Source organism: Xanthobacter sp. ZOL 2024, assembly GCF_052932325.1.
Map to the genome: position 1 here is coordinate 172,581 of NZ_CM128808.1, position 55,440 is coordinate 228,020.

General features: G+C 68.6%; 55 protein-coding genes and 1 pseudogene (1 of these 56 cut by a window edge). 17 read left to right on the forward strand and 39 right to left on the reverse strand.

The features are described 5' to 3' along the window. Positions 1–2 precede the first annotated feature (2 nt). Together ACU4E7_RS00765 and ACU4E7_RS00770 are read left to right on the forward strand one after the other, a co-directional pair. Positions 3–941 carry a LysR family transcriptional regulator gene (locus ACU4E7_RS00765; protein ID WP_238120834.1) on the forward strand — a complete coding sequence of 313 codons (939 nt, stop codon included), beginning with the start codon at positions 3–5 and terminating at the stop codon, positions 939–941. 109 nt (positions 942–1,050) lie between these two features. Further along, entirely contained in the window at positions 1,051–1,800 is a 750-nt protein-coding gene (locus ACU4E7_RS00770) for a nitroreductase (RefSeq protein WP_238120833.1), read from the forward strand. Positions 1,801–1,822: 22 nt separating this feature from the next. Here ACU4E7_RS00770 and fae read toward each other — a convergent pair whose 3' ends face one another. Further along, positions 1,823–2,362 (reverse strand): formaldehyde-activating enzyme, encoded by a 540-nt coding sequence (fae, locus tag ACU4E7_RS00775; protein WP_447020278.1) that lies wholly within the window; start codon positions 2,360–2,362, stop codon positions 1,823–1,825. Positions 2,363–2,757: 395 nt separating this feature from the next. Between fae and ACU4E7_RS00780 the strand changes: the two genes are divergently transcribed. Both ACU4E7_RS00780 and ACU4E7_RS00785 read left to right on the forward strand, forming a co-directional pair. After that, complete coding sequence (locus ACU4E7_RS00780) at positions 2,758–5,067, forward strand: ATP-binding protein (protein ID WP_447020279.1); 2,310 nt, start codon at positions 2,758–2,760, stop codon at positions 5,065–5,067. 114 nt (positions 5,068–5,181) lie between these two features. Then, entirely contained in the window at positions 5,182–6,873 is a 1,692-nt protein-coding gene (locus tag ACU4E7_RS00785) for a serine hydrolase (protein WP_447020280.1), read from the forward strand. 19 nt (positions 6,874–6,892) lie between these two features. Here the strand turns inward: ACU4E7_RS00785 and ACU4E7_RS00790 are convergent, their stop codons facing one another. The 7 genes from ACU4E7_RS00790 to ACU4E7_RS00820 all read right to left on the reverse strand — a co-directional run bounded on the left by ACU4E7_RS00790 (position 6,893) and on the right by ACU4E7_RS00820 (position 17,586). Continuing rightward, complete coding sequence (locus ACU4E7_RS00790) at positions 6,893–7,777, reverse strand: universal stress protein (protein WP_238120829.1); 885 nt, start codon at positions 7,775–7,777, stop codon at positions 6,893–6,895. A 102-nt stretch (positions 7,778–7,879) separates the two neighbouring features. Then, positions 7,880–10,852, reverse strand: coding sequence for a bifunctional [glutamine synthetase] adenylyltransferase/[glutamine synthetase]-adenylyl-L-tyrosine phosphorylase (locus ACU4E7_RS00795; protein WP_447020281.1), 2,973 nt, complete (start codon positions 10,850–10,852; stop codon positions 7,880–7,882). 181 nt (positions 10,853–11,033) lie between these two features. After that, positions 11,034–12,443: an ATP-binding protein gene (locus ACU4E7_RS00800; protein WP_447021694.1), complete on the reverse strand. Its 1,410-nt coding sequence runs from the start codon at positions 12,441–12,443 to the stop codon at positions 11,034–11,036. A 49-nt stretch (positions 12,444–12,492) separates the two neighbouring features. Next, the gene (locus ACU4E7_RS00805; protein WP_273546106.1) at positions 12,493–13,209 is read right to left on the reverse strand and encodes a response regulator transcription factor; all 717 of its coding nucleotides are present in this window, start codon (positions 13,207–13,209) and stop codon (positions 12,493–12,495) included. A 329-nt stretch (positions 13,210–13,538) separates the two neighbouring features. Further along, positions 13,539–15,098: a Do family serine endopeptidase gene (locus tag ACU4E7_RS00810; protein ID WP_238120826.1), complete on the reverse strand. Its 1,560-nt coding sequence runs from the start codon at positions 15,096–15,098 to the stop codon at positions 13,539–13,541. Positions 15,099–15,261: 163 nt separating this feature from the next. After that, the gene (locus ACU4E7_RS00815) at positions 15,262–17,223 is read right to left on the reverse strand and encodes an ABCB family ABC transporter ATP-binding protein/permease (RefSeq protein WP_447020282.1); all 1,962 of its coding nucleotides are present in this window, start codon (positions 17,221–17,223) and stop codon (positions 15,262–15,264) included. A gap of 6 nt (positions 17,224–17,229) precedes the next feature. Then, entirely contained in the window at positions 17,230–17,586 is a 357-nt protein-coding gene (locus ACU4E7_RS00820) for an ArsR/SmtB family transcription factor (protein WP_238120824.1), read from the reverse strand. 120 nt (positions 17,587–17,706) lie between these two features. On the opposite strand from ACU4E7_RS00820, the gene ACU4E7_RS00825 reads away from it, so the two are divergent. After that, the gene (locus ACU4E7_RS00825) at positions 17,707–18,315 is read left to right on the forward strand and encodes an LOG family protein (RefSeq protein WP_238120823.1); all 609 of its coding nucleotides are present in this window, start codon (positions 17,707–17,709) and stop codon (positions 18,313–18,315) included. An 8-nt stretch (positions 18,316–18,323) separates the two neighbouring features. On the opposite strand, the gene queD is transcribed toward ACU4E7_RS00825, so the two are convergent. After that, positions 18,324–18,680: a 6-carboxytetrahydropterin synthase QueD gene (gene queD / locus ACU4E7_RS00830; protein ID WP_238120913.1), complete on the reverse strand. Its 357-nt coding sequence runs from the start codon at positions 18,678–18,680 to the stop codon at positions 18,324–18,326. A gap of 17 nt (positions 18,681–18,697) precedes the next feature. Further along, positions 18,698–19,330 (reverse strand): 7-carboxy-7-deazaguanine synthase, encoded by a 633-nt coding sequence (gene queE / locus ACU4E7_RS00835; protein WP_447020283.1) that lies wholly within the window; start codon positions 19,328–19,330, stop codon positions 18,698–18,700. 169 nt (positions 19,331–19,499) lie between these two features. Here queE and ACU4E7_RS00840 point away from each other — a divergent pair, with 169 nt between their 5' ends. From ACU4E7_RS00840 to ACU4E7_RS00850, 3 genes are all read left to right on the forward strand, one after another. Continuing rightward, positions 19,500–20,021 carry a flavin reductase family protein gene (locus tag ACU4E7_RS00840; protein ID WP_447020284.1) on the forward strand — a complete coding sequence of 174 codons (522 nt, stop codon included), beginning with the start codon at positions 19,500–19,502 and terminating at the stop codon, positions 20,019–20,021. Positions 20,022–20,165: 144 nt separating this feature from the next. Continuing rightward, positions 20,166–21,005: a universal stress protein gene (locus tag ACU4E7_RS00845; protein WP_447020285.1), complete on the forward strand. Its 840-nt coding sequence runs from the start codon at positions 20,166–20,168 to the stop codon at positions 21,003–21,005. Positions 21,006–21,007: 2 nt separating this feature from the next. Next, entirely contained in the window at positions 21,008–23,716 is a 2,709-nt protein-coding gene (locus ACU4E7_RS00850) for a cation-translocating P-type ATPase (RefSeq protein ID WP_447020286.1), read from the forward strand. 16 nt (positions 23,717–23,732) lie between these two features. Here the strand turns inward: ACU4E7_RS00850 and ACU4E7_RS00855 are convergent, their stop codons facing one another. From ACU4E7_RS00855 to ACU4E7_RS00900, 10 genes are all read right to left on the reverse strand, one after another. Then, entirely contained in the window at positions 23,733–24,155 is a 423-nt protein-coding gene (locus ACU4E7_RS00855; RefSeq protein WP_447020287.1) for a hypothetical protein, read from the reverse strand. Positions 24,156–24,326: 171 nt separating this feature from the next. Beyond that, positions 24,327–25,754, reverse strand: coding sequence for a sensor histidine kinase (locus tag ACU4E7_RS00860; protein WP_447020288.1), 1,428 nt, complete (start codon positions 25,752–25,754; stop codon positions 24,327–24,329). A 10-nt stretch (positions 25,755–25,764) separates the two neighbouring features. Next, a complete protein-coding gene (locus ACU4E7_RS00865; RefSeq protein ID WP_238120816.1) occupies positions 25,765–26,436 on the reverse strand; it encodes a response regulator transcription factor in 672 nt (223 codons plus the stop codon). 76 nt (positions 26,437–26,512) lie between these two features. After that, positions 26,513–27,664 carry a peptidoglycan-binding protein gene (locus ACU4E7_RS00870; RefSeq protein ID WP_447020289.1) on the reverse strand — a complete coding sequence of 384 codons (1,152 nt, stop codon included), beginning with the start codon at positions 27,662–27,664 and terminating at the stop codon, positions 26,513–26,515. A 198-nt stretch (positions 27,665–27,862) separates the two neighbouring features. Then, entirely contained in the window at positions 27,863–28,156 is a 294-nt protein-coding gene (locus ACU4E7_RS00875; RefSeq protein WP_238120814.1) for a hypothetical protein, read from the reverse strand. Next, positions 28,153–30,141, reverse strand: a complete 1,989-nt coding sequence (locus ACU4E7_RS00880; protein ID WP_447020290.1) for a DUF2793 domain-containing protein — start codon at positions 30,139–30,141, stop codon at positions 28,153–28,155. The genes ACU4E7_RS00875 and ACU4E7_RS00880 overlap by 4 nt, the downstream gene beginning before the upstream one ends. Positions 30,142–30,173: 32 nt before the next feature. Continuing rightward, positions 30,174–34,085: a baseplate multidomain protein megatron gene (locus ACU4E7_RS00885; RefSeq protein ID WP_447020291.1), complete on the reverse strand. Its 3,912-nt coding sequence runs from the start codon at positions 34,083–34,085 to the stop codon at positions 30,174–30,176. Positions 34,086–34,112: 27 nt separating this feature from the next. After that, entirely contained in the window at positions 34,113–34,595 is a 483-nt protein-coding gene (locus ACU4E7_RS00890; protein WP_238120811.1) for an NlpC/P60 family protein, read from the reverse strand. Continuing rightward, on the reverse strand, positions 34,592–35,482 hold the full coding sequence (locus tag ACU4E7_RS00895; protein WP_447020292.1) for a DUF2163 domain-containing protein: 891 nt from the start codon (positions 35,480–35,482) through the stop codon (positions 34,592–34,594). The genes ACU4E7_RS00890 and ACU4E7_RS00895 overlap by 4 nt, the downstream gene beginning before the upstream one ends. 19 nt (positions 35,483–35,501) lie before the next feature. After that, the gene (locus tag ACU4E7_RS00900) at positions 35,502–36,143 is read right to left on the reverse strand and encodes a DUF2460 domain-containing protein (protein WP_238120809.1); all 642 of its coding nucleotides are present in this window, start codon (positions 36,141–36,143) and stop codon (positions 35,502–35,504) included. 107 nt (positions 36,144–36,250) lie between these two features. Here ACU4E7_RS00900 and ACU4E7_RS00905 point away from each other — a divergent pair, with 107 nt between their 5' ends. Then, a complete protein-coding gene (locus tag ACU4E7_RS00905) occupies positions 36,251–37,210 on the forward strand; it encodes a hypothetical protein (protein WP_447020293.1) in 960 nt (319 codons plus the stop codon). Positions 37,211–37,886: 676 nt separating this feature from the next. After that, complete coding sequence (locus tag ACU4E7_RS00910) at positions 37,887–38,270, forward strand: hypothetical protein (RefSeq protein ID WP_447020294.1); 384 nt, start codon at positions 37,887–37,889, stop codon at positions 38,268–38,270. Between the two features lie 13 nt (positions 38,271–38,283). Here ACU4E7_RS00910 and ACU4E7_RS00915 read toward each other — a convergent pair whose 3' ends face one another. From ACU4E7_RS00915 to ACU4E7_RS00950, 8 genes are read right to left on the reverse strand one after another with little or no spacing between them, the layout of a single operon-like run. Next, on the reverse strand, positions 38,284–38,916 hold the full coding sequence (locus ACU4E7_RS00915; protein WP_447020295.1) for a phage tail tape measure protein: 633 nt from the start codon (positions 38,914–38,916) through the stop codon (positions 38,284–38,286). Positions 38,917–38,949: 33 nt separating this feature from the next. After that, on the reverse strand, positions 38,950–39,153 hold the full coding sequence (locus ACU4E7_RS00920) for a rcc01693 family protein (protein WP_238120805.1): 204 nt from the start codon (positions 39,151–39,153) through the stop codon (positions 38,950–38,952). An 8-nt stretch (positions 39,154–39,161) separates the two neighbouring features. After that, positions 39,162–39,506 (reverse strand): gene transfer agent family protein, encoded by a 345-nt coding sequence (locus ACU4E7_RS00925; protein ID WP_447020296.1) that lies wholly within the window; start codon positions 39,504–39,506, stop codon positions 39,162–39,164. 11 nt (positions 39,507–39,517) lie between these two features. Next, positions 39,518–39,925, reverse strand: a complete 408-nt coding sequence (locus ACU4E7_RS00930) for a phage major tail protein, TP901-1 family (protein ID WP_238120803.1) — start codon at positions 39,923–39,925, stop codon at positions 39,518–39,520. 21 nt (positions 39,926–39,946) lie between these two features. Continuing rightward, entirely contained in the window at positions 39,947–40,366 is a 420-nt protein-coding gene (locus ACU4E7_RS00935; protein ID WP_447020297.1) for a DUF3168 domain-containing protein, read from the reverse strand. After that, positions 40,363–40,698: a hypothetical protein gene (locus ACU4E7_RS00940; protein WP_238120801.1), complete on the reverse strand. Its 336-nt coding sequence runs from the start codon at positions 40,696–40,698 to the stop codon at positions 40,363–40,365. Before ACU4E7_RS00940 ends, ACU4E7_RS00935 begins: the two co-directional genes overlap by 4 nt. Beyond that, entirely contained in the window at positions 40,695–41,018 is a 324-nt protein-coding gene (locus tag ACU4E7_RS00945; RefSeq protein WP_447020298.1) for a head-tail adaptor protein, read from the reverse strand. The genes ACU4E7_RS00940 and ACU4E7_RS00945 overlap by 4 nt, the downstream gene beginning before the upstream one ends. Further along, the gene (locus ACU4E7_RS00950; protein WP_447020299.1) at positions 41,015–41,578 is read right to left on the reverse strand and encodes a head-tail connector protein; all 564 of its coding nucleotides are present in this window, start codon (positions 41,576–41,578) and stop codon (positions 41,015–41,017) included. The genes ACU4E7_RS00945 and ACU4E7_RS00950 overlap by 4 nt, the downstream gene beginning before the upstream one ends. A gap of 87 nt (positions 41,579–41,665) precedes the next feature. Between ACU4E7_RS00950 and ACU4E7_RS00955 the strand changes: the two genes are divergently transcribed. Together ACU4E7_RS00955 and ACU4E7_RS00960 are read left to right on the forward strand one after the other, a co-directional pair. After that, a complete protein-coding gene (locus ACU4E7_RS00955) occupies positions 41,666–42,421 on the forward strand; it encodes a S1 family peptidase (protein ID WP_447020300.1) in 756 nt (251 codons plus the stop codon). Between the two features lie 2 nt (positions 42,422–42,423). Continuing rightward, the gene (locus ACU4E7_RS00960; protein WP_447020301.1) at positions 42,424–43,311 is read left to right on the forward strand and encodes a transglycosylase SLT domain-containing protein; all 888 of its coding nucleotides are present in this window, start codon (positions 42,424–42,426) and stop codon (positions 43,309–43,311) included. A gap of 42 nt (positions 43,312–43,353) precedes the next feature. Here ACU4E7_RS00960 and ACU4E7_RS00965 read toward each other — a convergent pair whose 3' ends face one another. From ACU4E7_RS00965 to ACU4E7_RS00985, 5 genes are all read right to left on the reverse strand, one after another. Next, positions 43,354–44,610: a phage major capsid protein gene (locus ACU4E7_RS00965; RefSeq protein WP_447020302.1), complete on the reverse strand. Its 1,257-nt coding sequence runs from the start codon at positions 44,608–44,610 to the stop codon at positions 43,354–43,356. A gap of 36 nt (positions 44,611–44,646) precedes the next feature. After that, entirely contained in the window at positions 44,647–45,156 is a 510-nt protein-coding gene (locus ACU4E7_RS00970) for an HK97 family phage prohead protease (RefSeq protein ID WP_447020303.1), read from the reverse strand. A 2-nt stretch (positions 45,157–45,158) separates the two neighbouring features. Beyond that, complete coding sequence (locus ACU4E7_RS00975) at positions 45,159–45,350, reverse strand: hypothetical protein (RefSeq protein WP_447020304.1); 192 nt, start codon at positions 45,348–45,350, stop codon at positions 45,159–45,161. A 73-nt stretch (positions 45,351–45,423) separates the two neighbouring features. Next, positions 45,424–45,612, reverse strand: a complete 189-nt coding sequence (locus tag ACU4E7_RS00980) for a hypothetical protein (protein ID WP_238120793.1) — start codon at positions 45,610–45,612, stop codon at positions 45,424–45,426. Positions 45,613–45,699: 87 nt separating this feature from the next. Next, positions 45,700–46,002, reverse strand: a complete 303-nt coding sequence (locus ACU4E7_RS00985; protein ID WP_447020305.1) for a hypothetical protein — start codon at positions 46,000–46,002, stop codon at positions 45,700–45,702. 198 nt (positions 46,003–46,200) lie between these two features. Here ACU4E7_RS00985 and ACU4E7_RS00990 point away from each other — a divergent pair, with 198 nt between their 5' ends. From ACU4E7_RS00990 to ACU4E7_RS01000, 3 genes are all read left to right on the forward strand, one after another. Further along, positions 46,201–46,479, forward strand: a complete 279-nt coding sequence (locus ACU4E7_RS00990; RefSeq protein ID WP_447020306.1) for a (2Fe-2S) ferredoxin domain-containing protein — start codon at positions 46,201–46,203, stop codon at positions 46,477–46,479. 128 nt (positions 46,480–46,607) lie between these two features. Beyond that, the gene (locus ACU4E7_RS00995; RefSeq protein ID WP_447020307.1) at positions 46,608–47,087 is read left to right on the forward strand and encodes a PadR family transcriptional regulator; all 480 of its coding nucleotides are present in this window, start codon (positions 46,608–46,610) and stop codon (positions 47,085–47,087) included. Positions 47,088–47,194: 107 nt separating this feature from the next. After that, positions 47,195–47,965: a siderophore-interacting protein gene (locus ACU4E7_RS01000; RefSeq protein ID WP_447020308.1), complete on the forward strand. Its 771-nt coding sequence runs from the start codon at positions 47,195–47,197 to the stop codon at positions 47,963–47,965. A 36-nt stretch (positions 47,966–48,001) separates the two neighbouring features. On the opposite strand, the gene ACU4E7_RS01005 is transcribed toward ACU4E7_RS01000, so the two are convergent. Next, a complete protein-coding gene (locus ACU4E7_RS01005) occupies positions 48,002–48,148 on the reverse strand; it encodes a hypothetical protein (RefSeq protein WP_447020309.1) in 147 nt (48 codons plus the stop codon). 522 nt (positions 48,149–48,670) lie between these two features. Then, positions 48,671–49,443 (reverse strand): annotated as a pseudogene (locus tag ACU4E7_RS01010) (IS5 family transposase). A gap of 346 nt (positions 49,444–49,789) precedes the next feature. On the opposite strand from ACU4E7_RS01010, the gene ACU4E7_RS01015 reads away from it, so the two are divergent. Next, positions 49,790–50,767 carry a phospholipase D family protein gene (locus ACU4E7_RS01015; RefSeq protein WP_447020310.1) on the forward strand — a complete coding sequence of 326 codons (978 nt, stop codon included), beginning with the start codon at positions 49,790–49,792 and terminating at the stop codon, positions 50,765–50,767. A gap of 241 nt (positions 50,768–51,008) precedes the next feature. On the opposite strand, the gene ACU4E7_RS01020 is transcribed toward ACU4E7_RS01015, so the two are convergent. Further along, on the reverse strand, positions 51,009–52,175 hold the full coding sequence (locus ACU4E7_RS01020; protein WP_447020311.1) for a phage portal protein: 1,167 nt from the start codon (positions 52,173–52,175) through the stop codon (positions 51,009–51,011). A gap of 143 nt (positions 52,176–52,318) precedes the next feature. Between ACU4E7_RS01020 and ACU4E7_RS01025 the strand changes: the two genes are divergently transcribed. Further along, complete coding sequence (locus ACU4E7_RS01025; protein WP_238120784.1) at positions 52,319–52,594, forward strand: hypothetical protein; 276 nt, start codon at positions 52,319–52,321, stop codon at positions 52,592–52,594. A 279-nt stretch (positions 52,595–52,873) separates the two neighbouring features. On the opposite strand, the gene ACU4E7_RS01030 is transcribed toward ACU4E7_RS01025, so the two are convergent. The 3 genes from ACU4E7_RS01030 to ACU4E7_RS01040 all read right to left on the reverse strand — a co-directional run. Beyond that, positions 52,874–54,145 carry a DNA-packaging protein gene (locus tag ACU4E7_RS01030; protein ID WP_447020312.1) on the reverse strand — a complete coding sequence of 424 codons (1,272 nt, stop codon included), beginning with the start codon at positions 54,143–54,145 and terminating at the stop codon, positions 52,874–52,876. Position 54,146: 1 nt separating this feature from the next. Then, positions 54,147–54,710: a helix-turn-helix domain-containing protein gene (locus ACU4E7_RS01035; protein WP_447020313.1), complete on the reverse strand. Its 564-nt coding sequence runs from the start codon at positions 54,708–54,710 to the stop codon at positions 54,147–54,149. 101 nt (positions 54,711–54,811) lie between these two features. Continuing rightward, on the reverse strand, positions 54,812–55,440 hold the 3' portion of the coding sequence (locus tag ACU4E7_RS01040; protein WP_447021695.1) for a diguanylate cyclase. 322 nt of this gene lie beyond the right edge of the window; the window shows 629 of its 951 coding nt (coding positions 323–951); its start codon lies beyond the right edge, outside the window; its stop codon occupies positions 54,812–54,814.

Consider the following 55,440-nt stretch of genomic DNA (forward strand, 5'->3'; position numbering starts at 1 on the left):
CCATGGCCCGCTTTGATGATGTGGAAGTCTTTGTGCGCGTCGTGGAGCGCGGCAGCTTTCACGGCGCGGCCCAGCAGCTCGGCTTGCCCGCCACATCGGTGAGCCGCAAGGTGAAGGCGCTGGAAGAACGGCTGGGGGTGCAGCTGTTGCACCGGACCACACGGCGCGTGTGGCCCTCCGATGCCGGACAGGCCTATTACCAGCGCTGCGTGAGTGCGGTCGCACTCCTGGATCAGGCTGATGCGCAGGTGCGTGCCCTCACCCAAGAGCCCGAGGGGGTCCTCAGGGTGCTCATGACCCACGGCACCGGCGTACTGGTGGTGGAACCGGAACTGGCGGCGTTTCGCGCCCGCTATCCCAAGGTGCAGCTCAACATCACGCTGGACAACCACCCCCTCGACCTGGTGGAGCACGGCTTCGATCTGGCCATCCGTCAGGGGCCGGTGCGCGATTCCAGCTATCACGTCCGGCGGCTGGGCCTTTCTCCCCTGCACCTGCTGGCGAGCCCGGCCTATCTCGACCAGGCCGGACGGCCCGAGCACCCGCGAGACCTGCTGCAGCACGCCTTGATCGACGTGCGCTCCGATCCCGGTCAGAATATCTGGGCGCTGGAAGGCCCCGAAGGCGGGGTGGAGCTGCGCATCGAGCCCAGCCTCGTGACCAACGACCCGCTTCTGGCGGCGCGCCACGCCATCAGCGGCGGGGGCATCACGCTGCTCTCCCGCTGCTTCAGCCGCCGGCGCATCGACATCGGCGAGCTGGAAGTGGTGCTGCCGCAATGGGAACGGCGTGAACCGCTGGAAACGGTGGCGCTCTTTCCCGCGCGGGCGACACTCGACCTCAAGGTGCGGGTGTTCCTGGACTTCCTGGCCGACGCCTTCGGCCGCTGGTTCCGCACGGAGCGCCCTGCGCCGGCGGTGGTTTCCAGCTCCGCCGCCTAAACCGCCCTGGCAAGGGCCTCCGCGATCGCTATGCTTGGGCGCACCACCGCAAAGGAACGTGCCGCCCCGGCTGCCGGGCAGCCGGCGAGCGAGAACGAGGAGGACGCCCATGGATCAGCGCTGCACCGATTTCACCCCCGCTCCGCCCACATCTCGCGCCGCGCCTATGTCCGCCCTCGACGCCATCGGCTCACGCCGCGCCGTGCGCGCCTTCCTGCCGACGGCGGTTGCTCCGGAGACCATCGACCGGATTCTGGAGATCGCGGCCCGCGCACCCAGCGGCACGAATATGCAGCCCTGGCAGGTCTGGGTGCTCACCGGCGCGCCACTCGCCGCGCTCTCGCAGGAACTGGTGGCCCGCGCCCGGGCCGGCGAAAGCGAGCAGCCCGCCTATGCCTATTATCCCAAGCAGTGGCGGGAGCCCTATCTGTCCCGGCGCCGGAAGGTGGGGTGGGACCTCTATGGCGCGCTCAACATCGGGCGCTCGGATGCCGAGCGCATGAGCGCGCAGCACGCGCGCAACTTCTGCTTCTTCGACGCCCCCGTGGGGCTGATCTTCACCATCGACCGGGATCTGGAGCTGGGCTCCTGGCTCGATTATGGAATGTTCCTGGAGAACATCATGGTCGCCGCCCGCGCGTTCGGGCTGGATACCTGCCCCCAGGCGGCGTTCATCCACCACGCCTCGATCATCGCCCACCGGCTCGCCATCCCCGACGAGCAGATGCTGGTGTGCGGCATGGCCCTTGGCCATGCCGATCCGAATGCACCTGAAAATCGTTTTGCGACCGTCCGCGAGCCGCTCTCCGCCTTTGTGCGGCGGGTGGAGCACCTGGTGCCGGACCTGCCGGCCACCTGAGGGCGCCACCCGCGCCGCGGCGTCAGTAGTCGACCACACCTTCCAAGGCATAGTGCTTGATGGTCTTGCGGTTGGCGATCAGCTCGTCGATGCTCGGCTTGCCGGTCATCGCGCGGGTGATAGCGAGCTTGGTCGCCTCGTAATTCGTCCGATAGAGATCCGCCCGGTCGAGATCGGGATCCTCGGCGCAGCGCGGATCGAGCCACACCATGACGATCATGCACAGCTCGTCGACCTCGTCCTTCGGCAGGATCCCGTTGCTGACGCAGTCGACGATGGCATCGCCCATGGCCGCCTGAACCACGCCCCCCAGCAACTCCACATATTCGGCCGAGCGGATGGTGGCCTTGGTGGTCATCATGGTGGCCGGCCGCACCTGCTGGTTCAGGTCGCGCACCACGAACATGCGCGTATGCCCTTCCACCTGCCCCATCATGCTGGCGAAGGCCTGGCCCACCGGGCCCCGCACCGAGCCGATCAGCACTTCCGGCATGGCATCGGTGGCTTGCCCGTCCCGCGCCAGAACCGTTGCCTCACCCGTCTTGAACCAGATGTCCGTCATTGCGCGTCCTTCCCACGACATTCGGGTTTCATACGACGGCGTTAACGTCCGCCGCTGCCCGACGCCGCACACAAGCAGCCTCGCCCCGCCCCGTCCATGCGCCAACACGTCCCGCTGTGATCTGCGCGCTGGCCGGCATGAAAAGTTGTCCCCATTTTCCTCAATTGCACGCGAGAGGGTCATTCGGCCCGCGAGCGACTCCGCTCACGCAATTCAGCCCGCAATGGAGCGTGATTTTTCCGCCCTTGACACCCGCCAAGCCTGGACAAATCACCCGCGATTCGATTCCAATGGAGACGATTCGGAGAGATGCGGCACGTCCCTCCAGATCTAGGACGTGGAAGCTGCGAGCTTAGGCCGCTCAAGGCTTCCGAGAGACCCGAAGGAGACCGGCGATGGCACGCGCCAACGCTGCGAGCGTCGGCGCGCGCGACCAAGCCATTCGAGGTCTGGCACGGTCGATTGCGCGCCCTGCCTACCAGCGCCTGCTCGATGCTGAGCCGGTCCTCCGGCGGATCGTCCCTGCCCTCATCATCACTTTTCTGGTGGTGATCGGAGCGGGCGCGGTGGTGCAGGTGCATAGCCATCGGCTCAACGTCCTCGAGAATGCCAAGGACGATCTCTCCCTGCTGGCCCTCGCCACGGCCGAGGGGCTGGCGCAGCGCGCCGGGTCGACCTCCATCGCCTCGGCGCTCGCCGACAGCCTGCCGCCGCGCGCCACCGAGTCCGGCCGCCGGGTCTATGTCACCGACAGCACCGGGCGCATCGTCGCCACCGCGCCGCAGTTGGCGCGCACCCCCGCGACCCTGGCCGATCTGATCGACCCCGCCCAGCCCCTCGCCATCTTCGCCGAGCAGGCCGGCGTGCTCGAGGTCCCAGTCGATGGCGACACCGCCCTGGCCACCATCCGCAATCTCAAGTCTCCCTTGGGCCAGATCGTCTATGTCCAGCCCCTCGACCGCGCCCTCGCCGCGTGGGCGGACACGACGACCCTCACGGTGACCTTGTTCACCACCACTGGCGCGGTGCTGCTGATCCTCGGCTTTTCCTTCCACTGGCAGGCCACCCGCGCCCGCGAGGCGGATCACATCTACGACACGGTGCGCCGCCGCATCGACACCGCGCTCAACCGTGGCCGCTGCGGCATGTGGGATTGGGACATGGCGCGCGGGCGCATGTACTGGTCCGACACCATGTTCGAGATCCTCGGTCTGGAGCGCAAGGATGAGCTGATCTCCTTCGGCGAGATCACCAAGCTGGTCCACCCGGACGACGGCGACCTCTACGAGCTCGCGCAGGAGCTGGCGGACCGGCCCGGGGCGTCGGTGGATCGCGTGTTCCGCATGCGCACCTCCAAGGGCGACTATGTTTGGCTGCGCATGCGCGCCGAAGTGGTTCAGCAGGCGGGCGAGGATGGTCCTCACCTGATCGGCATCGCCATGGACGTGACCGAGACCCAGCACATGGCCGAGCGGACCGTGACCGCCGACATGCGCCTGCGGGACGCCATCGAGAGCATCTCGGAATCCTTCGTGCTGTGGGACAGCCAGAACAAGCTGGTGCTGTGCAATTCCAAGTTCCAGAGCCTGCATGAGCTGCCCGATGAGGCCATCCACGCCGGCACCCCCTTCGAGACCATCGCCTCGGTCGGCCGCCACCCCGTGACCCGCACGCCGCTCAAGCCGGAAGACCGGCCGGAAGAAGGCTCCCGCGCCTTCGAGGCCCAGCTCTCCAACGGCCGCTGGCTGAAGATCGCTGAGCGCCGCACCAAGGACGGCGGCTACGTCTCGGTGGGCACCGACATCACCACCATGAAGCGCCATGAGGAGCGCCTCATGGATAACGAGAAACGCCTGATGGCGCTCGTCGCGGACCTGCGGAAATCGCAGCAGACCCTGGAGCATCAGGCCCAGCAGCTGGCGGAACTGGCGGAGAAATACTCGGAAGAGCGCAACAAGGCGGAAGGCGCCAACCGCGCCAAGAGCGAGTTCCTGGCCAATATGAGCCACGAGCTGCGCACCCCGCTCAACGCCATCATCGGCTTTTCCGAGATCATGGAAAGCGGCATGTTCGGCCCGCTCGGCTCGCCCAAGTACGCGGAATATTGTTCCGACATCAAAGGCTCCGGCACCTACCTGCTCGACGTCATCAACGACATCCTCGACATGTCGAAGATCGAGGCGGGGCGCATGCAGCTGGAGGTGGAGGATGTCGCCCTCGACGAGATCATCGCCGATGCCATGCGGGTGACCGCCGTCAACGGCGACGAGAAGGGCATCAAGATGACCGTCACCGCCGGCGAAAACCTCGCCATCAAGGGGGACCGTCGGGCCTTGAAGCAGATCCTCCTCAATCTTCTGTCCAACGCGGTGAAATTCACTCCCGAGAACGGTCGGATCTCGGTGAAGGCACGCGTCAACGGCACTGCGGCGGTGATCGCCATCGAGGATACCGGCATCGGCATCGCCAAGGACGCGCTGGCGCGGATCGGCCGGCCGTTCGAGCAGGTGGAAAGTCAGTTCACCAAGACCCACAAGGGGTCCGGCCTCGGCCTCGCCATCGCCAAGTCGCTGGTGGAGCTGCACGGAGGCGCCATGCGCATCCGTTCCACGGAAGGCATGGGCACCTCCGTGATCGTGCGGCTGCCGGTGGACGGGCGCGCGGCCAATTCCAACGAGACACCCAAGCTCGCCGCCGTCATGTGAGCCGAATACGGCACCTGCGTCGCGGCAGCCCTTGACGCCCCGCCGCGACGCAGCTTCCCTGCCAGCCGTGCCCCCGCGCCCCGCGCTCCCTCTCCAGAGGCCTGGCAGGATTCCATGATCGAGACATTCCCCCGCCCGCAACGGTCCGGATGCGGCCGCTTCGCGCTGTTCCGCCTGCCGCTTGCCCGGCCCATCGCGCGCACCCGCGAAACGCTGTGCGCGGCCGCCCTTTCGGCATCCCTCGTGATCTCCCTGATGCTGGCCGGCGCGGGCGGAGCCACCGCTGCGGAAGGCGCCAAGCCGTTCGACCCAAAAGTGCCGCCACCGGAAACCATCGCGCTGCCGATTGCCAAAGGCCAGATCGACGCGGCCGTCGCCAAGCTGGATGATTTCGCCAACGGCCTCATGAAGCGGTCCGGCATTCCCGGCATGGCCGTGGTGGTGGTTCGCGATGGCAAGACCGTCTACCTCAAGGGGTTCGGGGTCCGCGAGGTCGGGGTCGAAGGGGCCGTTGACGGCGACACCGTGTTCCAGCTGGCATCCCTCTCCAAGGCCATCGGCGCCAGCGTCGTCGCCCATGAAGTCGGCGCGAGCGTGGTGGGCTGGGATACGCCGGTCACGAAACACTTGCCCTGGTTCGCCTTGAAGGATCCTTGGGTGACCCGGCACGTCACCATCGCCGACCTTTACACCCATCGCTCCGGCCTGCCGGATCACGCGGGAGACATCCTGGAGGACCTCGGCTTCGACCAGCTGCAGATTCTGAAGCGGCTGCGGGAGCTGCCCCTGTCCCCCTTCCGCATCTCCTATGCCTACACCAATTTCGGCCTGACGGCGGGCGCCGAAGCCGTGGCCGCAGCGGCCCATAAGGACTGGGCGACCTTGTCCGAGGAGGCGCTCTACAGGCCGCTCGGCATGACCGCCACCTCCTCCCGCTTCAGCGACTTCATGGCTCGCGCCAACCGCGCGGTGCCGCATGTGCATGAGAAGGAGGTGTTTGTTGCCAAGTACCAGCGCCAGCCGGATGCGCAGAGTCCGGCTGGCGGCGTGTCGTCGTCGGCGCGGGACATGGGCCGCTGGCTCGCCTTCGTGCTCGGCAATGGCACCGTGGACGGACATGAGATCGCGCCCGCGTCGGCGCTCTTGCCGGCCATCACCGCCCAGATCATCTCGGCGCCCTCAGCCACACCCACCGCGCGCCCGAGCTTTTACGGACACGGCTTTGGGGTGTCCGTCACCCCCGCCGCACGGGTGATGCTCTCGCACTCCGGCGCGTTCCTCTTGGGCGCCGGCACCACCTTCATGATGCTGCCCTCGGCCAACATCGCCATTGCCGTGCTCACCAATGCCCAGCCCGTGGGTGCGGCGGAGGCGCTGGCCATGCAGTTCATGGACATGGTGGAGTTCGGCACCCTGACCCGTGACTGGTATGCCGCCTACAACGGCCTGATGGCGCCCATGTACCAGCCCCTCGGCGCGCTGGCGGGCCATGTGGAGCCGGCAACCGCCACGCCGGCGCGGCCGCTCACGACCTATACAGGCACGTACGCCAACGGCTATTTCGGACCCGCGTCTGTGACTCTAAAGAATGGCGGGTTGGTGCTGACCGTGGGCCCCAAGCCCATGCAATATCCGCTGGCGCACTGGAGCGGCGACGTCTTCACCTTCGTTCCCGCGGGGGAAAGCGCCCCGGCCGGCTCGGTGTCGCAGGTGACGTTCACGCGCAAGGGATCGCGCGCCAGCGCCATGACTGTCGAGTTCCTCAACGAGAACGGGCTTGGAACCTTCACGCGATCACGCAAATGAGGCGCGCCGCTGCCGGGCCTCAGCCCTCGGCAGCAGGCACCACCAGCGCATCGCAGCTCAAGCCATCCAGCACCGACTTGGCGGTGCTGCCCACCAGCAGTTCCAGAAGCGGGCCCTTGCCCTGGGTGCCGAGCACCACCAGATCGGCGCTGAAGGCGCTGACATATTGCTGGATCAGCTGAGCCGGTGCGCCGCGTTCCACCAGCACATCCAGAAGCTGTGGCCCGGTCGCGCCCGCCTCCTTCAGGAAGGCGAGGACATCGTTGGTCACCACCTTGCCATAGGCATCCCGATAGTCGGTCGGATCGGTCAGCATACCGCCGAGCGGCGGCTCATAGGCATGCAGCACGCGATAGCCCACACCGGGGAAGAAGGTGCCGGCGACACCCAGGGCCACCCGCGACGCGGGCGAAAGGTCGACCCCGACGACGATGCTGCCATAGGCATGCCGCGGCCGCTGCCGCACCACCAGCACCGGCACCCGCGCATTGCGCAGCACCCGATCCACCGTGGAGCCGATGAAGAAGCGCCCCAGGGGCTCGTCACGCGCCACGGCGATCACGATCACGTCGCACGCCTTGCGCTGCGCGGCGGCAAGGATCACCTCCGACGCTTCCCCCTCCTCCACCACGGTGGTGACCGGCCGCGACACGCCTTCCAAGGCGCGATTGAGGGCCGCCTGTGCCAACTCCAGCGGGCGCGGGCCGCGGCGCCAGGACGGCAGATCCTGCTCAGCCTCGGCAATGGCGGGAACGTCGTTCTCCTCGAGCGCGTGCACCGCGATCAGCTCCGCCCCCCACTGGTCCGCCAAGGCCACCGCGCGATCCAACGCGCGATCGCAGCGTGGGCCGAGATCCGTGGCGAGAAGCACCCGTTGGGGCGGTGACGACGGAACAACGGTCATAACGGAACGGTCCTCCCTCATGTTGTGCATGGCCCGGCAGCCCTCATTCCGCAACGGAATGGCCTCGACCGCCAGTGGACCGAAGGACGCGCCAGCGGCGCATTACGCCGCAGCGTCTTCAAGGACCCGCTGGAAGATGGCGCGCACCTTGGCCTGCGTATCCACCAGATAGGCTTCCATTGTGCCGAAATCCGGCATCTCGCCGGCCCGCGCCAGCAAGGCCCGCAATGCCGGGCTCGCATCCGAGGGAACGATGTGTGCATCCACCGCCAGGCGCAGCACCTGGGTCAGGTCCTGGTAGAGCCGGCAGGCGCGGATGAGAACCTGCGCGTCCTCCGCCTCCAACAGGTGCAGACGCTCGGCGGCCGCCAGCACCCGCGCGGTAGCGGTGTCGACGATTCCTTCATGATCATGCCCGTGGGCGAGGACCAGATATTGGGCCAGGAATTCCACATCCACCTGGCCACCGGCTGCGTGCTTGAGGTTCCACTTGTCGTCCTCGCCCTTCTCGGCAGCGATGGCGACACGCATGTCGAGGATGTCCCGGGCGAGGCGCCGCCGATCGCGCGGCTGGCGCATGACGGCGCAGATCACCTCCTGCACCCGGGCCTGGAAGTCGCTGTCCGCAGCGATCACCCGCGCGCGGGTCAGTGCCATGTGCTCCCAGGTCCAGGCGTCTTCGCGTTGATAGACCGCAAAGGTGGTCAGGCGGGTGGCGAGGGGCCCAGAGCGGCCGGACGGCCGCAGCCGCAGGTCCACGTCGTAGAGCTTGCCGGCATTGGTCAGGGAGGTGAGCGCCGTCACCAGCCGCTGGGTGAAGCGCGCGAAATACTGCGCGCCCTGCAGGGGACGGGGGCCATCGGAGGTGGGGTCCACATCGGCATCGTGATCGTAGAGCACGATCAGATCGAGATCGGAGCCTGCCGTCATCTCGCGCCCGCCGAGCTTGCCCATGGCCAGCACCGCGGTGCGGGCGCCGGCAATGGTGCCGTGGGCCTCCACGAAGCGCTGCCACACCCGCCAATGCAGGGCGCGGATGATGACTTCCGCCAGCCGCGCATAAGCCTCGCCGGCGCGCGCCGCCGCCAGGGTCCCCGAGGCGATCCGCACGCCGATCAACACATGCTGCTCCTGGCGGAAGCGCCGCGCGCGATCGAACTGCTCCTCCTCGGTCTCGGCCGTGTCCAGGAGGTGATTGAGCAGCGTCTCCAGGCTCTCCTCGTCGGGCAGCACGTCGAAGAAGGCCGGATCCAGCAGGGCATCGGTCAGGGATGGTCGACGCGCCAGGGTCTCGCCAAGCCGGGGCGCCGCGGTGAGGATGGTCGCCAGCAGGCGCACCAGATCCGGATGTCGGTCGAGAGCGGCCAGAAGGTGGGGCCCAGGCAGCTCGGTCAGGAAGCGGTCCGCGGCAATCAGCGCGCCATCGGGATCGCCCCCGCGGGCGAGGGATTCCAGCAGCAGCGGAACGATGCGGGCGAGATGCTGACGGGCAGATTGGGTCTTTAGTGCGCGCGGCCCACCGGCCATCCAGCCGCGCACGATGCCGCTTGCCGCCGGCGCCTCGCGAAAGCCGAGGCGCGCCAGAGCCGCCAGGGTCTGGCGGTCGTTCTCCGCTTCCGGAAAGACGAGGTCGGCATCGAGCACGGCCGGCGGCGGGGCATCCTCGAACAGCTGGGCATAATGCCCCTGCACCCGCTGCAGGCGCTCCACCAGGGCGGCCGCGAAGGCATCGCGATCGGCATAGCCCATGAAGTGAGCAAAGGCCTCCACGGCCGCGCGGCTCTCCGGCAGCTCGTGGGTCTGGGCATCCGCCACCATCTGGATCCGGTGCTCGACCCGCCGCAGGAACAGATAAGCCTCGGTGAGCTCGTCGCGCACCTTGGGAGCGATCCAGCGGTGAACCGTGAGGGCCTCCAGCGCATCGAGCGTGCGCGAGGTCCGCAGCAAGGGATCCCGGCCGCCGGCGATGAGCTGCTGGGTCTGGACGAAAAACTCGATCTCGCGGATACCGCCACGACCAAGCTTCACATTGTGACCTTCCACCGCCACCACGTCATGGCCGCGGAACGCATGAATCTCGCGCTTCATGGCGTGCACGTCAGCGATGGCCTGGAAGTCGAGCACCCGGCGCCACACGAATGGCGCGAGATCGGCCAGATAGCCGCGTCCCACCTCCAGATCACCCGCCACCGGCCGGGCCTTGATGTAGGCGGCCCGCTCCCAGGTGGCGCCCTCGCGCTCGTAATAGTCGAGTGCGGCATTGATGGAGAGGGCAACCTGGGTGGAGCCGGGATCGGGCCGCAGCCGCAGATCCACCCGCAGAACATAGCCGTCGACCGTCCGCTCCTGCAGCAGCCGCACCAGCCCCTTGGTGATTTTCACGAAGAACGGGCTCGCCTCCACGCCATCCGCCAGCGGTGCGAGGTCGCGGTCGTAGATGACGATGAGATCGATGTCGCTCGAATAGTTGAGCTCCCGCGCGCCGTGCTTGCCCATGGCGATCACCGCGAGCCCGCAGCCCAGGCTGGGATTGGCCCCATCGGGTGGCAGCAGCTTCCCCGCCCGCGCGGCATCCAGCAGAAGGAAGTCCAGGGCCCCACGCACGGCAGCGTCGGCCACGTCACTGAGGGCGGCCGTCACGTCCACCAGATCAAAGGCCCCGCCGATGTCGGCCAAAGCGATCAGCAGCGCCGCCTCGGCACGCATCCGTCGCAGGGCGCGTGCCACCTCGGCTTCCTCCTGCGCGGCATGCGCCACGCCATCGCACGCGGCGATCAGCCGTTCGAGGTGATGATCCGGCTCGCTGGTGAGAATGCGCAGCAGACGCTGGGGTTCGGAACGGATCAGCTCCAGCAGAAAGGGCGAGCCTTCCGCCACACCGAGGCAGACCTGATAGGCCAGGGGTTTTTCGGCGAACAGCCGTTCCAGGACCTCCTGCTCCGCCGGCGCCAAACGATCGAGGGCGAAACTCAGCTTGAGCTGGGCGCCCTCGGCATCCACGAGCACTGGGGCTTCCCGCATCAGGGCGGCAAGGCGTGAACCTTCGGGCGAATCCGGAACGTGGGGCGCGCGCATGGATGGACCTAAAGGCACGGGGGGACGAGATGTGCAACCCCCCAAACGGCACAAGAGCCGCCCCCGCGCAGCAGCGCGGGCGCAACCCGCCCACCTTAGAGCCAGCAAGCATGGGGCAAAAGCGGCGCGGACACGGGCGCGATGACCCCGGGAGCGGCACTGTGACGACCCGATGACAGGGTTAACGGCGTGCCGTCGCCTCTGGCGAGGGGACAGCCGGCAGCCGCAGGGTTGCGGCAAGACCCGGCGCATTGTCCGAGAAGCTCAAGGTACCGCCATGCAATCGCGCCACCGCCGCCACCAGGGAGAGGCCCAACCCGGACCCCGGGCGGGTGCGGCTGGCTTCGAGCCGAACGAAGCGCTCCACCACCCGCTCGCGGTCAGCGGCGGGAATGCCGGGCCCGCAATCAGCCACGCGCAGCTCCGCGCCCGTGCCGTCCCGCGCCAGCGATACCGAGATCCGCCCACGGGTGCCTTCCGGCGGACGGCCATACTTGATGGCGTTGTCCAGCAGATTGGACAGCGCCTGGGCCATCAGTTCGCGCACGCCATGGACGCGCACCGGCTCCACCGAAACGATCAGGTCGAGCCCCTGTTCATCGGCCAGCGGCTCATACAGCTCACAGACATCGGTGGTGAGATCGGCCAGATCGACCTCGCTCATGCTGGCGCCGGCCTGCCCCGCCTCCGCGCGGGCGATCATCAGCAAGGCATCGAAGGTGCGGATGAGGCCGTCGCTTTCCTCGATGGTGGTTTCGAGCGCGGCCCGCCATTGCTCCTCGGTGTGCGCCGTGCGCAACGCCTCCTCGGCCCGGTTGCGCAGGCGCGTGAGCGGGGTCTTCAGATCATGGGCGATATTGTCCGAGACCTCCTTCAAGCCCTGCATCAGGGTCTCGATGCGCTCCAGCATGGCATTGAGGGAGTGGGCCAGCCGATCGAACTCGTCTCCGGTGCCCGCCACCGCCAACCGGCCCGAGAGATCGCCAGCCATGATGGTCTCGCTGGTGGCGGTCATGGCATCGATGCGCTTCAGCACACGGCGGGTCACGAAGATGCCGCCGGCGAGCCCCAGCACCACGATCAGCAACACTGCCCCCTGAGCCGGCCGGGCGACCAGATCGCGCAGGGTGTCGCGCTCCTCGATGTCGCGCCCCACCAAGAGGCGATAGCCGCCCGGCAGAATGAACACCTGCACGAAGGCCACATGGCTGCGGCTGGCGCCGGCGTCATCCGGGCGATTGTAGGTGGCGAAGCGGGTGCCGGGCTTGTTCAGCAGCCCGAGGGACAGGTCCGCCACATTGGCGGCCAGCACCTCGCCCTGGAAATTGGTGAGCATGTAGATGGAGGAGCCGGGCCGGCGCGAGCGCCGGTCGATCACATAGACGAGCCGCTGGATGCCCCCGCTCTGATACTGCTCCGAGAGGAACCGCACCTCCCGTTCGAGATCATCGGCGACCTGGTTCTGAATCAGCTCTCGTGTGTGCCAGGCCGTATATGCGATGACCGAGACGGCGAAGACGGCAAAGACCACCAGATAGGCGGCCAGCAGCTTGAAGGCCGTGGTGCGCACCAGCCGCGAAAGATAGGCCAGCGCCTTCACGCCCGCCTCCGCCCGTGTGCGCGAAGTCGCAGCGCACCCATCACCGGAGCCCCGCGCGCACCATATAGCCGGCGCCACGCACGGTGTGGATGAGCGGCACCTCGAAGCCCTTGTCCACCTTCGAGCGCAGCCGCGACACGTGGACGTCGATCACATTGGTCTGTGGATCGAAGTGATAGTCCCACACATTTTCCAGCAGCATGGTGCGGGTCACCACCTGGCCGGCGTGGCGCATGAGATATTCCAGCAGCCGGAATTCACGGGGCTGGAGCGGAATCTCCTTGCCACCCCGCGTCACGCGGTGGGCGAGGCGGTCCAGCTCGAGATCCGCCACCTTGTAGAGGGTGTCCGTGCCCTGCGGCCCGCCGCGCCGCGCCAGAGCTTCCACGCGGGCCAACAGCTCCGTGAAGGCGTAAGGCTTCGGCAGATAGTCGTCGCCCCCGGCCCGCAGGCCCTGCACCCGGTCATCCACCTGGCCAAGGGCGGAGAGGATGAGCACCGGCGTATTGTCACCACGCCCGCGCAACTCCGCCACCAGCGAGAGGCCATCGCGCAGTGGCAACATGCGGTCCACCAGCAGCACGTCGTATTTGCCGTCGAGCGCAAGCGCGAGCCCCGCCTCGCCGTCGGCGGCATGGTCCACCACGTGGCCGGCCTCGCGAAAGGCCTTGCGGAGATATTCGGCGGCGTCGCGGTCGTCCTCGACAAGGAGGAGGCGCATGGCGGTGAGGGTGTCCGGGTTGAGATTCGCGTTCATCTCACTCTAGCTCAGCTGTTCCGCAGGTCCATGCTGCAGATCCGTGGCCGCGCGGCGGAAGCGCCAGGGACAGAAAGCCGTGGACAGAAGAAAGGCGCGGGAAGCCTCTGGAGCTTCCCGCGCCTGCAGGCCAAGGCGACGTTGGGGGGCGACGGGGTCGTCGGCCTCGGCTCTGGAAAGGACCGATCGGCGAGACTGGGGGCAAGGGGCGGGGCGCCTCGCCGATCGGTAGGCCGGACCGCAGGGGCGGCGATCCGGTCGAGGGGCGCGACACGGGCCGCAGCCCGCGTCGTCATGTTCAGGAGACTTCAGCAGGGCTCAGCCCGACTTCAGCCCTTGGCCTTGGAGTCGAGGGTGATGGCCACGAAGCGGACACCCTGCTCGCTCTTCACCTGGATCAGCACCGCCTTGCGGTTCTCAGCCTTGGCGGCGGCGAGGCCATCACGGACATCCTTCGGGGTGGTGACGCTCTTGTCGCCCACCTTGAGGATCACGTCGCCGGTGCGGAAGCCACGGGCGGCGGCCGGACCGTTCGGGTCCACGCCGGTGACGACCACGCCCTCACCGCCGGCACCGTCGACGCTCTTGGCCGGGGCCAGCTGGAGACCGAGCCGCGGCAGGTCCTTGCCCATGCCACCGGCATCGTCCTCACCCTGATCGGCACGCGCCACCTTGTCGTTGGGCAGCTGATCCAGCTTCACGCTCACGGTCATGGGCTTGGCATCGCGGATGATGGCGAGCTGCACCTCGGTGCCGGGCTTGAGCATACCCACCTTGCGGGTGAGGTCACGCGCATCCTTGATGGCCTCGTTGTTGAGTTTGACCACCACGTCGCCAGCCTTCAGGCCCGCCTTGGCACCGGGGGTGTTCGGCTGAACCTGGGCCACCAGGGCGCCCTCGGCCTCCTTGATGCCCAGACCGGACGCGAGTTCCTCGGTCACCGGCTGGATCTGGACGCCGATATAGCCACGGGCCACCGAGCCATTCTCGCGCAGCTGGTTCACCACCGTCTTCACCGTCTCCGACGGGATGGCGAAGGCGATGCCGACGTTGCCGCCAGAGGGCGACACGATGGCGGTGTTCATGCCGATCACCTCGCCATTCAGCGAGAAGGTCGGGCCGCCCGAGTTGCCCCGGTTGATGGGCGCGTCGATCTGAATGAAGTCGTCATAGGGACCCGAGCCGATGTCGCGACCCCGGGCCGAGACGATGCCCGCGGTCACGGTGCCGCCGAGACCGAACGGGTTGCCCACGGCGATGACCCAGTCACCCACCCGCGGCGCGCTGTCGGCCAGCTTGACCCAGGGCAGATCCTTTCCGTCGGTGATCTTCAGCAGCGCCACGTCGGTGCGCGGATCGGTGCCGATGACCTTGGCCACATGCTCCTTGCCGTCGGTGGTGGTCACATCCACCTCGTCGGCGCCGTCCACCACGTGGTTGTTGGTCACCACATAACCGTCGGCGGAGATGATGAAGCCGGAGCCCTGGCCCACCACCGGGCGCTCGCCGCGGGGACCGCCCCGCTGGCCGCGCGGACCCATGGGACCCATCGGACCCTGGCCATCACCGAAGCCGAAGCGCCGCATGAACTGCTCGATCTGGGGCGGAATGTTGCCGCCCATGCCCGGGCCCTCGCCCATGGCCACCGCCTCGCCGGCGTCCTTCTTCACCTTCACCGAGACCACGGCGGGGGAGACCTTCTCGACGATGTCCGCGAACGAGAAGGTGCCGGCCGGCTGGCTGGTGGTGATCTGCGCGAACGCCGGCGTTGCCGCCCCCGGGATGAGCTCGCCGGCCACCACGCCGGCGATGGCGAGGCCGAACACACCGGCGAGCAGAGCCTGGCGGCGACGCTTCGTCACGGAGGGGGTGTTGCTGGAGCGGGTCATGCGTTCGTATCTCTCTCTTGCCAACGGGTTGCCGCTGGGCGGCGCTCAGCCGTTCAGCAGGTTCGAGAGGCAAGCTAACGGGCGCTCCCTTACAGTTCCCTGGCTATGGGATTACCTTTCCGTAATGTCGATCACGGCGCCGTGATGCCACGCGCCGTGTCGTTCAGCCGAGTGCGGTGGACGCATTCTCGTTGAATCCCGCCATCTCGTCTTCCACCCGGCCCGGGGCGAGATCATCGGGGGCGTCGTCATCCTTGGTCGTCACCGTGTCGGCGGCGGCTGCCGCCTCCGCTTCCTGCTGGCGCTGCCAGAGGCCCGCATAGAGCCCGCCGAGAGCGAGCAGCGCCGCATGGCTGCCTCGCTCCGCCACCCGACCGGCGTCCATCACCAGGATCTCGTCGGCGCCGATGACCGTCGACAGCCGATGGGCGATGACCAGGGTGGTCCGCCCCTCGGAGACGCGGTCGAGCGCGTCCTGAATGTCCTTCTCCGTGCGGCTGTCCAGGGCCGAGGTGGCCTCGTCCAGCACCAGGATCGGTGGGGCCTTCAGCAAGGTGCGGGCGATGGCGACGCGCTGCTTCTCGCCACCGGAGAGCTTCAATCCGCGCTCCCCCACTTCGGTCTTGTAGCCCTTAGGGGTGGCCTGGATGAAATCGTCGATCCGCGCCATCCGCGCTGCGGCCCGAACCTCGTCCTCAGAGGCATCCTGGCGGCCGTAGCGGATGTTGTAGGCGATGGTGTCGTTGAACAGCACCGTGTCCTGCGGAACCATGCCGATGGCCCGGCGCAGCGACGCCTGGCTGACATCCCGGATGTCCTGGCCATCGATGACGATGCGCCCGGAGGAGACATCGTAGAAGCGGAACAGCAGTCGCGACAGGGTGGACTTGCCGGCGCCCGAGGCGCCGACGATGGCCACCGTGCGCCCGGCCGGCACCTCGAACGACACCCCCTTGAGGATCTCGCGGCCCGGCTCGTAGGCGAACCGCACGTCCTCGAACCGCACGGTGCCCCCGGACACCACCAGATCCGGCGCGCCGGGCCTGTCGACGATCTCCGGCGCGCGGGCGAGCACCGCGAACATGGTCTCGATGTCGAGCAGCGCCTGCTTGATCTCGCGATAGATGAAACCAAGGAAATTCAGCGGCACATAGAGCTGGATCATCATGGCATTGATCATGACGAACGAGCCCACGGTCTGCCGGCCAGCCCGAATGTCGAGCACACACAGCACCATGACCGCCGTGAGCCCCAGCGAATAGATGATGGCCTGGCCGGCGTTGAGCCAGGCCAGGGAGGTGAAAGTCTGCACCGTCGCCTGCTCATAGCGGGCCATGGACCGGTCGTAGCGGGCGTTCTCCCAGGCCTCGGCGCTGAAATACTTGACCGTCTCATAGTTCAGAAGGCTGTCCACCGCCTTGGTGTTGGCCTCCGTATCGCTGTCGTTCATCTCCTTGCGGATGTTGAGACGCCACTCGCTGGCGCGATAGGTGAACACCGCATAGGCCGCCACCGTCACCACCAGCACCGCCACATAGCGCCAGTCGAAGGCAAACAGCAGCACCACCAGCACCATCACCAATTCGACGATGGTGGGCGCCAGCTGCAGCACCAGCATCCGCACGATGGTTTCGATGCCGTTGCGAGCGCGCTCGAGCACCCGTGTCAGCCCACCGGTCTTGCGCTCCAGATGAAAGCGCAGCGACAATTCATGCATGTGACGGAAGGTGCGGATGGCGAGCTTGCGCACCGCGTGCAGAGCCACCTTGGCGAAGATGCCGTCGCGCACCTGGGTCACGGCGGCCATGACGATGCGCGCGATGCCATAGGCCAGCGTCAGCGCCACCGGCGCACCGAGGATATAGGCCCAGCCGGTGGGGCTCGGTGTACCGTTGACTTCCGCCGTCAGGGCATCAGTCGCCCATTTGAACACAAAGGGGACCACCATGGTGGCGCCCTTCGAGCCGAACAGCAGCAGCAGCGTGACCACCACCCGCAGCCTGAGGTCGGCCCGATCCTGCGGCCAGAGATAGGGCCACAGCGCTTCCAGCGTCCCCAGGAAGCGATCCCGCGGTCCGGCGGCGGAGGGGTCTTTGGCGGCCTTGGCAAAGAAAGAAAAGAACATTGAACCCTAGCTTTCCTGCGATCGCTCGCCGGCGCCGGACGGAAGCAGGGCCGCGAACAGATCGTCGATTTCCACGCGCAGCGCGCGCAAGGCCTCCGCATCGAGGCAGTAGCTCGTGCGGGCGCCGTCCGCCCGGCTGCGCAGAAAGCCCGCGTCGGTGAGCACCTTGAGGTGCTGGGAGACGGTGGATTGCGCCAAAGGCAGCCCGTCCACCAGGGCGCCGCAGACGCAGCACTTCTCATGGGCAAGACGGCGCAGCACCGCCAGCCGCGCCGGATGCGCCAGCGCCCGCAGGCGCTCGGCCAGCGGCTCCAGGTCGGGCAGGTCGGCGGATGCGGGAGAGAAGACGGGAGGCTCGGCCATCGTTCATCGGCGATAAACGATAAAATGGAGGATTTCAAGGCGCCCCGCCCGCGTTCACCGCGGCGTTGCAACGGATGCGCACACTCCCGGATGCGGCCGAAACAGTGCTAGAGTGGATGCATGGCTAAGATTGAAAGTGTTTGCGTCTATTGCGGTTCGTCCTTCGGCACCAATCCCGTCTTCGCGGAGACCGCGCGCCAGTTCGGCCGTCTGCTCGCCGCCGAAGGCGTTCGCCTGGTCTATGGGGGTGGCGGTGTCGGCCTCATGGGTGAGGTGGCGGGTGCGGTGTCGCTGGCCGGCGGCGCCGTCACCGGCATCATCCCCACCTTTCTGGTGCGTGCGGAACGCAGGTTCCGCCACAAGGCCGAGATCATCGAGGTACAGGACATGCATCAGCGCAAGCAGCTGATGTTCGAGCGCGCCGATGCCTTCGTGGCCCTGCCGGGCGGCGTCGGCACCCTGGAGGAACTGGTGGAGCAATTGACTTGGGCGCAGCTCGGCCGACACCGCAAGCCGATCCTGCTGGCCAATATCGACGGCTTCTGGAATCCGTTCCTGGACCTCATGGCCCACATGGACACCACCGGCTTCCTGCCGCCCCGCGCGCCCATGACCCTGCTCAACGTCGATCGGGTGGAAGAGATCCTACCGGCGTTGCGGGCGGCAGCGGCGGCGGTGCCTGAGCCGGAGCTGCACGACACCGACTCGCAGGTGGCCCGGCAGATGTGACCGGCGCTTCAGGCGCCGGTGTATTCCGCATAAGACATGGGCGTCTCAAACACCCGCACGCTGGCGAGAAGGGGAACCTGCGCCTTCAGGCGGGTCCAGATCCAGACGGCGATGTGCTCGGCCGTGGGGTTGTCCAGCCCCTCGATGTCGTTGAGACAATGGTGGTCCAGGCGGGCGAGCAGCGGCGCGAAGGCGGCTTCGATGTCGAAGAAATCGGCGACGAAGCCGCTGTCGTCATCCACCGGGCCTTCCAGCGTCAGTTCGATGCGATAGGAATGCCCATGCATGCGACGGCAGCGGTGGGTTTCCGGCACGCGAGGCAGGAAATGCGCGGCCTCGAAGGTGAAGGCCTGGGTGATCCGCATTTGGCGGGGGGATGCGCTCATGGGATGCCGATCATCTTATGGGTTTGCAGGGACAGCCGCCAATGGGGATGGTCCAGGCAATAGGCCACCGCCGCCTGCGTGTGCCGCTGCCGGTCCGGCCCATCCATGGGCTGCAGGAAGAAATGGTCGAAGTCGAGCCCGGCGACGACATCCGGCATCAGGTCCGGCTGCGGAAACACCAGCTTCAGCTCGTGGCCACGCCGCTGCACCAGCTCCACGCCGGCCTTCGGGCTCATGCAGATCCAGTCGATGCCGTCCGGCGCCGCCACCGAGCCGTTGGTCTCCACCGCGATCTCGAAGCCGGCGGCATGGGTCGCGGCGATCAGGGCGGCGTCCAGCTGCAGCAGTGGCTCGCCCCCGGTGAAAACCACAAAGCGGCGGCCAGCCCGTTCGCCCCAGGTGGCGGACAAGGCCGCCGCCAGAGCCGTTGCCGAGCCGAACCGCCCGCCGCCCTCGCCATCCATGCCGATGAAATCCGTGTCGCAGAAGCGACAGGCCGCCGCCGCGCGATCCTCCTCGCGCCCCGACCACAGATTGCAGCCGGAGAAACGGCAGAACACGGCCGCACGGCCGGCCTGGGCGCCCTCGCCCTGGAGGGTCAGGAAGATCTCTTTGACAGCATAGGCCATGGGCCCTGCGTTTAAACCGAAGCGCCGCGCGGGAAAAGCCATGGCGACCGATGGGCTGGCTTGCGCGGGAGGCGATGCGCCTTATACCTCTTGCCTGCAGCACTGCAGCGCGCCCGACATTGCCGTGGCGTGTGTACGGGGCTTTTTCCAGCACGAGAGAGCATTGCCCATGCCGACGGTGACGACTTCGACGATTGATCTGGACGCCGGTCTTGATCCGCGTGAGCTGCGCAACGCGCTGGGCCGCTTCGCCACCGGCATCGCCGTGGTGATGGCCGGCGACGACGAGGGGCTGATGGGGGTGACGGTGAATTCCTTCTCCGCCGTCTCGCTCGATCCGCCGCTGATCCTGTTCTGCATGGCCCGCACCCTGAATTCCCTGGCCCGGCTGGAGCAGGTGAAGGCCTATTCGGTGAACATCCTGCTGGAGAGCCAGCAGGAGCTTTCCAACCGCTTCGCTCGGGCGGGAGAGGACAAATTCGCCGGCACCGACTGGCATCCGGGCCGCAGCGGGGCGCCCCGGCTCACCGCCGCCCATGCCGCCTTCGAGTGCGTGCCCTACGCGCATTACGACGGGGGCGACCACATCATCTTCGTGGGCCGCGTGGTGCACATGCATGCCGAGGGCGACGACGCTCCCCTGCTGTACTACCGCGGCCGCTATCGCCTGCTGGCGGAACCGGAGGCCTGAGCCGCCTCAGGTCCGGGCCCGGCGGCGAGATGTGATTTCGCGATGTCATTTAGAGTGGGATAATCACCCCGGGTGCTGTTGACGTAACGCAACGCCCCGCTATGCCGGGCCCATTAGGGTGGGTCATCGTGCAAGGAAAGCCCCATGCTGCAGAATATCAAGAGCGTGCTCATCGGCATGACCGAGGAAGGCGATGAGGTCTCGGCCGCGGCGCTGAGCTATGGCCTTTCCCTGGCCCAGCAGGCGGGCGCCCATGCCACCATCCAGGCGGCCTCGCTCAAGGTGGTGGTGGGCAACACCTTCGTCAGCAGCGTCGCCAGCAGCCTGGTGGCGGATCACAATCGCCGCCTGAACGCGCTTGCCAGCAGCCTGGCGGAACGGGCCCGGGGAGACGCCCAGGCCCAGGGCGTTTCCTGTTCCGTCGAAACGCTGCAGCTCTCCTATGGCCAGCTCGTGGATACCTTCGTGGCGCAGGCGCGGGTGCATGACATCGCCGTGCTCAACGCCCAGCGCGCCAGCGTGGATGCCGACCGCGGCCTGATCGAGGCCCTGCTGTTCGACAGCGGCCGCCCGCTGATCGTCGTGCCGCCCGGCTGGGACAGCTTCAAGCACCGGCGGGTGCTCATTGCCTGGGATGCCAGCGCCCGGGCGGCCCGCGCCGTCAACGACGCCATGCCCATCCTGCGGTCGGCGGAAGCGGTGGAAGTGGTGGCCATCGCCACCGAGAAGCAGCTCGCCAAGACCGTGCCCGGCGCCGAGATTGCGCCGCATCTCGCCCGCCACGGCGTGCATGTGAACGTCAAGGACCTGGTAGTCCAGGAAGGCGGCATCGAAGCCACTTTGCGCGAGCAGGCCAGCCTGTTCGGTGCGGATCTGCTGGTGATGGGCGCCTTCAACCATTCGCTCATGCAGGAATGGGTGCTGGGTGGCGTCACGCAATCGCTGTTGAAGGACAGTTCCATTCCGCTGCTCATGTCGTACTGAGCATGGCTCCGCCCCCGCCAGGAGCCTCGGTTGAGGCCCCTGCCCCGGCGTGGCACGCCCTGGCCCCAGTGGCGGCGGCGGCACGGCTCGGCTGCGATCTCGACGGACTGGCGCACGAGGAGGTCACGCGTCGCCGCGACCGGTGGGGGCCCAACCGCCTGCCGGAAGCGCCCCGTCGCAGCCTCTGGCGGCTGCTGCTGGGCCAGCTGCAAAGTCCACTCATCTATCTGCTGCTGGTGGCCGCGGGCATCTCCATCGCCCTTGGCCATGCTGAGGACTCGCTCTTCATCTTTGTGGTTCTGGCGCTCAACACCGGCGTCGGCGCCCTACAGGAAGCCCGCGCTGAAGCCGACACGGCGGCGCTGAAGCACGCTATCACCACCCACAGCCGCGTGGCCCGGGATGGCACCGTGGTGCTGCGCGACAGTGCCGAGCTGGTGCCCGGCGACCTGGTTCTGCTGGAGGCCGGCGACCGGGTGCCCGCGGACCTGCGGCTGGTGCGCGCCAGCGATCTCGAAACCAGCGAGGCCGCCCTCACCGGCGAGTCTCTCCCGGTGGAGAAGAGCGCCGCGATCGTGCTGCCGGACGAGGCGCCCCTGGCCGAGCGCGCCAACATGGTGTTCGCCGGCACCAATGTGCTGCGGGGCCAGGCCCAGGGGCTGGTGGTGGCGAGCGGGCGTGACACCGCGCTCGGGCACATCGCCCAGGCCCTGGACACGCCGGCGACGCCGCCGCCCCTCAGCCGCCGCCTGGAACGCTTCTCGCGCATGCTGGGCGCCGCAACCCTGGGGCTGATGGGAGTGATCATCGTCGGCCGCCTGATGGCGGGCGCAGGGATGGTGGAAACCTTCCTGATGGCGGCCGCGCTGGCCGTCGCCGTCATTCCCGAGGGATTGCCGGTGGCGGTCACCATCGCCCTGTCGGTGGCCACGCGCCGCATGGCGCGCCGCCATGTGATCGTGCGGCACCTGCCGGCGGTAGAGGGGCTCGGCGCCTGCACCGTGATCGCAACCGACAAGACCGGCACCCTCACCCTCAATCGCATGTCCGCAACACGGCTGGTATTGCCCTCGGGCACGGTGCTGCAGGTTCCGGAAGACGAACACGATCCCCCGTTCCGCTCCGACAATGAGCACGGCGACGCCGGCACGCAGGCGCAGATCGACGCCTTGGCGGTGTCCGTGAGCCTGTGCAACGACGCCACCCTGCATCCGGTCAGCGGGCGCCAGGGCGCCAGCGGTGACACCGTCGACATTGCCCTGCTGGTGCTGGCCCAGCAGGCGGGCCTCTTGATCGAGGCGACGCGATCGGCGCAGCCCCGGCTGGCCCACCTGCCCTTCAGCGCCGAACGACGCCTCGCGGCAAGCCTGAATGCCGATGGGGCTGGCGCCGTGCTGCATGTGAAGGGCGCCGCGGAGACCGTGCTGCCCCTGTGCGGAGCGGCGGGGGAGGTGCTCCTGGCGCGGGCAGAGGCCATGGCGCGGGAGGGACAACGGGTGCTGGCCATCGCCCGACGGCGGCTCGATGTGGCGCCGGGCGAAACCGATAATTTCGACGGCTGGCTGCAGCACCTGCAGCCGCTGGGCCTGGTAGGCTTCATCGATCCGCTCCGGCCGGAGGCCAAAGACGCGGTGGCGGCCTGTCACCGCGCCGGCATCGCGGTCAAGATGATCACTGGCGACCATGCCGCCACCGCCCTGGCCATCGCCCGCGATCTCGGCATCGCCCATGACGAAGCCGATGTGATGACCGGACGCGAACTCGCCGCCCTCCAGACCGGCTCAGAGGCGGCCATGCGGCGCATCGAGCGCACCCGCGTGTTCGCGCGGGTCGAGCCGACCCAGAAGCTGGAGATCGTCGATGCCCTGCAGGCCGCGGGGCACGTGGTCGCCATGACCGGCGATGGGGTCAATGATGCCCCCGCCCTGCGCCGCGCCGATCTGGGCATCGCCATGGGCCTAGGCGGCACGGACGTGGCCCGCGACAGCGCCGCCCTGGTCATCGCCGACGACAATCTGGCCTCCGTGGTCGCCGGTGTCGAGGAAGGGCGCGCCGCTTATGCCAACATCCGCAAGCTCATCTTCCTGCTCGTCTCCATCGGCGCCGCGGAGGTGGTTCTTTTTCTGCTCGCCGTCGCCTTGCAGACCCCGGTGCCCCTCACCACGGTGCAGTTGCTGTGGCTGAACCTGGTGGCCAATGGCGCACAGGACGTGACGCTGGCCCTGGAAAAGCCGGAACCCGGCCTGCTCGATCGCCGGCCCCGCGCCCCGCGTGAGCCGATCTTCGACGCCCTGATGATCCGACGGACGCTATTGTCGTCCCTGTTCATGGGGTGCGTCGCGTTCGCCTTTTTCTGGTATTGGCTGGCCCAGGGCCTCGCCCCGTTCGAGGCGCGCAACGCGCTCTTGTTCCTCATGGTGCTGTTCGCCAACGTCCAGGCGTTCAATGCCCGCTCGGAAACCCGTTCCGTGTTTCTGCTGCCGCCCGGCGCCAACTGGCCGCTGATGGCGGCCATCTTCGGCGCCCAGGCGGTGCAGGTGCTGGCCAGCTATGTGCCCGGCGTGCGTGACGTGCTGGAAATCGCCCCCATCCCGGCGCGGCAGTGGCTGGAACTGGGCGCGGTGGCGCTTGGCCTGCTGCTGCTGATGGAGACCGACAAAGCCTTCTCGCGACACCGTCTCGGCACACCCCAGCCGATACCCCGGGTGTAGCCCGGGCAGTAGGCGGTCAGCTCACCGCCTGCCACTGGCCTTCGGTGGTGCGGCAGGCGGCGCCGCGCGCGATCTGCGGGCGGTTGTCGATATAGATGGTGTGGGAATAATCGCGGCAACTCTGGAAGCCGGGCCGATGATAGGCCGGCCCGGCGATGACCGTGCCGCGCGTGCCGCCATCGCCCTTCCAGCCCACCGGATAGCCGGGGCCGCCGGTCTCCAGGGCGGAGATCTCCGCGTCATAGGCGCGCTGGCGGTCGGCATCACTGAGGCCGTTGCCGATGGCGCCGCTAATCAGCCCGCCGGATACCGCCCCCCGCATCACCGGCGAGGTCGGCAATGCCATGTTCCCCGGCCCCTTGAGATTGGCTCCGGCATCACTGGCGCACCCCGACACCAGGGCGCCGAGGACCGTGACAAGCAGAACGGCGGGCACCATGCGGACCGGCATCTCAAGCCATCTCTCAACGCGGGCGCCAAAGCGGCGCAGACGAAACAGGAGGTCAATAGCGCTGACCTCCTCCGCCTTTTAGTGGCACTTCGTCGCAAGGGGAAGCTGCGCCGACACCTGCCGGTGCCGCAGGGGCCGCGCAGGGACCCGGAGGGCTCCTCACGCGGCCGCCTCGCCATTGCCCGCCACCATGGGCAGCACCAGCTCGGTCCGCAACCCTCCGCTGGGCGCGGCGCTCAGCTCGAAATGGCCGCCATAGAGCATGGCGAGTTCGTGCACGATGGACAGGCCGAGCCCGGAGCCCGGCTTTGATTCGTCCAGACGGCGGCCACGCCGCCCCACATCCAGCCGCCGCGCCGGATCGAGGCCCGGCCCGTCATCGTCGATGGTGATGCGGAAGAAGGCGCGGCCCCCCGGGCCGGGGGCGCGGCTCACCGCCAGCTCGATCTCCACCCGGCCCGACGCCCATTTGCAGGCGTTGTCCACCAGATTGCCGATCATCTCCTCCAGATCCTGGCGCTCGCCACGGAAACGGGCGCCGTCCAGAACACGCACGTCGATGGCCAACGCGCGACCACGGTGAATCTTCTGCATGGTGCGCGCCAGCGCGGTGAGGATCTCGCCCACGTCGCAGACGCTGGCCACCATCGACACGCGCGCCGCCATGCGCGCGCGCTCCAGGTGATGCGCCACCTGATCGCGCATCACGCCGGCCTGGTCGCGCACCCGCATCGCCAGCGGGTCATCGCGGGTGCCGGCCTCGTTGAGCAGAACCGAGAGGGGGGTTTTCAAAGCGTGCGCCAGATTGCCCACATGGGTGCGAGCCCGCTCCACCACCTCCTGATTGGCGGCGATCAGCGCGTTGACCTCGCGCACCAGCGGCACGATCTCCTCGGGATAGCGCCCCTCCAGCCGCACCGCCTTGCCCGACCTCACATCGGCGAGGGCCTGGGAAACGCGGGACAGGGGCCGCAGGCCGAACCGCACCTGGAACAGCACCACCAGCAGGAAGGCCAGAGCCAGCACGATCAACGTGCCGATCAGCGCGACGTTGAAGCTGGAGATGTCATGATCGAGCTCGGCCGCGGTGGCCCCCACCGACACCACGAAGGTGCCGTCGGAGCCGAAGTCCGCCGTCCGCTCGACCACACGGATGCGCTCGCCGTCGGGCCCCACGGCAAAGCCCTGGCGCATGCCGCCCGGCGTGGCACCCGCATGCTCGCCCCCGAGCACCGGCAGTCGATCGGCACCCAGCGAGCGCGAGGCATGCCGGTCCATGGTCCCGTCCCGCTGGCGCACGATCTGCCAGTACCAACCCGACCGGGGGAAGGAGAACAACGGCTCGGCCATGGCCTGCGGCTCGAGCGCCGCATCGTTGGTGGCGTTGGCCACCTCGGCCACCAGGGTCTTCACATAGACATCGAGCCGCCGGTCGAACGAGCGCTCCGCCGCCTGCGCATAGAGCGAGGACAGGGCGAGCCCCACCACGGCCAGCACCACAAGGGTGATGGCCATGGCCGACAGGAACAGGCGAAAAGCCAGGGACCCCGGATCGGCCGTGCGCTTCATGGCCGCGCCGTCGCCCATGCCACCACGGTCATCGCGGCTCCTCCGGAGGCGCGAGCAGATAGCCGAGCCCGCGCACGGTCTGGATCACATCGCAATCGAGCTTGCGCCGCAGACGGCCGACGAACACTTCGATGGTGTTTGAATCCCGATCGAAATCCTGATCGTACAGATGCTCCACCAACTCCGTCCGCGACACCACCCGTCCGGCATGGTGCATCAGGTAGGACAGCAGGCGGTATTCGTGGGAGGTGAGGCGCACCGGATTGCCGTCCACCGCCACCCGTCCCGAGCGGGTATCGAGCCGCACCGGCCCGCAGGACAGTTCACTGGAAGCATGGCCACTGGCGCGCCGCAGCAGAGCCCGCAGCCGCGCCAGCACCTCCTCCATGTGAAAGGGCTTGGCGACATAGTCGTCGGCACCGGCATCGAACCCCTGCACCTTGTCGCTCCAGCGATCGCGCGCGGTCAGGATCAGCACCGGCATCGCATGCCCGGCGCGCCGCCAGTTCTCCAGCACCGAAAGCCCGTCCATCTTGGGCAGGCCGATGTCCAGGACGATGGCGTCATAGGGCTCGGTGCTGCCCAGGAAATGCCCTTCCTCACCGTCAAAGGCCCGATCCACCGCGTAGCCGGCGTCCCCCAGGGCGGTCACCAACTGCCGGTTCAAATCCGGATCGTCCTCCACCACCAGCAATCGCACGATGTCCTCCCCCGCAACGGGGCCTAGAATGGCAGCATTTGCAACGCGAGTCAGGGTCGTCGCGGCGGCCTTGTCCTCACGCAGGTCCGCTGTCGCGCCCGCTGCGCACCGCCGCCACCCGATCCGCCTCGACCCGGCGTGAGAGCATGAAGAGCGACAGGGCGACACCAACCACGAGCAGTGACCACGCCCAACCCGGCATCTGAGCGAAAGTGGCCCGCAGGCCGTCGAGGCGTCCCGTCGCCTCCGGCGCCTGCTCCAGCACCCCGATGACCAGGGCCGGTGCGCCGATGAGCCACGCCCAGAACTTGCTCCACCAGGCCGCCCGCAGCATCCCGTCGCCCCGCTGCAGCAGGTCGCGGGCGGTCAGCGCGGCGCGCGCAGGGGCCACCACCCGGGTGGAAGCCGTGGCCAGCGCGGCGGCGGTCGCGGTGTCCACCCGCGCCTGCCCGGGAACCGCCGTCAGCTGCAGGCCCGCGGTCACCTGGAAGGCGCTCAGCCCGGCCACCGTGCGCGGTCCCCACTGGCCATCGACCTGACCGACCTCGAAATATCCCAGATCCCGCAGACGTTGCTGCAGCGCGGCGACCGCGCGCGCGTCGAGCCCGTCGCCGGCCGTGGGCCCACTCGATGCGGCAGAGGTGGCCGCCTCGAAGGAAACATCCCCGTCCAGCGCCAGCAGGCGCTTCATGAGCGGGGCGATACCCATTTGCCGGTCCACGGTGATGGGGCTCCACACCCCGTCCGCCACATACTTGCCGCGCACATACTGGTTCGAGAAGGACCAGAGATAGGCACTCGGCACCTGGTGCATCCGGTAGCCGAAGCCATTGAAACGTTCGCCCTCATAAAGGCAGCGGCTGATGCTCCAGGGAAAACCCGGCGCGTAACCCTTGAGGGCGAGGGCATCGCGGGCCGCCTCCTCCCAGGTCCGGAACGGTCCCCGCCCCTTCGGCACCAGGCGCGTCTTGCGGCCGGTGCCGAGGATCTTCTCGCCATTGTGCAGCACCCCGGCGAAATCACAGCTGGCCTCCCGCCAGTGCAGCACGCCGATGAAGGCCCAGGGCACGCCCGTCTGAGCCGCCACCACCTGATACCGCGACTTGGCGGCGAGGATTGTCATCGCCGCCCGATCGATCGCCCCTTGCTGGCGCGGTGTGATCGCCATCTGCTCCCAGCGCTGCTGATACTCGCCCTTGAGCGCGGAAAAGGCATAGGTTCGAGCCATTTCGGTCCCCATGAAATGAAAATGGCCGCCCATGGCGGCCAAAACGTTACGGAACTGCTGAAAAATTCGGCGCGACATCCTTTGAATTTGACCTATTCTTTGACATTCCCCTTGGGCATGCTGGGTCACAATGGATGATTTCCGCACCACGCTCTTGATGTTCACCCTGATGGGCTGGTTCCTGCTCTATTGGTTCAACTAACCGGGCGAGCCGAACATGCAGCTCGGCGTCAGCGGGCCGATCGCCGCCAGACCAAAGTCGGGCACCGGCGCGGCCCCATCGGGCCACAGCAGGTTCACGTGGTCCTCGCCGCCGCCGGTGCGCACGCCGGCATCGGCCAGGAAGCACAGGTGGTATCGCGTCGTCCCGTGAAGGCCGGAGGAATAGAGCTGGCGGCCGTCTTCGCCTTGCGCCCCATCGAAGCCGAGCACGCTCTCCAGCGTCGCGCAGGCCGTCGCCCGATCAGCAAAGCGCAGGTAGATGGTGGTCATGATCCCACTCCCGAGATGTGAGCTTGAGACTGGAGGGCCGCGGCACTGCCCATGAGGGGCCAGACCACGATGTCCTCGATCAGCTGCGCGACGCCATTCGGGAATCCGCTCGGCCCGCCCAGGAAGATGCCTTCAACGGTTCCCTGCCCCGGCCGTGTCCCGGTGACACCCGTCGCAAGGCCGCTGGCGTAAGCGGCCATTCCGTCGCCGCCCCAGCCGACACACACGGCAAACCTCGCCGGAGCGGCGATCTCCAGCTGTTTGACATCGAAGAGGGTTCCGCGCGCCGGGGTAATGATCTGGATCGAGGCGCCAATTTGCCGAAGGAACTGCTTGGCGACCGCATCGCGCTGAAAGCAGATCATGTCCTGAAGATCGACGGAGGACCCGAGCGATCCACGCCAGACCAGACTGTTGGGCCCGACACCAGACCCACCCAGAACGGCGACCGCCGCACCGGACCACTGGCAGATATCAGTGGTGCGCGTCACAGCGGCCGTTGTGGTGGCGATATAGCTGGTTGCGATCGCCCCCACCTCCAGCTGCGCCCGGAGCACCGTGCCGGATGGCGTAAGCGTGAGGCTGCCGGCGGCAGGCGTGAAGGTGTACGTGGTCCGCCCGCCGCCGGCGCTCACCGTCGCGACATGGGCACCCGACAGGGCCATCGCTCCCGTGCCCCAGAAGCTCAAGGTGTAGACCTGAGCCGTCACGCTGAGCGAGACAGCGGCGCCCGGCGCCGCCGAGGGATAAAACAGATTGGTGGCCGCGCCTTCCAGCAGCAGGCGCCGCCCGCCGCTGTGGTAATCGAAGGCCAGGGTGTTGGCCGGGGCCTGCATCAGCTCGCCGGAGCCGGCAACCACCATCTTGGCGCTGCCTGTGCGCTGGAACAGCGTCGTGGAGGAGACATGCGCGCCACCCAACGCATAGCGCTCGCCCACGAAATCCGCCGCCAGGGCCGGCGCCACACCATCGAGCTGGTGTTCGGCCTGCGTCCACCACGCCTGTTCCAAGTCTGGGAACACCGAGACCGGGCAGCGCAGCAGATGGATGGACACCCGCACCCGCCCACCGGTGAACGCCCCGCCATTGGCGGTCACCAGCACCGGCGTCTCCGCATAAAAGGCCGTCGGACCGATGACGCCGGAATTGGCTGCGCCCTGCGCCACCCCGAGACTGCCGCCGAACTTGGACGCCTCACCGGCGATGCCGCAATCATAAGACGTCGCCCCCGTCACGCCGGAGAGGGTGCGGGTGGAGACCCCCAGCACGATGGCGCGGGCGGGGATCGCGACGGTGGTGGCCACGCTGGTTCCGGACAGAACCAGGTCCTGCTCCAGCACCTCCGCCTCGATGGCGGCGCGGCTCGGCCGCACCGCCAGTGGCGACACCCAGGCGCCGCCATCATAAAGGGCGAGCCGCCATTCATCGCGGATGAAGGCCAGAGCCCCACTCGCCAGGGCCTGGAAGACGAATCCCCCATCCTGAAAGACGGCGAGGGTGCCCGCGTGGCCGGCGAAAGCACCGGTGGCACCCGCCGGCACGAACCAGCGCCCGCCCGCCTCCGGCGCCGCCGGCGGAGCGGCATCGGTGATGCTCTCCAGCACCAGCTGGGTGCGGGCCGCAAGGGCCGCCACCGCATCGGCCAGAGGCGAGACCCAGGCGCTGCCGTCATGGCGAGCAAAGCGATCCTCATCGCGGATGAAGGCCAGTGTGTCCGCCGGCACCGCCAGGAAGTCGAACGCCCCGGCCTCATAGGTGGCAAGCTTTCCGTCTTGTCCCGCGAAGCTGCCGGTGGCGCCGGCGGGGACGAACCAGCAGGCCCCCTCGGCCGGGCTCACCGGCGGCTCCAGCGCGGTGACGCTCTCCAACGCGAGCTGCACATAAGCGTCGAGGCGCCGCAGCGCCTCGTTGTGGGTGACATGCTTCTGCGCCTGCGCTGCCGCCAGATAGGGCAGAGCCAGGCGCGCCGTTTCATCGGATGCCATGAACCGATCCTCGATGGTGAAAGGGGGACGCCTCAGAGCGCCAAGGTGCGGGTCGCCGCCGCGCCGGCGCCCACGGTGGCCGAGAGCTGGCACACCCGCACGGTGAGGCTCGCCTGCACGGCGCCGAAATCCGCGAGCTCATCGGCGCTCGCGTAGATGACAGACGGGGTTGCGGTGTTCAGCGTGCGCACCACCGCCGCGTCCGAAAGGATCTCCACCCGGTAGGCCTCCGCATCCTCGCCCAGGGGCACCTCCACCGCCTCCCAACTGTCGCCGTCCGTGCGCGTGCGACGGATGAACGAGAGGATGACGCCGGCGGCCGTGCGCCGGCCGCGCACATGCGCCGGAGACAGAGGCCGGAACGCCGCATCGGTGGCGGTAGCGGTGACCTCGCTCACGTCCTCATCGCCATAATCGCCGCTGGCGGCGCCCACGCGGTAGATGCTGCTGCGGCCGAGGGCGGAAAGCCCGCTCGCCACCGTCACCAGGGTGCCGTCGAGCCGCACCACGCGCGTGCCTTCCGGCCAGGGCTCGGCGCCTGCCGCTTCGGTTCCGGCGCGGCCACGCAGCAGGCCAGAGAGACGGTAGGTGCTGGTATCCACCAGCTCGGCCTCGGTGAACTGGATGATCTCCGGATCGCGCCCGTCCGCCCGCAGCGCCAGCACATTGGCACCCTCCAGCACCTGGGTGGCGCTGGCCGACACCAAGAGCGAGGTCTCCAACGTCACCAGCACTGTGTTGAAGCGATCGAACCGCCACAGCGGCCCGGGCGGCAGTTCGCCCGCCAGGGTGCCGAGGGTGGCGGAGGCGGTGATGGGACCCACCGCATCGAAGCTCTCGCCATCGCTGGAGCGCCACACGGCCAGCGTTCCGGGCCAGGGCGAGGCCGCCGCCGCAAGATATTGCAGCGGCAGGGGATCACTCGCCGCCAGCGCCGGCAGATCGAGCACCACCACCGCCGGCGGGCCGGACACTGCCGGCAGGGCGACGCTGCCGCTGTCCAACCCTTCAAGAGCCGTGTCAAACACGTCCGGCTCGATGCTGCGGGCGGTGATGGCGCGGGCCTCCGCCTCCTCCACCCGGGTGATCTCCAGCAGCCGCGCCCGCCCGTCGAGCGTCAGGCGCACCAGATCCCCCGGCATCAGCGCGGTGCGGGAGGGCAGCAGGGAGAAACTCACGCTTTCCCGGCCCGCCCACAGGTCCTGCAGCCACACATCGGCGGCGCGCACCATCACATTGGGCGCCGCCACCAAGGCGAGTTCCGCCTGGGTGACATGCCGGCTCTGCCCCACCAGCCGGCGGGAGGAGACGGTGGCCTTGCGATAATCATGCAAGGGATCGATGAAACCGACGCTCACCTCCAGCGGCAGCTCGGTCTCCTGGGTGCGGGTGAGGCTCACCAGCGCCCCATCGTCCGGCTGCACCAGATCGTCGACAGCAAGATCGGTGATGGCGCCTTCGCCGCGCTGGTGGAAGGCAATCTGCCCATCCGCCTCGCGGGCCTCGAAGGCGAAGGCGCGGGCCAGCGGCTCCAAAGCGGCGCGGGCGGTCATGGGCTGCTCCACCACATAGCCTTCCACCACGCCGGCAAGCCCCGCGCTCTCCACATCGCCCACGCCGAAATCGGCGCACAGCTGCGCCACCAGCCCGTCGAGGGGGGCGGAGCCCAGCCGGCCGGTGAGCCAATGGCCCGCCGCCCAGTTGCTGCCGTCGCCCCACACGTCGTCGAGCAGAGGGAATTGGGGATAGGGCCGCGCGTCCCAGGTCCACAGGAACACACAGCCTTCGTCCACCATGCGCCCGCCATAGAGGGGCGCTTGCGGATTGTCGGTGAGGCTGGCGCCGGCCGCCGGCTCGAAGGTGGCGAGGATCGCCTCCAGCATGCGCCGCTGCACCAGATCGTCACGCTGGCCGGAGGAGAAGGGCGGCAAGGCATTCTCGGAGGACTTGGGATCGGGGAAAGCGCTGGGCAGGTTCGGCCCCTTGTCCACCGCCGCGCAGCCCGCCTCCATCAGCCGGATGGGCTTGGCCCCGGGGACATAAGCGGTGGGGCTCTCCGCCCGCACCCCGGCGAAGCGCTCATGATGAGGATTGGCCCACCACGACCACAGGTCCTTCTGCCGATAGATCCAGGCTTCATCATAAGCCCCATCGGTGATGGGGCTGCGCGATTGGGCGAGCCGCGCGGCATCATCGACATAATACCAGTCGTAGGCCTCTCCGGAGCGCAGGCTGGCCTTGAGATAAGCGCGATCGTGGAGGGAGGCTGCGAGGGAGGCGTCGAGATGGGCGGCGCCATCCCGCCAATCGGTGAAAGGCGGGTAATAATCGATGCCGATGAAGTCCACGTCAGGGGATGCCCACAAGGTATCGAGCGGGAAGCGCACCTCGCCCCCATCATACACCTGGGACCCATACTCCGCCCAATTGGCCCCGTAGGACACCAGCGTCTCAGGCCCCACCACCGCCTTCACGTCGGCCGCAAGCGCGATCAGCTCCGTCACCGCCGGAAAGCCGCCGCTGCCATCGCGCAGGCGGGTCAGCGCCTCCATCTCCGAGCCGATGAGAATGGCCTCGACGCCGCCCGCCGCCACCGCCAGATGGGCATAGTGCAGCACCATGCGCCTGAGGCTCCATTCGGCGGTGCCAGTGAACAGGACGAGGCTGCCCACCCGCAGGAAATCCCCCGGTTCCGCACTCCCGAACAGGGCGCCCACCTGCGCGCCGCAGGCGGCCGTGCCCTCCACCGTGCCCGCCCGTCCCGGCGCCGGATCACACGTGATGCGCCCGCGCCAGGGATGGGGCGGCTGGGCAGCGGCGCCGTTCCACGGATCGGGCAGCGTATTGTCGGCGGGAATATCCATCATCACGAAGGGGTTGAGGGTGACCTTCACCCCCGCCTCCTTCAGCCGGGTGATGGCCCGCACGATGGAGAGATCGGATGGCGTGCCGCCATAGGCCGCGCGGCCGTCATATTGGGAAACAGCCGGCACCATGAGCCGGGAGAGGCCGCCCACCGACCAGGATTGCGGCACGGTGGTCTTGTTGTGCCGCTCGCATTTGGGCCGCACCAGGCACGCACCGGCGCGCAGATCATCGCCAAACCACGACACCACCAGCGACACCCGCTCCAGGTTCGGGCAGGCGGCCAGGAGCTGGTCCACCGAAGCGACGAAATCGGTGGCGTGGGTGGAGACATGGCGGGCCTCGCGGCCATAGCTCGCCTGCCCGTACATCTGCAGGGTATTGACCGTGTCGTAGCCGAATTCGGTGGCGCCGGGGATCAGCGTCACCGCCCGCACCTGCGGTTCCAGCGCGCCCACCCCGCGCTCCACCTCGGCGGTGATCTGCGGCAGGCGGTTGCCATAGTCGGTGAGGTCGAGATTCTCGAACACCAGATAGGCGATGCCGCGATAGGCCGGAGCCCCCACATCCCCCTGCTTGGCGACGATCCAGGGATCGGGCGACTGATCGTGCGCGCCGAGATAGCGGCGCACGGTGATGCCGGCCTGCTCCATCAGCTTGCCATCGGCCCAGATGCGGCCGATGCGCGACACCGGCCCGGCGCACAGGGCCACGGCGAAATTGCCGTAGTAAGTGTAGGTCACGGTGCTGACCTTGGGCGCGAGGCTGCCGCCCTTGCCGCCCACCGACTGGGTCTCCGTCTTCTTCACCTCGAACAGCCGGGTGGCCCAGATCACCTGTCCGGAAAGGCGCGCCCGGCCATAGACGCGGGGAATGGCCGCGCCCTGGGTGGAGGCCATCACATCGAGATCGGTCAGGCGTGGACCTTCCACGGTGCTGGAGCGGCTGCCGCCGAGAAGGGTCTGGTCCAGAACCGCGCCGCCGAGGGCGCCCAGGGCCCGCCCTGCCACCGCGCCGATGGGGCCGAACAGGGCGCCACCGAGCAGGCCGCCGGCCGCGCCGAGAAGCAAGGTTGCCATGGAAGATCCTCGATGAGATGGGGCGGCTCAGATGTCGGCGACGCCCGGAAAACGAAAGGCGAAGGCGAGATGCCGGCGCCACCAGGCGCACAGCTCGCTCTCACACACCGCCGTGCCGTCATAGGCATGGATCATCCGGCCGGAACCGGAGAGGATGGCCGCATGCTTGGCCGGCAGGTGGACACGGAAACGGAACAGCACCACGTCGCCGGTCTCGATGGCTGAGAGGGACACCGGCTGAAGGTGCCGCCCGGCGGTCTCCGCCAGGGTCTCGCGGCGGTGGGCCTCGGCCCAGTCCGGCGCATAGGGCGGCAGCGGCTCCGGCTCGGGCCCCAGCAGCTCCCGCCACACTCCGCGCACGAGGCCGAGGCAATCGGCCCCCACGCCTTTCACCGAGGCGCGGTGGCGATAGGGCGTGCCGATCCAGCCGCGGGCCGCAGTGACCACCTGCGCCGCGGTGACCACTTGGGTCGCGGTGACCACTTGGGCCGCGGTAACGGGGGTGCTCATTCCAGCAGGCTCCCGTCGTATCCGCCCTCGCCGGGCACCGCCACGGTGAGCACGAAATCATTGCCCGGCATGTGGGGAAAGCCCTGGAAGTTGAGGTGATTGGAGAAGCGGTCGCGGCAGGTGGAGAAGTGCTTGTCGCAGCCGGCGGTCAGCGCCACCTCGTCGCCCACCGCCACCGAGAACGGCGGCCGCTGCCACAGCCGTATCGCAGCCACGCCATCCTCAAGCGTGTGGCTCTTCACCTCGGTGGAGAAGCCGGCATTGGCGCCGCTGGTGAAGCGCGCGGTGCCACGGGCGAAGGTCTCGGCGGCGTAGTCGGAAAGGCCTTCGAGGCGCAGCCGCAGGGCGCTGTCGATGGCGACCACCACGCCGCTCGCCGCATAGGCCGCTGCCGCAAGATCCACCCCGCAACGGGCGTCGCCGAGATCGGCATCGCAGCGCACCCCATAGAGCCGGCCGCGGGTCTGGTTCAGGGCATCGGTCTGGGAGCGGATCTCGGCGGTGAAGCTGCCGTCCTCACACCGCACCTCGCCGATGGTGCCGCGGGTGAGCAGCAGATGCTGGGCGGGATCGGCCCAGTTCACCCGCAAGAGCTCGATGGCGGCGCCGTCATAGAGGCCGGCGGCGAGATCGTCGGCGCTCAGGGCCTCGGCGCTCAAGGCGCCGGACAGCTCGGCGCCAGTGACGGCGAGGCCCTCGGCGCTGGCATGCTCGGACGCGGCGATGCCGGACGCCGCCTTCAGCGTCAGCCCCTCCAGATCAAGGTCGTGATCATGGTCGGTGAAGCCCAGCACCAGCCCATCGCGGCGGGTGAGCCGCCAGGCCGAGCACAGGGTGGTGGCGCCGCCCGCCAGATGGCTGGCGAGGGCCGTGGGAACAGTGCGCATGACGCCTCCTCACGAACAATCAGGAGCGGATCTCGATGATGGGAATGCGGGGAATGTCACCGGCCGCGAAGGCCGAGAGATTCACCTCGAGAAAATCGGTATCGAACCGCACCGGCACATCGAACAGGAAGCCCGCCGTCACCACCGCGCCGGCGGACGGCAGATGCCCTTCCGCGAAGGTGATCCGACCGCTTGTGGCGTCGAGGGAAAAATGCGTTCCCTCAAGACGCTCGACCCCGTCGACGGCCACCGAGACCGAGCCCACGACAGGCTTGGCGATGGGCCGCGCATAGGGCGCGTGCAGGCCGCCATAAGTCTTCAGCAGGGGGAAGGTGGCGGTGCTGCCATCGCCGGCGGCGAGGCGCTGGTCGAGAGGGCTTGGCACCGCTCCCGGGGGGCAGGACGCATGGTCCAGCCGGTCGCGCCAGCGGAAGCCGTAAAGGCGGCCACGCCGCTCCTCGAAAAAGTCGAGGATCTCGGCGAGGGCGGCGAGGCTTTTCACCCCATAGCCCGCGTCCCAGCGCCGCCGCGAATCAGCGAGCCGCGTGTTGCGTTCCTCGCGTCCGGTGGCGGTGGTGACCACCTCGGTGACCCGTTCAGGCCCCCCGGAAGCGCCCAATGCCACCTCCAGCGGAAACAGAATTTCATGGAAGCCGCTCATTTATTGCCCTCACACCCAATTCTTCTGCCTCAGCAATAGAAACCGCCTTGACATAGTTGAGGGCGGCGCCTTGACTTTCGGGGCCTCGCTGAGGATGGAGCATTTGCATGGCCACGAAGCCCGCCAAGAAGCCTGCGGCCGCCGCGGAGAAATCCGCCGCGAAAAAGGCGGCTGCGGTGAAGGCCGCACCCGTCGCCAAGGCCGCCGAGACCCCCGCGCCCGCCCCGGCGACTGACGCCCCGGCCGCCGCCAAAACCACGGCACCGAAGACCACCGCACCGAAGACCACCGCATCCAAGACAAAGGCGCCCGCGACCAAGGCCGCGAAGCCCGCCGCATCCAAGCCCGCCGCGCCCAAGGCTGCCGCGCCCAAGGTAACGGAACCGAAGGTGGAGCCCCCCAAGGCGCCGGCCAAGGCGTCTTCCGCCAAGCCTTCTTCCGCCAAGGCTGCCTCCACGAAACCCGCCAAGAGCGGCGCGCCCAAGTCTGCGACGTCGAAGCCTACGGCCCAGAAGCCCGCCACGATGGCGCTGAAGGCGGCAGCGGCGAAGACCGCGGCGCCCAAGGCTGCCTCGGCCAAGATCGTCGCCAAGGCACCGGCCAGTGCGCCGGCGGCGAGCCCCGTGCCGGAACCCAAGAAAGCCTCCGGGACCGGCAAGGCCGGCGCCGCGAAGACCAAGGTTGCGGCCAAAGCGGGCGCCAAGCCCGCCGCCACCAAAGCTGCGGCGCCCAAGACGACCCCGCCGAAGGCCGCGACCGAGGCTGCACCCACGACCAAAGCGCCCACGACCAAGGCGCCCGCAGCGAAGGCCAGCAAGCCGGCAGCCAAGGCCGCCAACGCCAAAGCTGCGGCTCCCAAAACTGCGGCTCCCAAGACTGCCGCTTCGAAGCCGCCAGAGGCCAAGCCCGCTACGGTGAAGGCTGCTGCAGCCAAACCGGCTGCAGCGAAGCCCGCGGCGGCCAAGACCGTTGCGGCCAAGACCGCTGCGGCCAAACCTGCGGCGACCAAGTCTGCGCCGGCGAAGGCCAAGGCGGCCAAGCCCGCGAAGGCGGCTGCCAAGGCCTGACCCCGCTTGTGCTGCCCCGAAGTGCCGGCACCGCCGGGGCTTCGGGGCTGCATGCGGGCCGGTAACAGGGGCCTGCTCCGGGTGCCGCACGGCGTGTTTGCGTCGACGTGCATTGGCCGCCACCTCGCATGGTCCAGCGGGGTGGGTTGCTCGCGCTTTCCGTGCGGCCCCGCTCAAGGCTGGAGAGACTGAGGCTCGGACAACGATACCGCATCCGTATCACGGCACGGGTCGATGGTCGGTGCGGTCATGGCACGCTTAAACGTTCAGCTGGCCCAGGCATGAGCCACATGTCCGTCGTGATGCGCGCCAATCCTGGCGCTCATCCGATCTGGGCTCGTCCGACCTGCCACGCACCCCTCCCGCGATCGCCCGACAGAGCGCTCGCCCGTCCGGACGCACGCCCCGGCCCTACCGTCGCGGCCCCCTCGGTGCGGGGGCCATGCCGGCGCCGGGCCCTTGGGGCCGCAGAAGGAGCCACCAGCGGATCGCGCCGGGAGACCAATTGGCGGGCCGGACCTCCTGTGCCATAACCCATTCTCGGTCAGGTGATCGGTCATGGCGATCGGCCGCGCATGGACCGGCCGCGTCGCCCCCCCTGATGCGAGCGAAGGGCGTTGCTATGAGGATGTTGCACGCAGGCGCACCGCATATCAGTGGGACGCAGGATCGCGGCATGGACAACATGCCTGCCGCCCCCGGCTCCGTCGCATCCGCTGGTGGCTCCCTCTGCGGCCCCAAGGGCCCGGACCCGGTCCCGCAACGGCAGCTTGTCGTCGCCACCGTGCTGATGGGCCTGCTGGCGCTGGCCGGCATCTCGCCCGCTGCGGCGCAGAACGCCAAGAGCCCCGCCCGCTCGACCAATTGCCCGGAACTGGGCCCAGGCTTCGTGCGGGTGCCGGATTCCAACACCTGCATCCGCACCCATGCGGCGGCGACAGTGGATGCCTATGGCGCCCGGGGCATCTCCAACACCTGGTCGTTCGGCAACACGGTCACCGATATGGATGCCGGCAGCACGGATAGCGCCAGCACCGACCCCTGGAAACGGGCGCGCTGATGCCCCCGGGAGCTCACGCCCCGCGCTGGGCCCGCGCGACCGCGCGCGCCACCATCCCCGAAACATAGGCATCGGAGCGGCGGAACGCACCGAGGTCGGGCGTCGCCACGTTGACGGTGACCTGGGCGCGGCCAGCGCCCTCCGCCGCCCGCACCCCCAGGCTGCCGTCAGCCCCGCGGCTGAGGGGCAAAATGGCCTCGGCGCCCGCCTCCCCCATCAGCCCGACACGGCTCTGCCCACCGCCGAGGGGAAAATAGGTGGGCGCCGCCACCACGCCACCGCGGGCAAAGGGGCGCACCCGGGGCCCCTCCGGCGTCGGCGCCAGCACGCCGCCGGCCGCGAACGGGCGCACCCCTCCCCCATCGATCACGCCGCCCTTGGCAAAGGCGAACCCGCCGACGGCGGAGGAGAACAGGCTGCTGAGCCCGCTCTCCAGCGGCTTCAGGGCGGCGGTCAACGCGAGGTTGGAGAGGCGCACGCCCAATTGCTCCAGCACCGAGCCCAGGTCCTTGCCCTGCACCACGAGGCCGGTGAAGGCGGAGCTGAGAGCCCGGGCGAGGCCCTTGGCCGACACCTCCATGTCGGACAAAGCCGCCTTGGCGTCGCGGGTGTCCACGTCCACCGCGATATCCACGCTCTCAGTCATGAGGGTGCTCCGTATTTGAGGGGATCGCCGGCCTCAGCCGGCCCGGTCGGGAAAGCGCGTCATCAGCGCCTGAAGATCGCCCCGCCCCAGCGCCGGCGGGCGGGGCGGCGCCAGCATGGCGATGGCGCTGGCCAGTTCGCGCGGGGTGAGGCGCCAGAAGGCGTCGGGGGAGAGCCGCAGCAGGCCGAAGCCGATGCCCATCACCTGCGCCCAGGGAAAGGCGCGCGGCGCGGACATCTCGCCCCTCACGCCCGCTGCGGCAGCGGAGGGGAGGCCCCCTCCTCCGCGCCGAAGGTGGCGGCGAGCAGCGCGGCAACGGCACGAACAAAGCCGGCGGCGCCGCCATCGGCCCGCATGCGCGCCACCTCCTCCAGGCTCACCTCCTCGCCGGCGCCACGCAGGCCGGCATGGAGGATGCGCACCGCATCAGCGGCGGACAGCCGGCCCTGCTCGAAGCGGCCGGCGAGCGCCATGAGGTCTTCGGCGCCGAACGCCGCCTCCAGCTCCGCCAGGGCGCCCAAGGTGAGCACCAGCACGCGCGGGCGGCCATCGAGCACCGCTTCGATCTCGCCGCGACGGGAATTCGCCATGGCCCCCTCCCTCACAGTGCGGCGAAGGCGATGGCGCCGGCGCTCTCCAGGGTGAGGTCGAAGGTCACCTCTCCATCGTGCTCGGCGGCGATCTCCAAGGCGGTGATCTGGAACGGCCCGGTGACGGTGCCGAAATCGGGCACCAGCACCTGGCACTGGGGCAGCGTGCCCTCGAAGAAGGCCTGCCGCACCAGGGCATCAGACGCAGCGTCCTTGAACACGCCGGAACCGGAGACGCTGGCCCGCTTCACCCCCGCCCCCTCCAGCAGCTCGCGCCAACGGCCGGCGGATTCGGCGTGGGTCACGTCCACGCTCTGCGCGTTGAAGGCGAGGGTGCGCGAGCGCAGCCCGGCCACGGTGACGAAAGAGGTGCCGTCATGCACCTTCAGCAACAGGTCCTTGCCCTTCTGCGCGCTCATGGAACCTCCACTTAAAACGGATCACAGGGGCTCGGTGACGGCGCGGAACCGCACCAGAGCGTGAAAGGTGCGCCCATCCTTGTCGCGCACCACCTCGGCGGTGGTGGCGCGCAGATTGGCGAGGCGATGGCCGGCGAGCGCCAGCGGCACATCGTGCAGTGCCGCCTGCACGGCGGCGGCCAGCGCATAGGCTTCCGCCCGCCCGCCGCTGCGGGAGAAGGCATGCAGGGTCAAAGCATGCTCGGCCCCCGCCTCGGTGGCGGTGGACCAGTCGCTCACCACCGCCTCGCCCAGCGCGACGAAGGGAAAGGCGGCATCCTTGGGCGGCACGTCGAAGATGCGGGCGCCGCCCAGCAGCGCCAGCAGCGGCCCATCGGCCGCCAATGCCCCGTGAATGGCCTTGCGCAGGGCCAAAGCGGGGCTCGTCAGCGGCACGCTCATGGCCGTTCCTCCCCGTCCGGCACGGCCTCCGCCGTCTCCTTTCGCGCGAACGCGAGGCGGGCGCGATCGAGCAAGGGCTCCCCCTCCTGCTGGGCGGAGCCGCGCACCCGGGTGAGGACGGCGGCATCGCGCACCCGCACCAGAGGGCGGGCCGCATCGCCCGCGATCTCCGGAGCCTGGCCGGTTTCGGCCGCCACCAGCCCGGCCAGCCGGCGGGCGGCACGGGCGGCGGCGGCCTCAGTGGCCACGGGCAGCGCACGGGCGGCCAGCCGGGCGCCGAGACCGTCGAGGCCGCGGGTGGTGACGCGCGCCTTCATTGTTGCTCCCGTCATGTCTGCTCCTCCCGGCACCGGCAGCGTGAGAAACGGCCGCGCCCCTCCACATCGGTGACCGCCTCCACATGGAACACGCGGGCGCCCAGGACCATCCGGTCTCCCGGGGCGAGGGTGTTGGGCGCGCGCACGGTGATGTGCACCACCGCAGCGGCGCGCGGCCGTTCCTCGCCGAGGCCGAACTCGGTGGAACTGGTTTCGATGGCCCCCCACAACTGGTCCACGGTGAGGAAGCTGCGTTCCACCCCGCCGGCCCCGTCGGGCAGGTCCACGAAGGTCTGGTGCGCCAGCCGGTGGCGCAGGGCGCCGACCGCGCTCACAACCGCACCAGGCGATAGGGCGCAAGCAGCGCGCCGAGGGTGGACGGCAGCTTCTGCGTTTCCCCCAGGCCGTCGCGATGCTCGTAGAAATGGGCCAGCACCAGCCGCAGCGCCTGCAGCAGATCCGCCGGCACATCATCGGCGCCGGTGCCGTAGCCGGCGGTGACGGTGATGACGATGCCGCCCACCGTCGGCCCCGGCAGGGGCACGCGGGCGGGGTCCACATGGATCAGCGCCGGCGCCCGGTCCGCCTTCAGGGCGAGGCCGCCCTCGGGCACGGCGACGGTGGAGCCATCGGCCAAAGTGACGGTGGCGGAGAGGATGGCCCGCACCGGCGCCACCGGCGTGGCGATGACCCGGCTTAAGGGCCAGGCATCGCGGCTGAAGCGCCAGGTCTGCTCCAGCAGCACGCGGCCGGTCTCGGCCTCCACCGTGCGCCGGGCGGCGGTGATGAGGGCATCCACCAGCACATCCTCGGCCTCGTGATCGATGCGCAGGAAGGCCTTTGCCTCGGCGCGGGTGAGCGGCTCGGCGGCGGGGCCGCTGAGGAGTTCTGCCATGGGTGGCTCCGTTTTCGGCGCGGTTGAAGACGATGCGGCGCGCGACGCGCCATTGACGGCCCCGCGCGGCGGCGGCAGAACCGGCGCATGATCCGCGCCCGTTTCGCCTCCGCCGCCCTGATGGCCGCAGCTCTGCTGTTCGGCCCCCTGCCCGCCCGCGCTCTGGTGGGCGGAACGCCCGCCGGCGCCGCGCTGGCGCGACAGACGGTGATGATCGTTTCCACCCGCGGCGCCACCTGTACCGGCACGGTGCTGGCGCCGGACCTTCTGCTCACCGCCGCCCATTGCGTGGCACCCGCCGGCGACTATGCGGTGGCGCTGGTGGATGACGGGCCGCCCAAGCTGGTGCCCGCCGCCCGCATCGCCGTGCATCCGCGCTTCGATGGCGACCAGTTCCGCACCCGCCGGCCCACCCCCGATCTGGCGCTGGTGAAGCTGGCGGAGCCGCTGCCCGGCCGCTTTGCGCCGGCCCGGCTCACCGCCGCGCAGGGCCTACCGGCCAAGGGCACGCTCTTCACTCTGGCGGGCTTCGGCGTCACCTCCGATAGCAAGGGTGAGGGCAAAGGCGCCGGCACCCTGCGATCGGTGCAGTTGCCCTCCATCGGCACCACCGGCGGCATCATGGTGCGCCTCGCTCCCAGCCAGGGCGCGGCAGGCGCCTGCACCGGGGATTCCGGCGGCCCGGCGTTCCAGGATGGCGCGGTGGCCGGCGTCATCGGCTGGGCCACGGCGGCGGGCGGGGCCCGCGGCTGCGGCGGCGTCACCGGCGTCACCCTGGTGTCGCTGCACCGGGATTGGATCACCGACACGGCCGCCGCCCTCGGCAGCCCGCTCGGCCGCTAGCCATGATCCGGGCCGGCCTCCCCGTTCGGATCGGAAGCCGCGCCCTTCTCCTGTGCGTCCTTTTACTGACTGGCCCGGGCGGCCTGCGGGCCGAACCTGCGCCCGCCGAGGCCCCGGCTTCCGCAGGTGAAACCGTCGATGCCGCCTTATGCCGGCTCATCGATGGCGCGGCGGCGAAGGAGGGCCTGCCGGCGACGGTCTTCACCCGCCTCATCTGGCGGGAGAGTTCGTTCCGCCCCCATGTGGTGAGCCGCGCCGGCGCCCAGGGCATTGCGCAGTTCATGCCCGGCACCGCCCGCGAGCGGGGGCTGGACGATCCGTTCGATCCTGAGGCGGCCATTCCAGCCTCCGCCGCCCTGCTGGCGGATCTGGCGCGCCGCTTCGGCAACCTGGGCCTGGCGGCCGCCGCCTATAATGCGGGGCCGAGCCGGGTCAGCGCCTTTCTCGCCGGCGGTCGCCTGCCGCAGGAAACCCGCACCTATGTGCGCCTCATCACCGGCCGCACGGCGGAGGACTGGGCCGCCCTCAAGCGCCAAAGCGCGCCGGCGCCGGAGTTTCCCGCCGAGCCGTGCCTCGTCACCCTCGCCGCCCTGCGCGGTGGCGCACCGGCGCCGGGAGCGGAGCCCAATGCCCTGTTCGCCCCCTGGGGGGTTCAGATCTCCGGCAATTTCTCCCGCGATCTGGCGCTCGCCTCGTTCCGCCGGGCGGCGGAAAAGCATGCGGCGGCGTTCGAGGATCGCACCCCGGTCATCATCGCCACCCGCATGGCGGGGCGCGGGGCGCGGCCCTTCTACCGGGTGCGCCTGCCGGCGCAGACCCGGGCCGACGCCACCGCCTTGTGCACCCGCCTGCGCAGGGCGGGCGCGCCCTGCATCGTGCTGCCCAACTGAAAGGCCCGCCCCGCGCACGGGGCGGACCTTCGTCATGGCTGCTCAGCTGACGGCGAACTTCATGAGCTTGGCGGCGTCGAAGTCGAGGATGCCGCCGCCCACGCGCTTGGTGGTGTAGAACAGCACATAGGGCTTGGCCGAATAGGGGTCGCGCAGCACCCGCACCCCGGCCCGGTCCACCACCAGATAGAAGCGGCTGAAATCACCGAAGGCGAGGGGGAAGGCATCGGCGGCGATGTCCGGCATGTCCTCGCTCTCCACCACCGGAAAGCCCATGAGGCTGGCCGGCTGGCCGGCCCCGGCGGGCGGCGCCCACAGATAATTGCCGTTCTCGTCCTTCAATTTGCGCACCGCCGACTGGGTGCGGCGGTTCATGACGAAGCTGGCGTTCTGCCGGTAGCCGCCCTTCAGCGCATAGACCAGCTCGATCAGCGGATCACCGGGATCGGTGGCGGGAAAGGCGCCGGCCGCGCCGCTCGCCACATAGCCCACCTTGTCCCAGGCCCAGGCGCTTTCGGCCACCTTGGTATAAGCGAGGAAGCCCTTGGGCTTGGCCACGCCATCGCCATTGACGAAGGCGGCGCCTTCCTGCTCGGCGAAGGCGGTGTCCACCTCCTGGGCGATCCACTCGTCCACATTCACCTGCGCATCATCGAGCAGCGCCTGGGTGGCGGCGGGCATGGCGTAGAGCTCCATGGCCGGATAGGTGAGCTCCGCCAGCACCGGGCTGTCGGTCTGCGGGCGGGCCGCCGTCTCCGCCGCCCAGCCGGCCACCGGGCCGGAGGTCATGAACGGCTTGCGATAGGTGCCGGCGCCGATGGTGCGCACCGCCGCCAGCGCCCGGATGGGGGAGAGGGCGGTGAGGCGCCGGCCGATCTCGCTCTCGATCTCGGAGGGCACCAGATAGCCGCCATCCACCCCCGATCCGGCGGACAGGGCCTTGGCCTCCAGCGCCTTGAGGCCGCCGGCCTCGCCATGGCGCACATAGGTGTCGAAAGCGGCGCCATGGGCACGGGTGGTACCGGTGCGCTCGGGCGCGCCGAGGGCGGGACGAGCGGCCTTGGTGGCCAGGGCATCGAGCCGCGCCTGGTGGGCGTCGAGGGCGGCATCGATGCGGGCCAGCTGCTCGGCGGCCACCACATCGGTGCCGCGCTGCTCCACATCGGCAAGGCGCGCGTCGTTGGCGGCCTTGTAGGCCTCGAAGGCGGAGAGGAAATCGGCCACGGCGATGCGGGCCTCGGGGGTGTTCAATTCGGGCGCAGCCACCTTGGTCTCGGGGGCGCTGACAGCATGGGACATGGAGATTCCTCAGGGTTGGACGAAAGGGGGACCGGTTCAGGCCAAAGCGGCGCGCAGCCGGGCGGTGGCGCCGGCAAGGGCCAGCAGCGGGTCTGATGGCCGTTCGGCGGGGGCGATGCGGGCCCCCGGCTGCATGGGAAAGGTGACGATGGAGACCTCCCACAGATCGATGCGGGACAGGCGGCGCACCCGGGTGCGCGGATCGGTGCGGGCCTCCACCGCCTTGAAGCCGATGGAGAGGCCATCGAGCGCCCCCTCGCGCACCAGCGCCGCACATTCGCGGGCGCGGGCGACGGCGGGCGAGAGGCGGCCGCGCACATAAAGGCCGCGCGCATCCTCCCCCACCTCGGTCCACACGCCGATGGGTTCGGCGGGATCGTGCTGGTAGAGCATGCGCACCCCGGCCGGGCCGGTGCGGGCGAGGCTTTCCGCAAAAGCACCGGCCAGCACCATGTCGCGGCCGAGATCGGCGATGCCGAACAGGCAGGCATAGCCGGCAATGGCGAAGCCATCGTCAGCGGGGGGAGAAGCGAAAGGCAGCGCCACGCTCAGCCCTCCTTGCCCGATGGCTTGCGGCGCTTGCGGCCCTTGTCGAGCTTCTCGAGGGTGGCGACGAAATCGCGGAACACGGTGGTGGCGGTGGAGCCGGCGGCGGCCGGATGGGGCGCCTTGGCCCGCGAGGGGGCGCCGCCAAGCGCGCGAATGCGCGGCGCCGGCGCCTTCTGGAAGGGAGCACGCATGAGACTTCTCCAGAGGTGGGGACAGGAAACGCAGACGCCGCCCATCGGCCGGACACAGGAGGCGCGGCGGCGCTCAGGGCTTGTCGTCGTAATGGGCGTTGAAGCGGGCGAGCTCGCGAATGAAGGCGTCGAACCGCGCGCTCGCCCGGGCGAGCTCCCCCAGCATCCGCCAGCAGGCCAGCGAGGCCGCAAGCGCCCACAGCAGCAGCGCCACATGGGCGAGATCGCCCCGCTCGGCAAAGGTGCGGATCAAGGCATCCATCAGCAGGCCCAACGGTTTGCGGGGCGCCGCACGGGACCTGAGAAAGTCCTGTCGCACCCTCTTGAATTCGAGTCTATTTCGATATATCTAAATCGCATCGAAATAGATACGGAGGCGCACTTGCGCAGTTTTTCGAAAGGACATGGCCATGGTGGCCATCACGGAGCGGGCCGCGGCGATCGCGGCCACGGGTTTCAGGGTGACTCCCACGGCCCCCATCGCGGCGGTCGCAGCCGGCCCGAAGGCGAAGGACGCCAGGGCGGACGCGACGATACCAATCCCCGCTTCGCCGGCGGCCGGCATCAGGGCCGCCCGGAAGGGCAGTACAGAGGGGGCGACCACGGTGGTGATCGCGGCGACGCGCATGGCGGCGATCGCGGCCACCGACACGGACGACGGGGCCAGCGGCCCGGTTTCGATGGCGCCGAGGCCGGCACGCGCGGCGGCCGTGAGGCCGATGCCACGCGGCAGCTGGCCAGCGCTGCCCTCGCCCTCTACGAGGCGGCCCGCGCGCTCCTCGCCGACCAGCGGACCGCCGACGCGCCGCGCCCGTCCACTCGGCCCGAAGCGCAGCGCACACAGGCGCCCGTGCGGCTCTCGGTGTGCACCGGCCGCGCCTGCCGCTCCCGGCAGGACAGCCCCTCGCTGGTGGATGACCTGAAGCGCGCGGCGGCCGCCAGCGGCCAGGCGGTGGAGGTCACCACCTGCCGCTGCCTGAAAATGTGCGACGAAGGCCCGGTGGTGGTCGCCTCCTCGGTGCCCGGCTTTTCCGCATCCAGCGGGGCTCCGGCGGAACGGCTCTTCGTGAATGTGCGGAAACGGGATATTCAGGACATCATCCAGGCGGCCGGAGGCCGCGCATCATGAGGTGGGGGTCCGTGTCTCGTTCCGGTTCGCGCGATGGGTTCGGCAAGCATGGCGGCCGCGGCGCCGACCCGCGCCATGGACACGACCGCCTCGACGGGCGTCCAATGGAGCGCCCGCAAGAGCGCCCGATGGAGCGGCGCGGCGGCCGGCTGGGGCGGCTGTTCGCCCATGGCGACCTGCACCTGCTGGTGCTGTTCATGATCTCCGAGAAGCCGCGCCACGGCTACGAACTCATCAAATCCATCGAGGCGCGGATGGGCGGCGCCTATAGCCCGAGCCCTGGCACCATCTATCCGGCCCTCACCCTCCTGGAGGAGCAGGGCTATGTCCACGCCGAGGCCAGCGAAGGCAATCGCCGGCTGTTCGCCATCACGGCGCCGGGCACGGCCTATCTCGCCGCCAACCAGGCCCAGGTGGACCAGATGCTGGTCCGCATGAGTGAGGTGCGTGAGCGCCGCGGCGATGCCCCGGCCCCAGTGGTGCGGGCCATGGAGAACCTCAAGTTCGCCCTGCGCCTGCGCATGGAGCGCGGCCCGCTTTCCGATGCCGAGGCCCAGGCCGTGGCCGAGGCCCTCGACACCGCCGCCGTCACCATCGAGCGGAGCTGAGGTGGCGCGGAGCTGAACTCCGCACCCCAGCCATCCTCCCCAACCTGCAGCGCACCCCACGGGCCTTGGCCCGAATGCCGGCGTGCGCGCTGATGAAAGACACGTCCATGGATACCAACAGCACCCCCCGTCACCAGACCACCCGCCTGCGCCAGGAGCCCAAGCGGCGCCTGCTCACGGTGACGGCGATCGAGGACATCACGCCCCACATGCGGCGCATCACCTTCACCTCGCCTGATCTCGCCGATTTCGCGAGCCCGGCACCCGACGATCATATCAAGCTGTTCCTGCCCAACCCGGCGGTGCCCTCCGGCGAGAGCATGCGGGACTACACCCCGCGCCGGTTCGATGCGGAACGCCTGAGCCTCACCATCGATTTCGCCCGGCACGAGGCTGGCCCCGCCACCCGCTGGGCCGAGGCCGCCCAGGTGGGCGATCAGCTTGCCATCGGCGGCCCCAAGGGCTCCAGCAGCGTTGCCGATGATTTCGACTATTACCTGCTGGTGGGCGATGAGGCCGCTTTGCCCGCCATCGCCCGCCGCATCGAGGGCCTGCGGGCCGGCGTTCCGGTCACCAGCGTGGTGGTGGTGGAAAGCGAAGCCGACGTGCAGGCCATCACCACCGCCGCCCGCCATGATGCCATCTGGGTGTTCCGCGCCGGCCGCGACGCCGACGACGCCACCCTGCTGCGCGAAGCCCTGGCCCGCTGGCAGGCGCCCGCGGGCGAAGGCTATGTCTGGATCGCCGCCGAGGCGCAGGTGGCCCGCACCCTGAAGGCCTATATGTTGGATGAGCGCGCCCACCCCAAATCCTGGCTGAAGGCCGCCGGCTACTGGGTCCGCGGCGAAGCCGGCGCCCACGCGAAGCTGGAGGGGTGAGGGTCCGCCCTCCCCTGCGCAGCCCGGCGGCACGGCCTATTTCTTGAGATCGACGACCACCTCTTCCAGCCTGCCCTCAAAGGTGAAGGGCGCCCGATAATCCGAGGTCACCGGCGTGCCGGTATCGGTGCCGATGTCCTGGTTCTCGGACAGGGAGAATTTATAGGGCGTGGTCTTCTCCACCCGCCCCGATCCCACCGCCTGGCCCCTTCATAGGCGAAGTCCATCCGCACCGTGTGCTCGCCCTCCGGCACCGACGCGTGCCCGAAGCCCACGTCGTCCAAAAAGATCACCAGGATGTTGGGCGCGCCCTTGGGGGCGGTGATGGGCGCGGGAAACGCGGCCGGATCGGAATCCTCGAACGTGGCACCCACCGCGCCACGGAACTTCTGTTCGGCATAGGGCAGCACCACCCAAAGGCCGCATTTCAGCTCGAAGATAGCCGATTTGCACCATAAATACATTAGAATATTAAATAGAATCCATGACAAGACTGTTGCGGAGACGGGAGCTATGAATAAGCCTCTACTCTGTGCTCCAGGATGCTGTCGGGATCACTAGCGAGGCGCGGACGGTCGCAGATAGCCGACATACGCGACGAACGCGCCGATGCGGAGTGCCAAGCTAAGGGCGATGGGGGACGCGGCCCAGCCGGGGGAGCAGCAAGATGGAGGAGTGAAGGCTCTGACTAGGGCTGAGACTCGATCAGAGCCAGAAGGCGACGGCGGTGGCGAGCGCTACGGCTGAGAGGAAGTTGACAGCGAGTTTGTCGTAGCGGGTGTGGACGCGCCGAAAGTCCTTGAGGCGACAGAAGGCATTCTCGATCAGATGGCGGCCCCGGTAGCGCGCTTCGTCATATCGGATGGTACGTTTGCGGTTGCGACGGCCCGGTATGACGGGCGTGGCGCCCGCTTCGCGAGCCAGGTGGCGTAAGCGGTCGGCATCGTAGCCCTTGTCGCCCAGCAGGTAACGCATGGGCCCGGCCCGTTCGAGAAGCTCGGGGGCGGCCTTCATGTCGCTCACGTTTCCGGGTGTCAGCATCAGCGCGTAGGGACGGCCGATGACGTCGGTGAGCGCGTGGATCTTGGTTGTCCAGCCGCCACGCGAGCGGCCGATCGCCTGCGCTGTCCGCCCCCTTTTGCCCCGAATGCCGCGCGCTGCGCCTTGATGTAGGTGCTGTCGATTGCTGTGCTTTTCGTGACCGCACCGGCCTCCACCAGCGCGTCGAGCAACTGGAGCCAGAAGCCCCGGCGAGACCAGCGATTGAAGCGATTGTAGACCGTCGTCGATGGCCCGTAGTCGGCCGGACAATCGCACCAGCGGCAGCCGACCTTGAGGACGTGCAGGATGCCGGAGATCACCCGCCGGTCATCAACACGCCGCGCACCGGGTTGGTTTTTCGGCAGATGCGGTTCGATCGCCGCCCACGCCGCATCCGACAACCAGAACAATGCCATACGCCGCCTCCCGTGATCCATGCCCCTGTGAATCAGGAAAACCGCCCCTCCTCAACCCCATGATTGGGTTTCGATCCTAGTCGGTATTACCGCCAGCGTCGATTAACCCAACCGCTCAACCGACGGGCCGACATGAGGTAGGCTCCTAAGATCAGCGTCATAGAGCACCAACCCGACAAAAGCCGCTCCCTATGCTGGATGCGGCATGGGCGATCGAAGCGGGTCACCGCGATTCCGCTGGCCCGCCACCCACCGCCTTGCACACTCAAGCTCGGGCCAAACGACACCGAAAGGTTGTATGATGCTCGCATAAGGCCCTGCGCATCACGTAGCTGAGTCTACTGAGATTTCACCCGGAGCACCGCCGATGACAGACACAAGCGCCATGCGCTTCTTGGACGAGAAGGCTGTCCTCAAAGAGATTAAGTCGATGCTGGCCGCAGCGAGGGAGGCGAAAATTGCAGTCGCCTTCTGGGGGCAGGGAGCACTTGAGCAACTCGATATCGGTCGAACGAACCTCGATGTAAAACTCATTTGCAATCTTGATTCCGGCGGCTGTAACCCAGCCGCGCTGAAATCAATCATGAGCACCTTGCCACCAGCACGCGTTCACTCCCACCCGCGTCTGCACGCGAAGGTCTATTGGACACCCGATCGCGCTATCGTCGGCTCATCGAACGCATCTGCGAATGGGCTCGCCGTCGAAGGCAATGTGGCTCGGAGCTGGGCTGAAGCCAACATCCTTATCTCTGATCGAAGATTGCTCCAGGAAATTGAAGACTGGTTCAATCGGCGCCTGGATGAGGCGCGGATCATCACCGACCATGACCTGAGCTTGGCGCAATCCCTGTGGGACTACAGATCCCGCGCAGCAGCTCCAGGAGTGGCTCTCTGTGGAGATCTTCTTCAAGCCTATGCCCAAGCACCGGACCATCCCTCATGGCGCAGGGTGCGCGTCGCCCTTTGGTCTGCCGGCATCAGCAAGGAAGGGAAAAAGGAGGCAACAGCCCTAATAAACGAAAATTCAACGCTTTCTCAATTCGCTCAATATGAAGGATGGACGAAAGAGTTTTATCCAGATGATTATATACTTGATTTTTACGTCAAGAACGGAAAATCAAAATTTTCCGGAATATATATTATTGAATGCCATCGCGGAAAAACGATTAATTTTGCGACTGAAAGGAATACAATCTCCTTACCAAGCTTTCCAGAATTGAAACTATCGGACAACGACATTTCAAAAATTAAAATTATAGCACAAAAATTACTAAATAAATACTCAGAAGATGGATCAAGTGTATCTTTTATGCTTTCAGATATCGCAAATGAATTAAATAAATAACTTTGTATAAATAACAAATTTGCAATTTTCTTAAAATATTCATACCATTTTCACTGATATTACTTTGACAACAGCGCAGAAATTCTAAGTTAGAAAGAAAGCGCCGCATGCGAAAGCAAAGATGGGAACACGGATGGCCTCAGCCGAGATGCAAAGGCTGCGGCCATCTCGCAGACGCACGGATGACATATGAAAATCCATGCGACATTCCCAACGCAGCGGGCGTGAGCCCAAAGCCTCCTCACCCCCACCCCACCGCCGCGCGCTTCTCGGCGTCGGTGAGGTAGTCGGCGGTGGCGATGCGGGACCAGAGTTCGGTGCGTTCGGCGGAGAGGGCTTCCACCTGGTCGAGGTCGGGCACCAGCTCCAGGGCGGGGCCGTAGGCCGGGCCGAGCCAGGTGGCGAGCCCCTCCGCCATGCGGCGCATGAGGGGCACCACGCTCTGGCGCCACAGGGCGCGGTTGGCCTCGGCATAATTGGCATAGGTGTTGTCGCCGGGAATGCCCAGCAGCATGGGCGGCACCCCCACCGCCAGGGCGATCTCGCGGGCGGCGCCGTTGCGGGCGGCCTCGAAATCCATGTCCTTCGGGGAGAGGGACAGGGGCCGCCAGTCCAGCCCCCCTTCCAGCAGCAGCGGCCGGCCGGCATTGGTGGCGCCCTGGAAGGAGGCTTCCAATTCCCCCTTCAGCCGCTCGAACTGCTCCTCGGTGAGCGAGCCCGCCCCGCCATAGACCAGTGCGCCGGAGGGCCGCGCCGCATTGTCGATCAGCGCCTTGTTCCAGGCGCTGGCGGCATTGTGCAGGTCGAGGGCCTGGGCCGCCGCTTCCAGCGGGGGAAAGCCGTAATGGTCATCCAGCGGGTTGAAGGCGGTGAGGTGGAGGATGGCCGGAACCTCCGCGCCCTCCACCACGCTCGCCTGGGAAATGCGCAGGGTGCGCCCGCACAGGGTGTAGTCATAGGCTTCCGGCCAGCCATCGGGCCCCGGCACCACCCGCATGCGATCGGGCCGCAGCACGTGCAGTTCGCGCAGCTGCCCCTCCACCGCCACCGCCTCCACATAGGCATTGCCGGCCACCAGCAGATGGCAGGCCATGGCCTCCAACAGCCCCGAGCGGGTGAGGCGCGGGTTGGGCCGGTTCAGGAGATCGAGCAGCGGGTGGGTATCGTGCTCGCGCCCCGCCTCCATCAGCACCCAGGGAATAGTCGCCGCCGCCTCGCCGATCATGCGCACGGCGCGATAGGCGATGGCGTTGCGGGTGAAGCCCTCGCGGGCGAGGGAGGCATAGTCCCGCGGCGTCCAGCGCGGCCGGCCGGTGGTGAGCAGGGCGACCAGCGCCGCGGTGCGGCTCGCCTTGGCCTCGGCGGGCGCCCCGGAGGCGCGGAATGGCGCGAGAAGCGAAGCAAACATCAGCGGCTCCAGATGCGAGGATGAAACTCATGTGAGAACGGAACAGCTTGGCCACCCGGCACGCGGCAGGCATTTCGCAACAGCCGGGAGAGGCGTAGAATGCCGGGCGTGGGGGAAAAACGTGGGGAAACCGGGAGGGCGCCATGCTCTACGCTCTGGTTCTCGTCATCACGTCCACGACCATCATTCAGCCGGTCTCAGTCGGCCCTTGGCCTTACCCCGTCGCCCCGCCCTATCTGTCGAGCGAGGTGTCGCAAAAGGTCATCGGCTATTACCGCAGCGAACGGGGCTGCCTCGGCGCCGACATCAAGCGCTCCAAGGCGTGGCCGGACCTGGCGCCGGGCCAGAGCGTCACCGGCCTGTGCGTGCAGGTGGAGATCCCCGCCGGGCTCGACATCACCGTGCGCCCGGCAAGCTGAGGGCGCAGGGGACCGCTCAACATTCAAGAGAAACGGCCTGTCGAAATGCGCGTTCCCTCTCCCGCTTGCGGGGGAGGGTGAGGGAGGGGGCCGGGACCGCATCAGCGGCACAGACACTTGAGTTTTAGGTCTTTCCGGATTTTCGAGACCGCGGCCCGTCCTTCCAGCGTTTGCCCCCTCCCCAGCCCTCCCCCGCAAGCGGGAGAGGGAGCAGCGCTGCGGGGAACGCAGGGGTGCGGCGCACGGGCCAAGCCGCGCGCGCTGAGTGTTGAAAGGCGCCTAAAGCTCCCTCACCCGGGGCGCGCCGGCGCGGGGGCCGAGGGCCAGGGCCGTCACCGCCCACACCAAAGCATCGAGCCGATCGGGCGAATGGCCGCCGGAGAGACCATCCGTGCCGAAATCGCAGAGTTCGTCCTCGAGCTCGGGAAAGCGGCCGGCGTGGCGCACCCGGCCCTGCTCGTAAAGGGCGGCCACCGGCTCGGCGCGCACATATTTGCCGCGGGTCGCCCGCACCGCTGCCACCGGCACATCGGCATCCACCTCCGCCAGCACGGCACGCACCATCTCACCGCCCTGGTTCACCTCCGCCACCACCGTGTCGGCGGAAAAGCGATGGAACAGAGCGATGGCCCGCGCCGCCCACTGGGCCGGGCGCAGGCCGCCGGCGCTCTCATCCGCCAGCACATGCACCACCCCCGCCCCGTCGATGCCGGCACACACCAGGCCGCAGGCATCGGCCCCGGCGCGGGAAGAAGCGGGTGGATCCACCGCCACCACGATCCGCCGCAGCGGCGGCGCACCCGCTTCCCGCGCCGCCTCCAGAGCGGGGCGGGACCAGAGGGAATCCGGCCGGTCCTCGATGATCTCGCCCTCCAGCTCCTGGCGGCCGAGCCGGGTGCCGCCGTAGCGGTCCAGCATCTGCGCCAGGAAGCCGGGGGCGAGGTTGAAGGCGTTGTCGGCGGTGCGCGCCCGCGACACGGCGGTGCCGGGATGGGCCAACAGCCGCTTCAAAAGGGGCGTAGAGCGCGGCGTGGTGGTCACCATCTGGCAGGGCCGCGTGCCGAGCCTCAGGCCGAACTGCAGCATGTCGAAAGTGGCATCCGCCCGCTTCCATTTGGCCAGCTCATCGCACCAGGCGGCGCCGAACTGGGGACCGCGCAGGCTTTCCGGATCCTCCGAAGAAAAGCCCTGCGCCACCGCGCCATTGGGCCATTCGAGGCGGCGCCGGGAGGGCTCCCAGCGGGGCCGCTCACCCGTGTCGTGCACGGCGAGGAGGCCGGAGACGCCCTCCACCATCACCTCGCGCACATCGGCCATGGTTTCCGCTACCAGGGCGATGCGCCCCACCGGCGCGTCGGCGAACGGCGAGCGGCCGAGGGCGAGGCCGCGCACCCATTCGGCGCCGGCGCGGGTCTTGCCGGCGCCGCGCCCACCCAGCACCAGCCAGGTGCTCCAGGCGCCGCCGCCCTGCGCCAGCTCCGGCGGCAATTGGTCGGGCCGGGCCCACAGGGCCCAGTCGGTGACGAGCCGGCGGGCCTCCGCCTCGCTCATCTCAGCCAGCAGGCGGGGGATCGTCCTCGGGTTCCGCGCGCAGGCGCTCAAGACGGCGCGCAAGCTCGCGGCGGAACTCGTCGAGATCGCGCACGGTGTCATCGGCGTCCTTCGCAGGCTGGGCGGGGGTGTCGCGGGCGGCCTTGTCCGCCGCATCCTCGGCGGCGGCCAGCTCCCGCAGGGTGCGGGCGATGAGGGCGAGGGCGCGGGCATCCTTCTCGCCATCGGCGGAGGGGCGCGGCGGCCCCTCCCCCTCGGCGGCGTGGTGCATGCGCGCCTCGATCTCCGCCACCTGCCGCTCGGCGGTGCGCCACAGCCGCGCCAGCAGGCGGCCGCGCGGGGTCTCCTCCGGGCGGATCTGAAAGCTGTTGCGGGCACGCCGGGCCTGGGGCTTCAGCGCCACCGCACCATCGGGACCCACCTCGCGGTCGATCCAGTGATAGGCGACGCCGGTGGAGAGGCCGGTGCGGGCGCAGATCTCGGCGATGGGCAGGCCCTCGGCATAGAGCTGACGTGCCAAGCCCGCCGTCGCGGGCGCCTGCCGACGCGGCGGTGTGGGAGACATGGGCAATTCCGAAGCTGGGAAGCGGTGGCCGAGCCCGTCGCGCCAGGCGCAACTCTCGAACATGACAGAAACCTACCCTGGCAGCGCACCGCTGTCAAGGACTAAATTCCTTTTTCGGCCATCCTGAGCGGCGGGGCCGGGGCCTCCTCCAGCCGCACCCGGTTGCGACCGTCCATCTTGGCGGCGTAGAGCGCCTTGTCGGCGCGTCCATAGAGTTCGGAGAATGTGTCGCCCGAACGGGCCATGGCGACACCGGCCGAGAAGGTATAGGCGAAATCCGGCCGGTCCTCGAGCGGCCGGGCGGTGCGCACCAGCCCCAGCATGCGCTCGACGATGAGGGCGGCCTCGTCCAGCGCCGTATCCGGCAGGACGAGAACGAATTCCTCACCCCCCACCCGGCCGAAGCAGTCCGAGCGGCGCACCTGGACGTTGATGCGGCGGGCGAAATCCCGCAGCACCGCGTCGCCCGCCTGATGGCCGTAGCGGTCGTTGATATATTTGAAATTGTCGAGGTCGAGCACGGCCAGGCAGCCGGGCGTGCCAAGGCCCAGGGCCAGGCCCGAGCGGGCCAGCATGTCCTCCACCCGGGCGGTGACGAAGCGGCGGTTGGCGACGCCGGTGAGGTCGTCCGTATGGGCGGCGCGGATGGCTGCATCCCTATCCCGTCGCACGGCGCGCGCATCCGCCCGCATCTCGGTGATGTCGGTGCCGACGCACAGCATCCAGCCGC

Bases quoted from the DNA above. Each gene is read 5' to 3' on its own strand.
- ACU4E7_RS00780 (WP_447020279.1), top strand. From the start codon at position 2,758: ATGGCACGCGCCAACGCTGCGAGCGTCGGCGCGCGCGACCAAGCCATT.
- ACU4E7_RS00890 (WP_238120811.1), bottom strand. From the start codon at position 34,595: ATGAGCACCCCCGTTACCGCGGCCCAAGTGGTCACCGCGACCCAAGTG.
- ACU4E7_RS01030 (WP_447020312.1), bottom strand. From the start codon at position 54,145: ATGAGCGAGGCGGAGGCCCGCCGGCTCGTCACCGACTGGGCCCTGTGG.
- ACU4E7_RS00770 (WP_238120833.1), top strand. From the start codon at position 1,051: ATGGATCAGCGCTGCACCGATTTCACCCCCGCTCCGCCCACATCTCGC.
- ACU4E7_RS00980 (WP_238120793.1), bottom strand. From the start codon at position 45,612: ATGGATGCCTTGATCCGCACCTTTGCCGAGCGGGGCGATCTCGCCCAT.
- ACU4E7_RS01000 (WP_447020308.1), top strand. From the start codon at position 47,195: ATGGATACCAACAGCACCCCCCGTCACCAGACCACCCGCCTGCGCCAG.
- ACU4E7_RS00880 (WP_447020290.1), bottom strand. From the start codon at position 30,141: ATGGCATCCGATGAAACGGCGCGCCTGGCTCTGCCCTATCTGGCGGCA.
- ACU4E7_RS00820 (WP_238120824.1), bottom strand. From the start codon at position 17,586: ATGGCCGAGCCTCCCGTCTTCTCTCCCGCATCCGCCGACCTGCCCGAC.
- ACU4E7_RS00935 (WP_447020297.1), bottom strand. From the start codon at position 40,366: ATGAGCGTGCCGCTGACGAGCCCCGCTTTGGCCCTGCGCAAGGCCATT.
- ACU4E7_RS00855 (WP_447020287.1), bottom strand. From the start codon at position 24,155: ATGGTGCCCGCCGTTCTGCTTGTCACGGTCCTCGGCGCCCTGGTGTCG.
- ACU4E7_RS00920 (WP_238120805.1), bottom strand. From the start codon at position 39,153: ATGTCCGCGCCGCGCGCCTTTCCCTGGGCGCAGGTGATGGGCATCGGC.
- queE (WP_447020283.1), bottom strand. From the start codon at position 19,330: ATGGCCTATGCTGTCAAAGAGATCTTCCTGACCCTCCAGGGCGAGGGC.
- ACU4E7_RS00930 (WP_238120803.1), bottom strand. From the start codon at position 39,925: ATGAGCGCGCAGAAGGGCAAGGACCTGTTGCTGAAGGTGCATGACGGC.
- ACU4E7_RS00790 (WP_238120829.1), bottom strand. From the start codon at position 7,777: ATGACCGTTGTTCCGTCGTCACCGCCCCAACGGGTGCTTCTCGCCACG.
- ACU4E7_RS00905 (WP_447020293.1), top strand. From the start codon at position 36,251: ATGGCCACGAAGCCCGCCAAGAAGCCTGCGGCCGCCGCGGAGAAATCC.
- ACU4E7_RS00925 (WP_447020296.1), bottom strand. From the start codon at position 39,506: ATGGCGAATTCCCGTCGCGGCGAGATCGAAGCGGTGCTCGATGGCCGC.
- ACU4E7_RS01015 (WP_447020310.1), top strand. From the start codon at position 49,790: ATGACAGACACAAGCGCCATGCGCTTCTTGGACGAGAAGGCTGTCCTC.
- ACU4E7_RS01035 (WP_447020313.1), bottom strand. From the start codon at position 54,710: ATGTCTCCCACACCGCCGCGTCGGCAGGCGCCCGCGACGGCGGGCTTG.
- ACU4E7_RS00995 (WP_447020307.1), top strand. From the start codon at position 46,608: ATGGAGCGGCGCGGCGGCCGGCTGGGGCGGCTGTTCGCCCATGGCGAC.
- ACU4E7_RS00940 (WP_238120801.1), bottom strand. From the start codon at position 40,698: ATGACGGGAGCAACAATGAAGGCGCGCGTCACCACCCGCGGCCTCGAC.
- fae (WP_447020278.1), bottom strand. From the start codon at position 2,362: ATGACGGACATCTGGTTCAAGACGGGTGAGGCAACGGTTCTGGCGCGG.
- ACU4E7_RS00845 (WP_447020285.1), top strand. From the start codon at position 20,166: ATGCTGCAGAATATCAAGAGCGTGCTCATCGGCATGACCGAGGAAGGC.
- ACU4E7_RS00900 (WP_238120809.1), bottom strand. From the start codon at position 36,143: ATGAGCGGCTTCCATGAAATTCTGTTTCCGCTGGAGGTGGCATTGGGC.
- ACU4E7_RS00850 (WP_447020286.1), top strand. From the start codon at position 21,008: ATGGCTCCGCCCCCGCCAGGAGCCTCGGTTGAGGCCCCTGCCCCGGCG.
- ACU4E7_RS00815 (WP_447020282.1), bottom strand. From the start codon at position 17,223: ATGTTCTTTTCTTTCTTTGCCAAGGCCGCCAAAGACCCCTCCGCCGCC.
- ACU4E7_RS00965 (WP_447020302.1), bottom strand. From the start codon at position 44,610: ATGTCCCATGCTGTCAGCGCCCCCGAGACCAAGGTGGCTGCGCCCGAA.
- ACU4E7_RS00795 (WP_447020281.1), bottom strand. From the start codon at position 10,852: ATGCGCGCGCCCCACGTTCCGGATTCGCCCGAAGGTTCACGCCTTGCC.
- ACU4E7_RS00950 (WP_447020299.1), bottom strand. From the start codon at position 41,578: ATGGCAGAACTCCTCAGCGGCCCCGCCGCCGAGCCGCTCACCCGCGCC.
- ACU4E7_RS00955 (WP_447020300.1), top strand. From the start codon at position 41,666: ATGATCCGCGCCCGTTTCGCCTCCGCCGCCCTGATGGCCGCAGCTCTG.
- ACU4E7_RS00785 (WP_447020280.1), top strand. From the start codon at position 5,182: ATGATCGAGACATTCCCCCGCCCGCAACGGTCCGGATGCGGCCGCTTC.
- ACU4E7_RS00765 (WP_238120834.1), top strand. From the start codon at position 3: ATGGCCCGCTTTGATGATGTGGAAGTCTTTGTGCGCGTCGTGGAGCGC.
- ACU4E7_RS00810 (WP_238120826.1), bottom strand. From the start codon at position 15,098: ATGACCCGCTCCAGCAACACCCCCTCCGTGACGAAGCGTCGCCGCCAG.
- ACU4E7_RS00915 (WP_447020295.1), bottom strand. From the start codon at position 38,916: ATGACTGAGAGCGTGGATATCGCGGTGGACGTGGACACCCGCGACGCC.
- ACU4E7_RS00875 (WP_238120814.1), bottom strand. From the start codon at position 28,156: ATGACCACCATCTACCTGCGCTTTGCTGATCGGGCGACGGCCTGCGCG.
- ACU4E7_RS01025 (WP_238120784.1), top strand. From the start codon at position 52,319: ATGCTCTACGCTCTGGTTCTCGTCATCACGTCCACGACCATCATTCAG.
- ACU4E7_RS00975 (WP_447020304.1), bottom strand. From the start codon at position 45,350: ATGCGTGCTCCCTTCCAGAAGGCGCCGGCGCCGCGCATTCGCGCGCTT.
- ACU4E7_RS00895 (WP_447020292.1), bottom strand. From the start codon at position 35,482: ATGCGCACTGTTCCCACGGCCCTCGCCAGCCATCTGGCGGGCGGCGCC.
- ACU4E7_RS00870 (WP_447020289.1), bottom strand. From the start codon at position 27,664: ATGGCTCGAACCTATGCCTTTTCCGCGCTCAAGGGCGAGTATCAGCAG.
- ACU4E7_RS00860 (WP_447020288.1), bottom strand. From the start codon at position 25,754: ATGGGCGACGGCGCGGCCATGAAGCGCACGGCCGATCCGGGGTCCCTG.
- ACU4E7_RS00805 (WP_273546106.1), bottom strand. From the start codon at position 13,209: ATGAACGCGAATCTCAACCCGGACACCCTCACCGCCATGCGCCTCCTC.
- ACU4E7_RS00910 (WP_447020294.1), top strand. From the start codon at position 37,887: ATGGACAACATGCCTGCCGCCCCCGGCTCCGTCGCATCCGCTGGTGGC.
- ACU4E7_RS00825 (WP_238120823.1), top strand. From the start codon at position 17,707: ATGGCTAAGATTGAAAGTGTTTGCGTCTATTGCGGTTCGTCCTTCGGC.
- queD (WP_238120913.1), bottom strand. From the start codon at position 18,680: ATGCGGATCACCCAGGCCTTCACCTTCGAGGCCGCGCATTTCCTGCCT.
- ACU4E7_RS00960 (WP_447020301.1), top strand. From the start codon at position 42,424: ATGATCCGGGCCGGCCTCCCCGTTCGGATCGGAAGCCGCGCCCTTCTC.
- ACU4E7_RS01020 (WP_447020311.1), bottom strand. From the start codon at position 52,175: ATGTTTGCTTCGCTTCTCGCGCCATTCCGCGCCTCCGGGGCGCCCGCC.
- ACU4E7_RS00885 (WP_447020291.1), bottom strand. From the start codon at position 34,085: ATGGCAACCTTGCTTCTCGGCGCGGCCGGCGGCCTGCTCGGTGGCGCC.
- ACU4E7_RS00840 (WP_447020284.1), top strand. From the start codon at position 19,500: ATGCCGACGGTGACGACTTCGACGATTGATCTGGACGCCGGTCTTGAT.